The sequence below is a fragment of the Pseudomonas nabeulensis genome (assembly GCF_004682045.1).
GTDB classification, from domain to species: domain Bacteria; phylum Pseudomonadota; class Gammaproteobacteria; order Pseudomonadales; family Pseudomonadaceae; genus Aquipseudomonas; species Aquipseudomonas nabeulensis.
Map to the genome: position 1 here is coordinate 1 of NZ_QUZT01000042.1, position 57,671 is coordinate 57,671.

At 59.9% G+C, this 57,671-nt stretch carries 49 protein-coding genes, 1 tRNA gene and 1 pseudogene (1 of these 51 running past the window's edge); 42 read left to right on the forward strand and 9 right to left on the reverse strand.

All coding sequences use genetic code 11. The annotated features are described in order from the left end of the window. The first annotated feature begins 109 nt into the window (after positions 1-109). Positions 110-361: a DUF6429 family protein gene (locus DYL61_RS20435; protein WP_238704599.1), complete on the forward strand. Its 252-nt coding sequence runs from the start codon at positions 110-112 to the stop codon at positions 359-361. 33 nt (positions 362-394) lie between these two features. Further along, positions 395-932, forward strand: a pseudogene (locus DYL61_RS20440) (AAA family ATPase). A 249-nt stretch (positions 933-1,181) separates the two neighbouring features. Here DYL61_RS20440 and DYL61_RS20445 read toward each other — a convergent pair. After that, a tRNA-Leu gene (locus DYL61_RS20445) sits at positions 1,182-1,266 on the reverse strand. 108 nt (positions 1,267-1,374) lie between these two features. Here DYL61_RS20445 and queA point away from each other — a divergent pair. From queA to DYL61_RS20475, 6 genes are all read left to right on the forward strand, one after another. After that, positions 1,375-2,424, forward strand: coding sequence for a tRNA preQ1(34) S-adenosylmethionine ribosyltransferase-isomerase QueA (gene queA, locus DYL61_RS20450; RefSeq protein WP_135309838.1), 1,050 nt, complete (start codon positions 1,375-1,377; stop codon positions 2,422-2,424). A gap of 5 nt (positions 2,425-2,429) precedes the next feature. Next, the gene (tgt, locus tag DYL61_RS20455; protein WP_003175976.1) at positions 2,430-3,545 is read left to right on the forward strand and encodes a tRNA guanosine(34) transglycosylase Tgt; all 1,116 of its coding nucleotides are present in this window, start codon (positions 2,430-2,432) and stop codon (positions 3,543-3,545) included. Between the two features lie 43 nt (positions 3,546-3,588). Next, entirely contained in the window at positions 3,589-3,927 is a 339-nt protein-coding gene (yajC, locus tag DYL61_RS20460) for a preprotein translocase subunit YajC (RefSeq protein WP_003175975.1), read from the forward strand. A 62-nt stretch (positions 3,928-3,989) separates the two neighbouring features. Next, positions 3,990-5,858 carry a protein translocase subunit SecD gene (gene secD / locus DYL61_RS20465; protein WP_135309839.1) on the forward strand — a complete coding sequence of 623 codons (1,869 nt, stop codon included), beginning with the start codon at positions 3,990-3,992 and terminating at the stop codon, positions 5,856-5,858. Positions 5,859-5,867: 9 nt separating this feature from the next. Continuing rightward, positions 5,868-6,782, forward strand: a complete 915-nt coding sequence (gene secF / locus DYL61_RS20470) for a protein translocase subunit SecF (RefSeq protein ID WP_135309840.1) — start codon at positions 5,868-5,870, stop codon at positions 6,780-6,782. A 123-nt stretch (positions 6,783-6,905) separates the two neighbouring features. Next, on the forward strand, positions 6,906-7,448 hold the full coding sequence (locus DYL61_RS20475; protein ID WP_092249227.1) for a glycine zipper 2TM domain-containing protein: 543 nt from the start codon (positions 6,906-6,908) through the stop codon (positions 7,446-7,448). Between the two features lie 203 nt (positions 7,449-7,651). Here DYL61_RS20475 and suhB read toward each other — a convergent pair whose 3' ends face one another. Further along, positions 7,652-8,467, reverse strand: a complete 816-nt coding sequence (gene suhB, locus DYL61_RS20480; protein WP_003175971.1) for a type III secretion system regulator SuhB — start codon at positions 8,465-8,467, stop codon at positions 7,652-7,654. Positions 8,468-8,612: 145 nt separating this feature from the next. On the opposite strand from suhB, the gene trmJ reads away from it, so the two are divergent. The 21 genes from trmJ to DYL61_RS20585 all read left to right on the forward strand — a co-directional run bounded on the left by trmJ (position 8,613) and on the right by DYL61_RS20585 (position 27,537). Further along, on the forward strand, positions 8,613-9,383 hold the full coding sequence (gene trmJ / locus DYL61_RS20485; RefSeq protein ID WP_025859279.1) for a tRNA (cytosine(32)/uridine(32)-2'-O)-methyltransferase TrmJ: 771 nt from the start codon (positions 8,613-8,615) through the stop codon (positions 9,381-9,383). A gap of 2 nt (positions 9,384-9,385) precedes the next feature. Next, on the forward strand, positions 9,386-10,168 hold the full coding sequence (cysE, locus tag DYL61_RS20490) for a serine O-acetyltransferase (protein WP_135309841.1): 783 nt from the start codon (positions 9,386-9,388) through the stop codon (positions 10,166-10,168). Between the two features lie 303 nt (positions 10,169-10,471). After that, entirely contained in the window at positions 10,472-10,963 is a 492-nt protein-coding gene (gene iscR, locus DYL61_RS20495) for a Fe-S cluster assembly transcriptional regulator IscR (RefSeq protein WP_003194020.1), read from the forward strand. Positions 10,964-11,013: 50 nt separating this feature from the next. Further along, complete coding sequence (locus DYL61_RS20500; protein ID WP_135309842.1) at positions 11,014-12,228, forward strand: IscS subfamily cysteine desulfurase; 1,215 nt, start codon at positions 11,014-11,016, stop codon at positions 12,226-12,228. Between the two features lie 99 nt (positions 12,229-12,327). Beyond that, positions 12,328-12,714, forward strand: a complete 387-nt coding sequence (gene iscU, locus DYL61_RS20505; RefSeq protein WP_028617851.1) for a Fe-S cluster assembly scaffold IscU — start codon at positions 12,328-12,330, stop codon at positions 12,712-12,714. 28 nt (positions 12,715-12,742) lie between these two features. Next, positions 12,743-13,066 (forward strand): iron-sulfur cluster assembly protein IscA, encoded by a 324-nt coding sequence (iscA, locus tag DYL61_RS20510; RefSeq protein WP_003175963.1) that lies wholly within the window; start codon positions 12,743-12,745, stop codon positions 13,064-13,066. Positions 13,067-13,074: 8 nt separating this feature from the next. After that, positions 13,075-13,596 (forward strand): co-chaperone HscB, encoded by a 522-nt coding sequence (gene hscB, locus DYL61_RS20515; protein WP_135309843.1) that lies wholly within the window; start codon positions 13,075-13,077, stop codon positions 13,594-13,596. 53 nt (positions 13,597-13,649) lie between these two features. Then, positions 13,650-15,512, forward strand: a complete 1,863-nt coding sequence (gene hscA / locus DYL61_RS20520; protein ID WP_135309844.1) for a Fe-S protein assembly chaperone HscA — start codon at positions 13,650-13,652, stop codon at positions 15,510-15,512. 3 nt (positions 15,513-15,515) lie between these two features. Further along, positions 15,516-15,857 carry an ISC system 2Fe-2S type ferredoxin gene (gene fdx / locus DYL61_RS20525; RefSeq protein ID WP_017736823.1) on the forward strand — a complete coding sequence of 114 codons (342 nt, stop codon included), beginning with the start codon at positions 15,516-15,518 and terminating at the stop codon, positions 15,855-15,857. Between the two features lie 14 nt (positions 15,858-15,871). Then, positions 15,872-16,072 (forward strand): Fe-S cluster assembly protein IscX, encoded by a 201-nt coding sequence (gene iscX / locus DYL61_RS20530; RefSeq protein WP_135291183.1) that lies wholly within the window; start codon positions 15,872-15,874, stop codon positions 16,070-16,072. Between the two features lie 92 nt (positions 16,073-16,164). Beyond that, positions 16,165-16,590: a nucleoside-diphosphate kinase gene (gene ndk, locus DYL61_RS20535; protein WP_003175956.1), complete on the forward strand. Its 426-nt coding sequence runs from the start codon at positions 16,165-16,167 to the stop codon at positions 16,588-16,590. Positions 16,591-16,619: 29 nt separating this feature from the next. Then, a complete protein-coding gene (rlmN, locus tag DYL61_RS20540; RefSeq protein ID WP_135309845.1) occupies positions 16,620-17,768 on the forward strand; it encodes a dual-specificity RNA methyltransferase RlmN in 1,149 nt (382 codons plus the stop codon). Positions 17,769-17,780: 12 nt separating this feature from the next. Next, complete coding sequence (gene pilW, locus DYL61_RS20545) at positions 17,781-18,539, forward strand: type IV pilus biogenesis/stability protein PilW (protein WP_135309846.1); 759 nt, start codon at positions 17,781-17,783, stop codon at positions 18,537-18,539. Then, positions 18,539-19,501: a RodZ domain-containing protein gene (locus DYL61_RS20550; RefSeq protein WP_135309847.1), complete on the forward strand. Its 963-nt coding sequence runs from the start codon at positions 18,539-18,541 to the stop codon at positions 19,499-19,501. The genes pilW and DYL61_RS20550 overlap by 1 nt, the downstream gene beginning before the upstream one ends. 2 nt (positions 19,502-19,503) lie before the next feature. Beyond that, on the forward strand, positions 19,504-20,613 hold the full coding sequence (gene ispG, locus DYL61_RS20555) for a flavodoxin-dependent (E)-4-hydroxy-3-methylbut-2-enyl-diphosphate synthase (RefSeq protein ID WP_105699503.1): 1,110 nt from the start codon (positions 19,504-19,506) through the stop codon (positions 20,611-20,613). Positions 20,614-20,636: 23 nt separating this feature from the next. Then, positions 20,637-21,926, forward strand: coding sequence for a histidine--tRNA ligase (gene hisS, locus DYL61_RS20560; protein ID WP_105699504.1), 1,290 nt, complete (start codon positions 20,637-20,639; stop codon positions 21,924-21,926). Between the two features lie 41 nt (positions 21,927-21,967). Further along, entirely contained in the window at positions 21,968-22,609 is a 642-nt protein-coding gene (locus tag DYL61_RS20565) for a YfgM family protein (protein WP_135309848.1), read from the forward strand. Further along, positions 22,602-23,753, forward strand: a complete 1,152-nt coding sequence (gene bamB / locus DYL61_RS20570; RefSeq protein WP_135309849.1) for an outer membrane protein assembly factor BamB — start codon at positions 22,602-22,604, stop codon at positions 23,751-23,753. Before DYL61_RS20565 ends, bamB begins: the two co-directional genes overlap by 8 nt. A gap of 271 nt (positions 23,754-24,024) precedes the next feature. After that, positions 24,025-25,494, forward strand: coding sequence for a ribosome biogenesis GTPase Der (gene der, locus DYL61_RS20575; protein ID WP_105699511.1), 1,470 nt, complete (start codon positions 24,025-24,027; stop codon positions 25,492-25,494). Between the two features lie 115 nt (positions 25,495-25,609). Further along, positions 25,610-26,758: a pyridoxal phosphate-dependent aminotransferase gene (locus DYL61_RS20580; protein ID WP_135309850.1), complete on the forward strand. Its 1,149-nt coding sequence runs from the start codon at positions 25,610-25,612 to the stop codon at positions 26,756-26,758. Continuing rightward, a complete protein-coding gene (locus tag DYL61_RS20585) occupies positions 26,746-27,537 on the forward strand; it encodes an amidohydrolase (RefSeq protein ID WP_135309851.1) in 792 nt (263 codons plus the stop codon). Before DYL61_RS20580 ends, DYL61_RS20585 begins: the two co-directional genes overlap by 13 nt. Positions 27,538-27,724: 187 nt before the next feature. On the opposite strand, the gene leuA is transcribed toward DYL61_RS20585, so the two are convergent. The 5 genes from leuA to DYL61_RS20615 form a co-directional block, all read right to left on the reverse strand. Beyond that, the gene (gene leuA / locus DYL61_RS20590; RefSeq protein ID WP_105699515.1) at positions 27,725-29,404 is read right to left on the reverse strand and encodes a 2-isopropylmalate synthase; all 1,680 of its coding nucleotides are present in this window, start codon (positions 29,402-29,404) and stop codon (positions 27,725-27,727) included. A gap of 364 nt (positions 29,405-29,768) precedes the next feature. Then, positions 29,769-33,656, reverse strand: a complete 3,888-nt coding sequence (locus tag DYL61_RS20600) for a membrane-targeted effector domain-containing toxin (RefSeq protein WP_135309852.1) — start codon at positions 33,654-33,656, stop codon at positions 29,769-29,771. Positions 33,657-33,803: 147 nt separating this feature from the next. Then, positions 33,804-34,625, reverse strand: coding sequence for a M23 family metallopeptidase (locus DYL61_RS20605; protein ID WP_135309853.1), 822 nt, complete (start codon positions 34,623-34,625; stop codon positions 33,804-33,806). A gap of 3 nt (positions 34,626-34,628) precedes the next feature. Further along, positions 34,629-36,008 (reverse strand): exodeoxyribonuclease VII large subunit, encoded by a 1,380-nt coding sequence (xseA, locus tag DYL61_RS20610; RefSeq protein ID WP_135309854.1) that lies wholly within the window; start codon positions 36,006-36,008, stop codon positions 34,629-34,631. Between the two features lie 10 nt (positions 36,009-36,018). After that, a complete protein-coding gene (locus tag DYL61_RS20615; protein ID WP_135309855.1) occupies positions 36,019-36,909 on the reverse strand; it encodes a LysR family transcriptional regulator in 891 nt (296 codons plus the stop codon). A gap of 99 nt (positions 36,910-37,008) precedes the next feature. Between DYL61_RS20615 and DYL61_RS20620 the strand changes: the two genes are divergently transcribed. The 7 genes from DYL61_RS20620 to DYL61_RS20655 all read left to right on the forward strand — a co-directional run bounded on the left by DYL61_RS20620 (position 37,009) and on the right by DYL61_RS20655 (position 44,706). Next, complete coding sequence (locus DYL61_RS20620) at positions 37,009-37,776, forward strand: sulfite exporter TauE/SafE family protein (protein WP_135309856.1); 768 nt, start codon at positions 37,009-37,011, stop codon at positions 37,774-37,776. Positions 37,777-37,918: 142 nt separating this feature from the next. Then, positions 37,919-38,467, forward strand: coding sequence for a sugar ABC transporter ATPase (locus DYL61_RS20625; protein ID WP_135309857.1), 549 nt, complete (start codon positions 37,919-37,921; stop codon positions 38,465-38,467). A gap of 219 nt (positions 38,468-38,686) precedes the next feature. Then, positions 38,687-40,156: an IMP dehydrogenase gene (gene guaB, locus DYL61_RS20635; RefSeq protein WP_105695289.1), complete on the forward strand. Its 1,470-nt coding sequence runs from the start codon at positions 38,687-38,689 to the stop codon at positions 40,154-40,156. An 81-nt stretch (positions 40,157-40,237) separates the two neighbouring features. Then, positions 40,238-41,815, forward strand: coding sequence for a glutamine-hydrolyzing GMP synthase (gene guaA, locus DYL61_RS20640; protein ID WP_003193997.1), 1,578 nt, complete (start codon positions 40,238-40,240; stop codon positions 41,813-41,815). Between the two features lie 183 nt (positions 41,816-41,998). Further along, complete coding sequence (locus tag DYL61_RS20645) at positions 41,999-42,556, forward strand: hypothetical protein (RefSeq protein ID WP_135309858.1); 558 nt, start codon at positions 41,999-42,001, stop codon at positions 42,554-42,556. A gap of 342 nt (positions 42,557-42,898) precedes the next feature. After that, complete coding sequence (locus DYL61_RS20650) at positions 42,899-44,221, forward strand: NAD(P)/FAD-dependent oxidoreductase (RefSeq protein ID WP_202978041.1); 1,323 nt, start codon at positions 42,899-42,901, stop codon at positions 44,219-44,221. Positions 44,222-44,280: 59 nt separating this feature from the next. Next, positions 44,281-44,706: a hypothetical protein gene (locus DYL61_RS20655; RefSeq protein ID WP_135309860.1), complete on the forward strand. Its 426-nt coding sequence runs from the start codon at positions 44,281-44,283 to the stop codon at positions 44,704-44,706. A 15-nt stretch (positions 44,707-44,721) separates the two neighbouring features. On the opposite strand, the gene treR is transcribed toward DYL61_RS20655, so the two are convergent. Beyond that, complete coding sequence (gene treR, locus DYL61_RS20660) at positions 44,722-45,426, reverse strand: trehalose operon repressor (protein ID WP_135309861.1); 705 nt, start codon at positions 45,424-45,426, stop codon at positions 44,722-44,724. Between the two features lie 217 nt (positions 45,427-45,643). Here treR and treP point away from each other — a divergent pair, with 217 nt between their 5' ends. The 5 genes from treP to DYL61_RS20685 all read left to right on the forward strand — a co-directional run bounded on the left by treP (position 45,644) and on the right by DYL61_RS20685 (position 53,088). Continuing rightward, on the forward strand, positions 45,644-47,086 hold the full coding sequence (gene treP / locus DYL61_RS20665) for a PTS system trehalose-specific EIIBC component (protein ID WP_135309862.1): 1,443 nt from the start codon (positions 45,644-45,646) through the stop codon (positions 47,084-47,086). A gap of 123 nt (positions 47,087-47,209) precedes the next feature. Further along, entirely contained in the window at positions 47,210-48,856 is a 1,647-nt protein-coding gene (gene treC, locus DYL61_RS20670; protein WP_135309863.1) for an alpha,alpha-phosphotrehalase, read from the forward strand. Positions 48,857-48,927: 71 nt separating this feature from the next. Next, the gene (locus tag DYL61_RS20675; RefSeq protein WP_135309864.1) at positions 48,928-50,148 is read left to right on the forward strand and encodes a maltoporin; all 1,221 of its coding nucleotides are present in this window, start codon (positions 48,928-48,930) and stop codon (positions 50,146-50,148) included. A 160-nt stretch (positions 50,149-50,308) separates the two neighbouring features. Further along, complete coding sequence (gene ptsP / locus DYL61_RS20680) at positions 50,309-52,810, forward strand: phosphoenolpyruvate--protein phosphotransferase (RefSeq protein WP_135309865.1); 2,502 nt, start codon at positions 50,309-50,311, stop codon at positions 52,808-52,810. Between the two features lie 2 nt (positions 52,811-52,812). Further along, a complete protein-coding gene (locus DYL61_RS20685) occupies positions 52,813-53,088 on the forward strand; it encodes a PTS sugar transporter subunit IIB (RefSeq protein ID WP_135309866.1) in 276 nt (91 codons plus the stop codon). A 126-nt stretch (positions 53,089-53,214) separates the two neighbouring features. Here the strand turns inward: DYL61_RS20685 and mltF are convergent, their stop codons facing one another. Further along, positions 53,215-54,675: a membrane-bound lytic murein transglycosylase MltF gene (gene mltF / locus DYL61_RS20690; protein ID WP_135309867.1), complete on the reverse strand. Its 1,461-nt coding sequence runs from the start codon at positions 54,673-54,675 to the stop codon at positions 53,215-53,217. Between the two features lie 287 nt (positions 54,676-54,962). Between mltF and purL the strand changes: the two genes are divergently transcribed. Continuing rightward, on the forward strand, positions 54,963-57,671 hold the 5' portion of the coding sequence (purL, locus tag DYL61_RS20695) for a phosphoribosylformylglycinamidine synthase (protein WP_135309868.1). Its footprint extends 1,188 nt past the window's final position; only the first 2,709 of its 3,897 coding nucleotides appear in the window; the start codon lies at positions 54,963-54,965; its stop codon lies off the right edge, out of view.

Below are 57,671 nucleotides of genomic sequence, written 5' to 3' on the forward strand. Positions count from 1 at the left end.
GCGAGAAAAGTTATCGTGACTTAACCCTGACCATCCTCACATCACTGGTCGGGATGGGGGGGATGCCCACAAGCGTCGATGACGCCCGTTGAATATGAACGGAGTGCCGATGATGGGATACGACGAAAAACTGATTGAAGACGCGGTACTTGCTCTATTGGCAGCCTTCAGTTCGAAGGATGGCAATGCTTGGAAGGGGTTCGACTTCGAAATCATGAACCGGTTACATGAGCATGGTTTCATCAGTAACCCGGTCAACAGGAATAAATCGATTTGGCTGACTGAGGAGGGGCTCGAACGAGGCACGCAGCTGGCTGAGCAGTTGTTTGGAGTGAGAGCTCCATCCGACTCTGATGCCTGATCTCGAACTGCTGGTGTGCGGTCGTCAGGTGTCATGCAGCGCGTCATGATTGTTGGCCAGCCAGGTTCAGGAAAAACGACCCTTGCTCGCGAATTGGGTAAGCGTACCGAGCTGCCTGTCATTCATATCGATACGATCCACTGGCAGCCTGGATGGATCGAGCGGAGTCAGGAGGAAAAGACGCGCCTCTGTCGCGAGGTTGAAGCGCGTGACCGGTGGATATTTGAAGGGGGGGCATTCGGTCACTTGGGACAGCCGTATTGCGCGAGCCGATCTCTTGATATGGATTGATCGTTCAACGCCGCTGCGATTTTAGCGTGTGCTTCTCAGGGCGCTGATTCGGCGTGACGGCTTTCGGCCTGACCTTCCTGATAACTGTCCTGAGCGGCTAGGGAGTCTCCCGGAGTTTTTCAGCTTCATGTGGATGACTCGCAAATCGGCGCGCTCCAAAATGAAACAGCTCGCGGCATCCGCCCCATCGACGTGCTGTGTCATCTGCCTGAGCTCCAACCGCCAGACGAAACTATTTCTTGAAAGCGTCGAGAGGTCGTGTGGCGCAGAGGCGCCCTAGAAACATGATCTCGGATAGAACCGTCGCACATATCCCGCTAGCCCATGCGACTCTCTCAAGTGCACTGTAGCGCGGCTGAAGAGTGTGATGGGAGGGTGTGGAGGGTTGCAGTCAGAAGTTGTTCTTCCAGGCATGAGAACCTGCAAAGGCTTGCAGAGTATTTTGATCGAGAGGGGAGGCTCCCTGCCGGTGAAGCACTTTTCGGCAGACGAAAAAAAAGACCTTGAATTTCAAGGTCTTTCTTTAAGATGGTGCCCCGAGGGAGACTCGAACTCCCACTCCTTTCGAAAACGGATTTTGAATCCGCCGCGTCTACCAATTCCGCCATCAGGGCTCAATGGCGGCGAAGTATAGAGATGAGATTACCGTTGGTCAATCACCTTTCATGGTCTATTTTCACTATTTCCGCTAGACTTCCCGGCCCTGCTAGACGAACTCCATCATGCGCGTTGCTGACTTTACTTTTGAACTCCCTGATTCGCTGATTGCTCGCCACCCTTTGGCCGAGCGTCGCGCCAGTCGCCTGCTTACCCTGGACGGGGTGAGCGGTGCCCTCGCACACCGTCAATTCACTGATTTGCTTGAGCATTTGCGCCCCGGCGATCTGATGGTGTTCAACAATACCCGTGTGATTCCAGCGCGGCTGTTTGGCCAGAAAGCTTCCGGTGGCAAGTTGGAAATTCTGGTGGAGCGCGTACTGGACAGTCATCGCGTACTGGCCCATGTGCGTTCCAGCAAATCGCCGAAACCGGGTGCCAGCATCCTCATCGATGGCGGTGGCGAAGCCGAGATGGTTGCGCGTCATGATGCGCTGTTCGAGCTCAAGTTTGCCGAAGAGGTTCTGCCGTTGCTGGAGCGCGTCGGCCATATGCCGTTGCCGCCGTATATCGACCGCCCCGACGAAGACTCGGACCGCGAACGTTACCAGACTGTCTACTCCCAACGCCTGGGTGCCGTTGCCGCGCCAACCGCCGGGCTGCACTTCGACCAGCCGCTGCTGGATGCGATAGCCGCCAAAGGCGTAGAAACCGCTTATGTGACCCTGCACGTGGGGGCTGGCACGTTTCAGCCGGTGCGTGTGGATAACATCGAAGATCACCACATGCACAGCGAGTGGCTGGAAGTCACCCAGGAAGTCGTTGACGCTGTTACGGCGTGCAAGGCGCGTGGCGGGCGAGTGGTGGCTGTCGGGACCACCAGCGTGCGCTCCCTGGAAAGCGCGGCGCGTGATGGCGTCCTGAAGCCGTTCAGCGGCGATACCGATATCTTCATCTTTCCAGGACGACCATTCCATGTGGTCGATTGCCTGGTGACCAATTTCCATTTGCCCGAATCCACGCTGTTGATGCTGGTCTCGGCATTTGCCGGTTACCCGGAAACCATGGCTGCTTATCAAGCTGCCATCGACAACGGATACCGTTTTTTCAGCTACGGTGATGCGATGTTTATCACCCGCAACCCGGCGCCACGCGGCCCAGAGGAACAACTATGAGTCGTATGTCGTTTGAATTGCTCGCCACCGACGGCAAAGCCCGTCGTGGCCGCCTTACCTTCCCGCGTGGCACCGTGGAAACCCCGGCGTTCATGCCGGTCGGTACCTATGGCACCGTCAAGGGCATGCTGCCGCGTGACATCGTCGCCACGGGCGCCGAGATCATCCTTGGCAACACCTTCCACCTGTGGCTGCGCCCAGGCACGGAAGTGATCAAGAAACATGGTGACCTGCACGACTTCATGAAGTGGCAGGGCCCGATCCTCACCGACTCCGGTGGTTTCCAGGTGTTCAGCCTCGGCGCCATGCGCAAGATCAAGGAAGAGGGCGTCACCTTCGCCTCGCCGGTGGACGGGTCCAAAGTGTTCATGGGGCCAGAAGAATCGATGCAGGTGCAGCGTGACCTGGGCTCCGACATCGTAATGATTTTTGACGAGTGTACGCCGTACCCAGCCGACGAAGATGTCGCACGGATCTCCATGGAGCTGTCCCTGCGTTGGGCCCAGCGTTCGAAGAATGCCCATGGCGACAACACGGCGGCTTTGTTCGGTATTGTCCAGGGCGGCATGCATGAAAGCCTGCGCAAACGCTCGCTGGAAGGTCTCGACAAGATCGGCTTTGACGGCCTGGCCATTGGCGGTTTGTCGGTAGGCGAACCCAAGCACGAAATGATCAAAGTGCTGGATTACCTGCCAGGCCTGATGCCCGCTGACAAACCTCGTTACCTTATGGGCGTTGGCAAACCGGAAGATCTCGTAGAGGGTGTGCGCCGCGGTGTGGACATGTTCGATTGCGTGATGCCAACCCGTAATGCCCGCAATGGGCATCTGTTCATCGATACAGGCGTGCTGAAGATCCGTAACGCGTTCCATCGCCATGATGATTCGCCGCTGGATCCCACCTGTGATTGCTACACCTGCCAGAACTTCTCCCGTGCTTATCTGCACCATTTGGACAAGTGTGGGGAAATGCTGGGTAGCATGTTGAATACCATCCACAATTTGCGTCACTACCAAGTCCTGATGGCTGGTTTGCGCGAGGCTATTCAACAGGGTACATTGGCCGCCTTCGTCGATGCCTTCTATGCCAAGCGCGGGCTCCCTGTGCCGCCCTTGGACTGAGTTTTCCGACCCTAAGATTCACTATTTGCAACTGGAGTGCTAAATGAGCTTTTTTATCTCTAACGCCATGGCTGATGCCGCCGCGCCTGCCGCTGCCGGTCCTATGGGCGGTGGTTTCGAGTGGATTTTCCTGGTCGGCTTCCTGGTCATCTTCTACCTGATGATCTGGCGTCCACAGGCCAAGCGTGCCAAAGAGCAGAAGAACCTGCTGGGCAGCCTGCAGAAAGGTGACGAAGTTGTGACCACCGGTGGTATCGCTGGCAAGATCACCAAGGTCTCCGACGCTTTCGTGGTTCTGGAAGTCTCCGACACCGTGGAAATGAAGTTCCAGAAAGGCGCCATCGCCGCCACGCTGCCAAAAGGCACGCTCAAAGCGATCTAAGTTCCAACCTTTACCAATCGACGGGGCGCGCAAGGCGCCCCGCGTTATAAGCGGGCGGCGTGATGCTGAACAAATACCCTCTGTGGAAATACGTACTGATCCTGGCGGTGCTGGCGATCGGTTTTATTTATTCCGCTCCCAATCTCTATCCTGATGACCCGGCGATCCAGATCACTGGCGCCAGCACTTCGCTGCAGGTCAATCAGGCTGACCTGGAACGCGCGAGCAAAGCGCTCACTGACGCGGGTATCCAGGTCAAGGCGGCATCGTTGGCGGCTGGTGCTAAGGGCGGTTTGTTGCGCCTGACCAAGGCAGAAGACCAATTGCCGGCCAAGGATGTCGTGCGCAAGGCCATGGGTGATGACTACGTTGTCGCGCTCAACCTGGCACAGACCACGCCACAATGGCTGCGCAGCATTGGCGCGCACCCGATGAAGCTGGGTCTGGACTTGTCCGGCGGTGTGCACTTCCTGTTGGAAGTCGACATGGACAAGGCCCTTGATGCACGCCTGAAAGTCTATGAAGGCGATGTGAAGAGCCTGCTGCGCAAAGAGAAGTTGCGTTATCGCAGCCTGCCGCAGCTCAACGGTGCCATCCAGCTGGGCTTTTCTGACGAAGCTTCCCGCGAACAGGCCCGTGCGCTGATCCGCAAGAACTTCAACGATTTCGACATCGTACCGGCCGACCTCAACGGCCAGCCTGTACTGCGTCTGGCGATGACCCCGGCCAAGCTGGCGGAAATCCGCGAATACTCCATCAAGCAGAACTTGACCACGGTACGTAACCGCGTCAACGAGCTGGGTGTGGCTGAGCCTATCGTTCAGCGCCAGGGTGCCAATCGCATCGTGGTTGAGCTGCCGGGTGTACAGGACACCGCTGAAGCCAAGCGTATCCTGGGTAAAACCGCCAACCTGGAATTCCGTCTGGCGGCTGAGCCCGGTGCTACCCGTGCCACTGCCGAGGAATTTGAGTTCCGCGAAGGCAACCGTCCTCCAGCGTTGATCGAGCGTGGCTTGATCATCACCGGTGACCAGGTGACTGACGCCAAGGCCGGTTTCGGCGAGCACGGCACCCCAGAAGTGAACATCCGTCTGGATGGTCACGGCGGCGAACTGATGAGCCGGGCCACGCGCAGCAACGTTGGTCGCAGCATGGCAGTGATCTTCATCGAGCAGCGCCCGGTGACCACTTACACCAAGCAAGTGGTTGACGGTGTCGAGAAAGACGTACCGGTACAGTCCTTCAAGGAAGAGAAAAAGATCATCAGCCTGGCGACTATCCAGTCGCCGCTGGGTGCTCAATTCCGTATCACCGGCCTGAACGGTCAGGGTGAGTCGTCTGAGCTGGCGCTGCTGTTGCGTGCGGGCGGCCTGGCTGCCCCAATGTACTTCGCCGAAGAGCGCACCATTGGCCCAAGCCTGGGTGCCGACAACATCACCAAGGGTATCGACGCAGCCTTGTGGGGCATGCTGTTCGTATCCCTGTTCATCATCGCCATCTACCGCTTCTTCGGCATCATCGCTACCGTTGCCTTGGCGGGCAACATGGTAATGCTGCTGGCTCTGATGTCGCTGCTGGGGGCTACACTGACCTTGCCAGGTATCGCCGGTATCGTACTCACCATGGGTATGGCGGTAGACGCCAACGTACTGATCTTCTCGCGGATTCGTGAAGAGATCGCTGCGGGCATGACCGTACAGCGTGCAATCAACGAAGGCTTCGGCCGGGCATTTACCGCGATTCTCGACTCCAACCTGACCACTTTGCTGGTCGGCGGGATTCTCTTTGCCATGGGCACCGGCCCGGTCAAAGGTTTTGCGGTGACCATGTCCCTCGGTATCTTTACCTCGATGTTCACGGCCATCATGGTGACCCGCGCAATGGTCAACCTGATCTTTGGCGGGCGTGACTTCAAGAAGTTGTGGATTTAAGGGGCTGCCATGTTACGTACAATCAACTTCATGGGCGTTCGCAACGTTGCGTTCGGCGTCACCGTGCTCCTTACCGTTCTGGCGCTGTTCAGCTGGTTCCATAAGGGCCTGAACTACGGTCTGGACTTCACCGGCGGTACGCTCATCGAGCTGACCTACGAGAAGCCTGCTGACGTTACCCTGGTGCGCAGTGAGCTGGTCAAGGCTGGCTATCACGAAGCCATCGTGCAGAGCTTTGGTGCGACCACTGACCTGCTGGTGCGTATGCCAGGCGAAGACCCGCAACTGGGTCACCAGGTAGCCGAGGCCTTGCAGAAGGTCGGTGGCGACAACCCGGCGTCGGTCAAGCGCGTCGAGTTCGTGGGGCCGCAGGTAGGTGAAGAGCTGCGCGACCAGGGCGGCCTCGGCATGCTGTTGGCGCTGGTCGGTATCATGATCTACCTGGCCTTCCGTTTTCAGTGGAAGTTTGGCGTCGGCGCCATTGTGTCGCTGATTCACGACGTGATCGTGACCGTGGGTATCCTGGCGTACTTCCAGATTACCTTCGACCTGACCGTACTGGCTGCCGTGCTGGCGATCATTGGTTACTCCCTCAATGACACCATCGTGGTATTCGACCGGGTTCGTGAGAACTTCCGTGTGCTGCGCAAGGCATCGTTGATCGAGAACATCAACGTATCCACCACTCAGACCCTGTTGCGCACCATGGCCACGTCGATCTCCACCTTGCTGGCGATTGCTGCACTGATGATCTTCGGCGGCGATAACCTGTGGGGCTTCTCCCTGGCGCTGTTCATCGGCGTCCTGGCGGGCACTTACTCGTCGATCTACATCGCCAACGTGGTGCTGATCTGGCTGAACCTCAACAGCGAAGACCTGATCCCTCCGGCCAGCACTGGCAAGGAGGTCGACGACCGCCCTTGATGGGCGATTGTTGATCCGCTGTTACAAGAAAGGCACGAGTATTGAACTCGTGCCTTTTTTTTTGCTCCAAGGCTGGGTATAGCGCGGACGTTTCGGTCCGCTTGTGATGGTCAGGAGGTTCACGTGAACAAGTCGTTGCTGGTTGGTGCGGTATTGGGTGCTGTCGGTGTGACTGCCGGGGGCGCTGTTGCCACCTACAGCCTGGTTAAAAGCGGCCCTGAGTATGCGCAAGTGCTGGCGGTGCAGCCGGTCAAAACCCAGATTAAAACCCCTCGCGAAGTCTGCAAGGACGTCGCTGTGACTCGGCAGAAGCCGGTGCAGGATCAGCATCAGATCGTCGGCACCGTGGTCGGTGCGCTGGCCGGTGGCCTGTTGGGTAACCAGGTCGGTGGCGGCAACGGTAAGAAGCTGGCGACCGTCGCCGGTGCGGTCGGTGGTGGTTATGCGGGTAACAAGGTTCAGGAAGGTATGCAGAACCGCGATACCTACACCACGACGCAGACTCGCTGTAACACCGTCAATGACATCAGCGACAAGGTGGTTGGTTATGACGTGCGTTACAACCTGGATGGCAAGGAAGGCACGGTGCGCATGGATCGTGATCCAGGCGGCCAGATTCCAGTCGACAAAGAAGGTCGTCTGATCCTGGGTCAAAACCAGCAGTAATCCCAGGTTTGGCGCAATTCAAAATGTGGGAGGGGGCTTGCTCCCGATTACGGTGGGTCAGTTATAGATTTATTAACTGACTGTCCGCTATCGGGGGCAAGCCCCCTCCCACATTTGATTGTTAGTGTTACTGATCTCTCGGTTAGCGCCAAATCCCAGGCAAAAAAAAGCACCCCTTGGGGTGCTTTTTTGTGCTTGCTCGCTTAACGCTTCAGCGAAGCCGGCAGGTGCGGCTGGATGGCCGTCAGTACTGCCTTGAAGCATTTGGTGTTACCTGCAACCACGTGACCTTTTTCAAGGAAGTCGTGACCGCCGGTGAAGTCGCTGACCAAGCCGCCAGCTTCCTGGATCAACAGGGCGCCTGCAGCCATGTCCCACTCGGACAGGCCCGATTCCCAGAACGCATCGAAACGGCCGGCAGCCACGTAGGCCAGGTCCAGGCTCGCTGCACCAGCACGACGGATACCGGCAGTCTGGCCAACCAGGGCGCGGAACATGCCCAGGTAGTTTTCCAGATTGTCCATCTGGTCGTCACGGAACGGGAAGCCAGTACCCAGCAGGGCGCCGTCCAGGCTGGTGCGGCCGCTGACGCGCAGGCGGCGACCATTCAGTTGGGCGCCACGGCCACGGCTGGCGGTGAATTCTTCCTGGCGAACCGGGTCCAGCACAACGGCGTGCTCCAGACGGCCGCGGTATTTGCACGCGATGCTCACGGCAAAGTGCGGAATGCCGCGCAGGAAGTTGGTGGTGCCATCCAGTGGGTCGATGATCCACAGGTAGTCTTCGCCTTCGCCGCTACCTTTGTGCAGGCCGGTTTCTTCACCGAGGATGCCGTGGGTAGGGTAGGCCTTGCGCAGCGCGTCGATGATTTTCTGCTCGGCGGCGCGATCCACCTCGGATACATAATCCTTGGCGTCTTTTTCGTCGACCTTGATGGTATCCAGGCGCTCGATGGAGCGGAAGATCAATTCACTGGCGCTGCGGGCGGCGCGCAGCGCGATATTCAGCATGGGCTGCATGGATGTGTCACCTAAGGTTGTTAAAGAAAGCCGAGCATTCTAGCAGAAACTTTCTTCAGGTGAAGGACGACGTTAGCTTTCATGGCATAACCTTAGGCTGTTCTGTAAGATTTGCTCCCCTTTCCTATGTCCGAGAGCGCCTCCCTTGCTGCAAAACATTCGTGTCGTCTTGGTCAATACCAGTCATCCCGGCAATATCGGTGGGGTGGCGCGAGCCATGAAAAACATGGGGCTGACGCGCCTGGTGCTGGTCGAGCCGCGTGTGTTCCCGCACCACGAGGCTGATGCCCGAGCGTCCGGTGCCAATGACATCCTGGAAAAAGCGCAGGTCGTCGCCACGTTGGAAGACGCGTTGGTCGGCTGCAACCTGGTGCTGGGCACGAGTGCCCGTGATCGTCGTATCCCTTGGCCGCTGCTGGATCCGCGCGAGTGCGGTACCAAAGTGGTGGAAGAGGCAGCCGGCGGCGCCGAAATCGCCCTGGTGTTCGGTCGTGAAGACTCCGGCCTCACCAATGAAGAGCTACAGCGATGTCATTACCACGTACACATTCCATCCGACCCTGAATTCAGCTCGCTGAACCTAGGGGCGGCGGTACAGGTGTTGACCTATGAAGTGCGTATGGCCTGGCTGGCGGCTGCTGGTCAGCCAAGCAAAGTGGAGAAGGAAGAAGTCGCGTCGACCAAAAGTGGCGAGTTGGCCACGATGGACGAGTTGGAGCGATTCTATGAACACCTGGAACAAACCCTGGTGGCCATCGAATTCCTCGATCCTGAAAAACCACGGCACTTGATGGCACGCCTGCGTCGCTTGTACGGGCGTAGCTCGGTCAGTCGAGCGGAAATGAATATATTGCGTGGCATCCTCACGGAAACCCAGAAAGCGGCCCGTGGCGAGCTTCTTAAGCGGAAGGATTAAAAATGTTCGAGCGTTTGCGAGAAGATATCCAGAGTGTTTTCCATCGTGATCCGGCGGCGCGCAACGCCTTTGAAGTGCTCACCTGCTACCCGGGCATGCACGCGATCTGGATTCACCGCCTATCCGGTGCCTTGTGGGGGATGGGCTGGAAATGGCTGGCGCGGCTGGTGTCGAACTTCGGGCGCTGGTTGACCGGGATTGAGATTCACCCGGGCGCCAAGGTGGGGCGCCGTTTCTTTATCGACCATGGTATGGGCATCGTGATTGGCGAAACCGCTGAAATCGGCGATGACGTAACCTTGTATCAGGGCGTGACCCTTGGTGGCACCAGCTGGAATAAAGGCAAGCGTCACCCGACATTGGGTGATGGCGTGGTAGTGGGGGCGGGTGCCAAGGTGCTCGGTCCATTTACGGTCGGCGCCGGTGCCAAGGTGGGTTCCAACGCCGTGGTGACCAAGGCTGTGCCACCGGGTGCAACGGTTGTCGGTATTCCTGGGCGGATTATCTTCAAGCCGGAAGTTGGTGATGAGCAGGAAGCCAAGCGCAAGGCCATGGCCGAGAAGATCGGCTTTGATGCCTATGGTGTCAGCGAGGACATGCCTGACCCTGTGGCGCGCGCTATCGGCCAGTTGCTCGACCATCTGCAAGCAGTGGATGGCAAGCTTGAAGGGATGTGCGGTGCGCTGAAAGACCTGGGCAGCCCTTACTGTGCGAAGGATCTGCCAGAGCTGCGCGAAGAAGACTTCGCCGAGATTAAGGACGAAGCTGCGTCCAAGGCTGGTTGAGGTCTCGCGACCAGTGCAACTCAAATGTGGGAGGGGGCTTGCCCCCGATAGGCAATGTGTCAGCCACCATTTTTATGGCTGATACACCGCTATCGGGGGCAAGCCCCCTCCCACATTCTGACGCCCATTGGTATCTGGATTCCTTTTCGGCCCTGTTCCCGCTGGTCGTCCCCACCCCTTCCTGCTATGATTCGCGCGCCCTTTTTACGGGTAATCCTGACTAAAGTACTAGGTCTTATAGTTGACTTAAATACTCGGGAATCGCATACTTGCCCACATTCTGAAACACCTTGGTAATTGTCCATGAGACTGACTACAAAAGGCCGATACGCGGTGACCGCCATGCTAGACCTGGCCTTGCACGCGCAAACTGGGCCGGTGTCCCTGGCCGATATCTCCGAGCGCCAAGGCATTTCCCTGTCCTACCTTGAGCAACTGTTCGCCAAATTGCGCCGCAGCAACCTGGTTTCCAGTGTTCGTGGTCCAGGCGGCGGCTACCAATTGTCCCGCGACATGCAGGGTATCCAGGTGGCCCAGGTGATCGATGCGGTCAACGAATCCGTCGACGCCACCAAATGCCAGGGCCTGGGTGATTGCCACGCCGGCGACACCTGCCTGACACACCACTTGTGGTGTGACTTGAGCCTGCAGATCCATGAGTTTTTGAGTGGTATCAGCTTGGCCGATCTTGTGACTCGCCGTGAGGTGCAAGAAGTAGCCCAGCGTCAGGACCAGCGCCGTTGCAATACCAAGGCGCCGCGTCTGGACAAGATTGAAGCGTCCGCCGTCGAGTGACAGCCGAAGAGCTAACGGCACGCCAGCCAGCCTGATTTAGGAGAAAGTCCATGAAATTGCCGATTTACCTTGATTACTCAGCGACCACCCCGGTTGATCCGCGTGTCGCGCAAAAGATGAGCGAATGCCTGCTGGTCGACGGAAACTTCGGCAACCCGGCCTCCCGTTCCCACGTATTCGGCTGGAAAGCCGAGGAAGCGGTCGAGAACGCTCGTCGCCAAGTCGCCGACCTGGTTAACGCCGACCCGCGCGAAATCGTCTGGACCTCCGGTGCCACCGAATCCGACAACCTGGCAATCAAGGGCGCGGCGCATTTCTACGCGACCAAAGGCAAGCACCTGATCACCACCAAGATTGAGCACAAGGCTGTCCTCGACACCATGCGCCAACTGGAGCGTGAAGGTTTCGAGGTTACCTACCTCGAGCCAACCACCGACGGTATCGTCACCCCGGCCATGATCGAAGCCGCGCTGCGTGAAGACACCATCCTGGTTTCCGTGATTCACGTGAACAACGAAATCGGCACCATCAACGACATCGCCGCCATCGGCGAGCTGACCCGTTCCAAGGGCATCCTGCTGCACGTCGACGCTGCTCAGTCCACCGGCAAGGTCGACATCGACCTGTCGAAGCTGAAAGTCGACCTGATGTCGTTCTCTGCCCACAAGACCTACGGCCCTAAAGGCATCGGCGCCCTGTACGTGAGCCGCAAGCCACGTGTGCGCATCGAAGCCACCATGCACGGCGGTGGTCACGAGCGCGGCATGCGTTCGGGCACGCTGGCGACCCACCAGATCGTCGGCATGGGCGAAGCCTTCCGTGTAGCCAAGGAAGACATGGCAGCCGAAAACGTGCGCATCAAGGCCCTTAGCGACCGCTTCTACAAGCAGGTCGAGAACCTTGAAGAGCTGTACATCAACGGCAGCATGACCGCTCGTGTACCGCACAACCTGAATTTGAGCTTCAACTACGTCGAAGGCGAGTCGCTGATCATGGCGCTCAAGGACCTGGCGGTTTCGTCCGGTTCGGCCTGCACCTCGGCGTCCCTTGAGCCTTCGTACGTGCTGCGCGCCCTGGGCCGCAACGACGAACTGGCACACAGCTCGATCCGCTTTACGTTCGGCCGCTTCACCACCGAAGAACAAGTCGACTACGCCGCGCAGAAAGTCTGCGAGGCCGTGAACAAACTGCGTACCTTGTCGCCGCTGTGGGACATGTACAAAGACGGCGTCGACATTTCCAAGATCGAGTGGGCGGCACACTAACTATAGAAGCCGCCACCCCAGCTCTGTAGGAACGTGGCGGAAAACGCAGGCGTTTCTACAGGGTTCCAGAGCGGCCCTGATGAGTGAGGATTCAGTACCATGGCTTACAGCGAAAAGGTCATCGACCACTACGAAAACCCGCGTAACGTCGGCAAGATGGACGCGGAAGACCCGGATGTCGGCACCGGCATGGTCGGCGCCCCTGCGTGCGGCGACGTGATGCGCCTGCAGATCAAGGTCAACGACGCTGGCGTTATCGAAGACGCCAAGTTCAAGACCTACGGCTGCGGTTCGGCCATCGCCTCCAGCTCCCTGGCGACCGAATGGATGAAAGGCAAGACCCTGGATGAGGCTGTCACTATCAGCAACACCCAGCTGGCCGAAGAACTGGCTTTGCCGCCAGTGAAAATCCACTGTTCCGTACTCGCAGAAGACGCCATCAAGGCGGCCGTTCGCGACTACAAGCAGAAGAAAGGCTTGATCTAAGCATTGGGCGACGAGTAAGGAGTCAACGATGGCTATCAGCATGACAGAAGCGGCTGCGCAGCACATTCGCCGCTCCCTGAATGGGCGCGGTAAAGGTGAGGGGATTCGTCTGGGTGTGCGCACCACGGGCTGTTCCGGCCTTGCCTATGTGCTGGAGTTCGTCGACGAGGTGGTTGCGGAAGACCAGGTGTTCGAAAGTCACGGCGAGAAAGTGATCATCGACCCTAAGAGCCTGACCTACCTGGACGGCACCGAGCTCGATTTCGTCAAGGAAGGGTTGAACGAAGGCTTCAAGTTCAACAATCCCAACGTGCGCGGTGAATGTGGCTGCGGCGAAAGCTTCAACATCTGAGGCTATTCGTGGGTACTCCTTGTCATTTCGCTTTATTCGAGTTGCAGCCGAGTTTTCGGCTGGACCTCGAGCAGCTTGCCACGCGCTACCGAGAATTGGCGCGTGGGGTGCATCCGGACCGCTTCGCTGACGCTACCGAGCGTGAGCAACGCCTGGCGCTGGAGCAATCGGCCAGCCTCAACGAAGCCTATCAGACCCTCAAGAGCCCCCCGAAACGCGCGCGTTATCTGCTCGCGATGAACGGTGGTGAGTTGCCCCTGGAAGTGACCGTGCATGACCCGGACTTCCTGATGCAACAGATGCAGTGGCGTGAAGAACTCGAAGACTTGCAGGACGAAGCCGACCTGGCTGGCGTCGCGGTCTTCAAGCGTCGTCTGAAAATGGCCCAGGATGAACTGAACGAAAGCTTCGCAGCTTGTTGGAATGATGCCGCGCAACGCGAACAGGCCGAACGCCTGATGCGGCGCATGCAGTTCCTCGACAAGCTCACCTACGAAGTGCGCCAACTAGAAGAGCGCCTCGACGATTAACCCCGTGTGCTGCCCGTGATGCACGCCTGATAGACAGATAAGACCTGATTACCATGGCCCTACTGCAAATCGCCGAACCCGGCCAAAGCCCTCAACCGCACCAGCGTCGCCTGGCGGTCGGGATTGACCTGGGCACCACCAATTCCCTGGTCGCTGCCTTGCGCAGCGGCCTGTCCGAGCCGTTGCCCGACGCTGATGGCCAGGTGATCCTGCCGTCTGCCGTGCGTTATCACGCGGATCGCACCGAAGTGGGCGAGTCGGCCAAGTTGGCGGCGTCTACCGATCCCTTGAATACCGTGCTGTCGGTCAAGCGCTTGATGGGTCGTGGTCTGTCCGACGTCAAGCAACTGGGCGACCAACTGCCGTACCGCTTTGTTGGCGGCGAATCCCACATGCCGTTCATCGACACCGTGCAGGGCCCGAAAAGCCCGGTGGAAGTGTCGGCCGATATCCTCAAGGTGCTGCGCCAGCGTGCGGAGTCCACCTTGGGCGGCGAACTGGTGGGAGCGGTGATCACTGTTCCAGCTTATTTCGATGATGCCCAGCGTCAAGCCACCAAGGATGCGGCGAAACTTGCCGGCCTGAATGTGCTGCGCCTGCTCAACGAACCGACTGCTGCGGCCGTGGCCTATGGTCTGGACCAGCACGCCGAAGGCCTGGTCGCTATCTATGACCTGGGTGGTGGTACTTTTGATATTTCGATCCTGCGCCTGACCGGCGGTGTCTTCGAAGTGTTGGCCACCGGTGGCGACAGCGCCCTGGGCGGCGATGACTTTGATCACGCCATCGCAGGCTGGATCATCAGCAACGCCGGCCTGTCCGCTGACCTGGATCCAGGCGCGCAGCGCAGCCTGTTGCAAGCGGCCTGCGCCGCTAAAGAAGCGCTGACTGACGCGCCCACCGTTGAAGTGTCCTACGGCAACTGGTCGGCCCAGCTGACTCGCGAAGCCTTCGATTCGTTGATCGAGCCGATGGTCGCCCGTAGCCTGAAAGCCTGCCGCCGTGCCGTGCGTGACTCCGGTATCGAGCTGGAAGACGTCGGTGCCGTGGTCATGGTGGGCGGTTCCACCCGTGTGCCGCGTGTTCGAGAGGCCGTCGCCGAAGCCTTTGGTCGTCAGCCGCTAACCGAAATCGACCCGGATCAAGTGGTCGCCATTGGCGCTGCGATTCAGGCCGATACCCTGGCTGGCAACAAGCGCGACGGTGGCGAGTTGCTGCTGCTCGACGTCATTCCGTTGTCCCTGGGGCTGGAAACCATGGGCGGCCTGATGGAAAAGGTGATTCCACGTAACACCACCATTCCCGTTGCCCGCGCCCAGGACTTCACCACCTACAAAGATGGCCAGACGGCCATGATGATCCATGTGCTGCAAGGTGAGCGCGAGCTGATCAGCGACTGTCGCTCCCTGGCGCGCTTTGAATTGCGCGGTATTCCGGCGATGGTCGCGGGTGCGGCGAAGATTCGCGTGACCTTCCAGGTCGACGCCGATGGCCTGCTGAATGTGGCCGCGCGCGAGTTGGGTTCGGGCGTTGAAGCCAGTATCCAGGTCAAGCCGTCCTACGGTCTCACCGACGGCGAAATCGCCAAGATGCTCAAGGACTCGTTCCAGTACGCCGGTGACGACAAGGTTGCTCGCGTATTGCGTGAGCAACAAGTCGATGCCCAGCGCCTGCTCGAAGCTGTGCAGGGCGCGCTGGACGCTGACGGCGAGCGCCTGCTGGATGCCGAAGAACGCATGGTCATCGACCTGCAGATGCAGGAATTGGCCGAACTGATGAAAGGCACCGATGGTTATGCCATCGAGCAGCAGACCAAGCGCCTGTCGCAGGTGACCGATGCCTTTGCCGCCCGTCGTATGGACCAGACGGTGAAAGCCGCCCTGGCGGGACGCAATCTGAATGAAATCGAGGAATAATTAATGCCGCAGGTCATTTTTCTGCCACACGCCGAGCATTGCCCGGACGGTATGGTCGTGGAGGCTGAGACCGGCAAGTCCATCCTCGAAGTTGCCCACGACAACCACATCGAGATCGAAAGTGCTTGCGGCGGCGTCTGCGCCTGCACCACGTGTCACTGCATCATTCGCGAGGGTTTCAATACCCTGGAAGAAGCTGACGAGCTGGAAGAGGACTTTCTTGACCGTGCCTGGGGCCTGGAAGCGCATTCGCGCCTAAGCTGTCAGGCAAAGGTCGGAACGGAAGACATCACCGTCGAAATTCCAAAATATTCCCTCAACCATGCAGCCGAAGCGCCGCATTGATTCAAGGAAATGTCATGAGCCTGAAATGGGTTGATGTACAAGAAATCGCTATACAACTTGCTGAAGCTCACCCGGACGTCAATCCTCTATCGGTGAACTTCGTCACGCTACGCAATTTGGTGATGGCGCTGCCGGAATTCGACGACATCCCGGATCGGGGTGGCGAAAAGGTTCTGGAGGCGATTCAAGGCCTGTGGATCGAAGAAGCAGACTGAACCGCCTTTTTACGCAGTTAGGCAATACCCAATAACCCGCGTATAATTCGCGGGTTTAATTTTTCGTAAATTACCGTTTCTGGAGTTACACCATGGCTGTTCAACGTACTTTCTCCATCATCAAGCCTGACGCTGTTGCAAAAAACGTCATCGGCGAGATCACCACTCGTTTCGAAAAAGCCGGCCTGAAGGTTGTAGCTTCGAAACTCAAGCAACTGTCCAAGGCTGAAGCTGAAGGCTTCTACGCTGAGCACAGCGCTCGTGGTTTCTTCGGCGACCTGGTTGCCTTCATGATCTCCGGTCCTGTTGTTGTTCAGGTTCTGGAAGGCGAAAACGCTATCGCTCTGAACCGTGAGCTGATGGGCGCTACCAACCCTAAAGAAGCTGCTGCCGGCACCATCCGTGCTGACTTCGCTGAATCCATCGACGCCAACGCTGTACACGGCTCGGACTCCGAAGCTGCCGCTGCTCGCGAAATCTCGTACTTTTTCGCTGCTACTGAAGTAACCGCTCGCTAAGCATTGGCTTAAAGAGTGAGGGTGAATCCATGACTACATCGACTGTTAAAACCAACCTGCTGGGTCTGACCCAGCCGGAAATGGAGAAATTCTTCGACTCAATCGGGGAGAAGCGTTTCCGTGCCGGTCAGGTAATGAAATGGATTCACCACTTTGGTGTCGATGATTTCGACGCCATGACGAACGTCAGCAAGGCCCTGCGCGACAAGCTCAAGGCCATTGCCGAGGTCCGTGGTCCCGAAGTGGTCAGCGAGGACATCTCCAGCGACGGCACCCGTAAGTGGGTGGTGCGCGTGGCGTCCGGTAGCTGCGTCGAGACCGTGTACATTCCCCAGGGCAAACGTGGCACCTTGTGCGTTTCGTCCCAGGCAGGCTGTGCCCTGGACTGCAGTTTCTGCTCCACCGGCAAGCAAGGCTTCAATAGCAACCTCACCGCCGCCGAAGTCATCGGCCAGGTGTGGATTGCCAACAAATCCTTTGGCAGCGTCCCGGCAACCGTCGACCGTGCCATCACCAACGTGGTGATGATGGGCATGGGTGAGCCGCTGCTGAACTTCGACAACGTCATCTCGGCCATGCACCTGATGATGGACGACCTGGGCTACGGCATCTCCAAGCGCCGCGTGACTCTGTCGACCTCCGGCGTGGTCCCGATGATCGATGAGCTGGCCAAGCACATCGACGTCTCCCTGGCGTTGTCGCTGCACGCACCCAATGACGCATTGCGTAACCAATTGGTGCCGATCAACAAGAAGTATCCGCTTAAGATGCTGCTCGAATCCTGCCAGCGTTACATGGCGACCTTGGGCGAGAAACGCGTGTTGACCGTTGAGTACACCCTGCTCAAAGACATCAACGACAAGGTCGAACACGCGGTCGAGATGATCGAGTTGCTCAAGAACACCCCGTGCAAGATCAACCTGATCCCGTTCAACCCGTTTCCACATTCTGGCTACGAGCGGCCAAGCAACAATGCTATCCGCCGTTTCCAGGACCTGCTGCACCAGGCTGGCTATAACGTCACTGTCCGTACCACGCGTGGTGAAGACATCGATGCCGCCTGTGGTCAGTTGGTCGGGCAGGTGATGGACCGCACCCGCCGCAGTGAGCGTTACATCGCCGGACGCGAATTGAGCGCCGCCGACGATTTGCCGCTGATTGCTGTGAATCGAATCTGAGAGAGGATCTCTATGCCCTTGCGCCTTGCGCTGCTTTTGCTTGTTACCGGTCTTGCGGCCGGTTGTGTTTCATCGGGCCATGACAGCCCTTTGCAAACCGGTAAAGGCCGTGACGAGGCGCGAGTTGCCTATGTGCAACTGGGGTTGGGTTACTTGCAACAAGGTATGAGTGAGCAAGCCAAGGCGCCCTTGAAGCAGGCCCTAGAGCTGGACCGCGACGATGCGGATACCAATGCTGCGCTCGCCCTTGTGTTCCAGGCCCAGGCCGAGCCGGAACTGGCCGCGCAGTATTTTCTCAAGGCCCTGGCGGCACGTCCTGCCGATCCAAGATTGCTGAACAACTACGGCAGCTTCCTGTTCGAACAGAAACGTTATGACCAGGCCGCCCTTTATTTCCGGCAAGCCAGCGCCGATACCCTCTATCCTGAGCGTTCCCGTGTATTCGAGAACCTCGGCGTGACGTCGATGCGGCTCGGTCAGCGTGACAACGCACGCCGGCAGCTGGAAAAAGCCCTGCATATGAATGGTCGTCAGCCTCGGGCATTGCTCGAAATGGCTGAGTTGTCCTACGAAGACAGGCATTATGTGCCGGCACGTGACTATTACGAGCGTTTTAGCCTGCTCAGCGGGCAAAATGCACGTAGTCTATTGCTCGGTGTGCGGCTGGCGACGGTTCATGAAGAACCCGACACGGCCGCGCGTTTTGGCCAGCAACTCGAACGACTCTATCCCGGTACGCCGGAATATCAGCAATACCTGTCGGAGCAATGATGAAAGCCGCGCACCCGGAAGTTGTAGCAGCTAATCGCGTAAACCCAGGCGACACCTTGCGTCAGGCCCGCGAAAGCAATGGTTGGTCGCTGGCAGAAGTGGCCCTCAAGCTCAATTTGACCAGTACCTCCCTGGCCAACCTGGAAGCCGGCGCGTTCGATAAACTGCCTGGGCATACTTTCGCCCGTGGTTATATCCGCGCCTACGCCAAATTGCTGGGTATCGACCAGGCAGTCCTGGTCCAGGAATTCGACCAGTTCACCGGCACCGACTCCCAGGGCAGCAATGTCCATGGCCTGGGGCGTATCGAAGAGCCAGTGCGGGTTTCCCACACCATTTTGCGAATTGTCAGCCTGTTGTTGCTGATCGCCGTGATCGGCGGCGGTTTTGTCTGGTGGCAAGACCAGACGTCCCAGCGCAACAAGGACCTGACCAGCAACGCCATGGAGCACGTCGAAGTCGAAAGCGCCGACGGCACCACCCAGATTCATCCGTTGGACGAGCCGGAAGACCAGGCCGTTGCCGAAGGCCAGGCTGCGCCAGAAGCGCCTGCCACCGCAGAACAACCCGCGCCGGAAGCCGCCCCGGCTGCGACCGCTGCTGTACCGGCCGCTCCAGCGACTGCCCCGGTCGCCCCCGTGCCGGCTCCTGCGACGCCTGCCCCAGCCGCACCGGCTGCTCCTGCGATTTCTGCGCCGACCACCCCAGCGTTGATCGCCGGTGATGGTCACATCCAGATTACCTTCATCGCTGACTGCTGGACGCAAGTCACCGATGGCAACGGCAAAGTGCTGTTCAGCGGTCTGAAACGTAAGGGAGATACGCTCGACCAGGGCGGCAAGCCTCCTTTGACGCTGCGTCTGGGCTTTGCCCGTGGCGCGCAAGTGGCCTACAACGGCCAGCCTGTGGACGTAGCGCCGTTCACCAGTGGCGAGACCGCTCGCCTCAAGTTGGGACAATAGTCATGCACGGCGAATCTCCAATCAAACGTCGCGTATCGCGCAAGATCTGGGTTGGCTCAGTGCCGGTGGGTGGGGACGCCCCCATCGCGGTGCAGAGCATGACCAACAGCGACACCAACGATGTCGCCGCCACCGTCGCCCAGATCAACCGTCTGGAAGCGGCCGGCGTAGACATCGTGCGGGTATCCGTACCCGACATGGACGCTGCCGAGGCCTTCGGCCGCATCAAGCAACTGGTCAAGGTGCCGTTGGTGGCCGACATCCACTTCGACTACAAGATCGCCTTGCGTGTAGCCGAACTGGGCGTGGATTGCCTGCGTATCAACCCGGGCAACATCGGTCGTGAAGACCGTGTGCGCGCCGTGGTCGATGCGGCTCGTGATCGCGGCATTCCAATCCGCATCGGTGTCAACGCCGGTTCCCTGGAAAAAGACCTGCAAAAGAAGTACGGCGAACCGACTCCCGCAGCACTGGTGGAGTCGGCACTGCGCCACGTTGAACACCTTGAGCGCCTGAATTTCCAGGACTTCAAGGTCAGCGTAAAGGCTTCCGACGTGTTCATGGCGGTAGAAGCCTACCGTCTGCTGGCCAAGGAAATCGTGCAGCCGCTGCACCTGGGTATCACCGAAGCCGGCGGTTTACGCTCAGGCACAGTGAAATCTGCGGTGGGTCTCGGTATGCTGCTCGCCGAAGGGATTGGCGATACTATCCGCATCTCCCTGGCGGCAGACCCGGTAGAGGAAGTGAAAGTCGGCTACGACATTCTCAAATCCCTGCGTTTGCGCTCCCGCGGCATCAACTTCATTGCCTGTCCGAGCTGCTCGCGGCAGAACTTCGACGTGGTGAAAACCATGAACGAACTTGAAGGGCGCCTCGATGACCTGCTGGTGCCGCTGGATGTTGCGGTGATCGGTTGCGTGGTCAACGGGCCGGGCGAAGCCAAGGAGGCCCATGTGGGCCTGACCGGCGGTACACCGAACCTGATTTATATCGACGGCAAGCCGTCGCAGAAGTTAACGAATGACAATCTGGTGGATGAGCTCGAAAGACTGATCCGCGAGAAAGCGGCCGAGAAGGTCGCGGCTGACGCAGCGCTGATCGCGCGCGGCTGATTGAACGAATTTAAGGATTTGATGTGAGCAAGTCTCTGCAAGCCATTCGTGGCATGAACGACATCCTGCCGGAGCAGACGCCGCTGTGGCGTTATTTCGAAGGCACTGTCGCGCGCCTGCTGGATAACTACGGTTACAAGCAGATCCGCATGCCGATCGTCGAGTTCACCGAGCTGTTCAAGCGCTCCATCGGTGAAGTGACCGACATCGTCGAAAAAGAGATGTACACCTTTGAAGACCGCAACGGCGACTCCCTGACCCTGCGTCCGGAAGGCACCGCCGCGTGCGTGCGCGCCGTGCTTGAGCATGGCCTGACCGGTGCCGGCCAGCCGCAGAAGCTGTGGTACATCGGCCCGATGTTCCGCCACGAGCGCCCGCAAAAGGGTCGTTATCGCCAGTTCCACCAGATCGGCCTTGAAGTGTTCAACATCGACGGTCCGGATATTGATGCCGAGCTGATCGTGTTGACCTGGCGTCTGTGGGGCCTGTTGGGTATCCGCGACGCGGTCAAGCTTGAACTCAACAGCCTGGGCACCAGCGAATCCCGGGGCCGTTACAAAGTGGCCCTGGTCGAGTACCTGTCGGCCCACCTGGACAAATTGGACGAAGACAGCCAGCGCCGTCTGAAAACCAACCCGCTGCGTGTCCTCGATACCAAGAACGCCGATACCCAAGCCGTACTGGTCGATGCGCCGAAGATGGCCGACTACCTGGACGATGAATCGCGCATTCACTTCGAGGGCCTCAAGGCTCGTCTGGATGCAGCTGGTATTCCGTTCGTGATCAACACCAAACTGGTGCGCGGCCTGGATTACTACAGCAAGACCGTATTCGAGTGGGTCACCGACAAGCTCGGCGCCCAGGGCACCGTGTGCGCCGGGGGGCGCTACGACGGCCTGGTCGAGCAAATGGGCGGCAAGCCGACCACCGGCGTGGGTTTTGCCATGGGTATCGAGCGGCTGATCCTGCTGCTGGAGACCCTGGAAAAGGTCCCGGAAGAAATCTCCCGTCAGGTGGACGTGTACCTTTGTGCCTTTGGCGAGGCCGCCGAACTGGCCGCCCTGGCCTTGAGCGAGAAGGTGCGTGACCAACTGCCGAACCTGCGCCTGCAGGTCAATGCCGGCGCTGGCAGCTTCAAGAGCCAGTTCAAGAAGGCCGACAAGAGCGGTGCGCTGTACGCACTCATCCTGGGCGATGACGAATTGGCCCAGCAAGTGATAGGTTTCAAACCCCTGCGTGGCCAGGGCGAGCAACAGAACATTGCCTTTGATGCGCTCGCTGCGCACTTGGCCACCTGCGTCGTGCAGGGTTGAAGCTGTCGAACAGCCGAATTTAGCGATTAAGGAGTATTGGGGTGTCGAGTTCTGATGATGATCAACTGGCCGAGTTCAAGGACTGGTGGCAGCGTAACGGCAAGCCGCTGGTTACTGGCGGCCTGCTGGCTTTAGTGGTGGTGTTCGGCTGGCAAGCCTGGCACAAGTATCAGGCCAACCAATCCCAAGGCGCCTCGATCCTGTATCAGCAATTGCTGGAAACCACTCTGACACCGGACGGCAAGCCTGATCCTGCCCAGGTTGCAGACCTGGCCGGCAAGCTGAAAAACGAATTCGGCGGTAGCACCTACGCCCAATACGGCAGCCTGTTCGTCGCGAAAGTTGCGGTCGATACCGGCAAGCTGGATGATGCCGCTGCAGAACTCAAGGCCATTGCCGACAAGCCGACCAACCCGACCCTGGGTGAAATCGCACGTCAGCGCCTGGCCCAGGTACTGGCGGCACAGAACAAGGCTGACGAAGCACTCAAACTGCTCGACGGCGATGCTGACAAGGCATTTGTAGCCACTCGCGAAGAGCTCAAGGGCGACCTGTTGGTCCAATTGGGTCGTACCGACGAAGCCAATGCTGCGTACCAAAAAGCCAAGGCGGCGCTGTCTGATGAAGCGGCGGTCGGTGGCTTACAAATCAAGCTGGACGACTTGGCCAAAGGGGATGCGTGACGTGATCCGTTGGAAACATGCAGCATTGCTGGCTCTGGCCGTTCTGGCCGCGGGTTGCAGCAGCAACAGCAAGAAAGAACTGCCGCCTGCGGAGCTCACCAGCTTCAAGGAAGAAGTGGTCCTGCAAAAGCAGTGGAGCCGCTCCATCGGTGATGGCCAGGGCGAGACCTACAACATGTTGGTACCGGCAATCGACGGTGACAACATTGTGGCCGCTGACGTGACCGGCGTAGTGATCTCCATGGATCGCATGAACGGCGACGTGAAGTGGAAAAAAGACCTCGAATTGCCTGTGTCCGGCGCCGTTGGCGTGGGTTATGGCCTGGTGATGCTCGGCACGCTCAAGGGCGAAGTCGTGGCGCTGGACTCCAGCACCGGTGAAGAGAAATGGCGCGCTCGCGTGACCAGTGAAGTGCTCGCACCGCCTGCCACCAACGGCGATATCGTCGTGGTGCAGACCCAGGACGACCGTATCATTGGCCTCGACGCCAGCACCGGCGAACAGCGTTGGTTGTACGACAGCACCCCTGCGGTGTTGACCCTGCGCGGCACCAGTGGTCCGATTGTGACCAATAATCTGGCCGTTGCAGGCCTGTCCACCGGTAAAGTGGTCGCCCTCGATACCCAGAACGGCGTGCCGGCCTGGGAAACCCGTGTGGCTATCCCGCAAGGCCGTTCCGAGCTGGATCGCGTAGTGGACATCGACGGCGGCCTGCTGCTGTCGGGTGAAACTATCTATGTCGCCACCTACCAGGGCCGTGTAGCGGCACTGGACCTGCAGAGCGGTCGTGTGAACTGGCAGCGTGATGCTTCCAGCTACGCCGGTGTCGCCCAAGGGTTTGGCAGCGTCTACGTCAGCCTGGCGTCCGGCACCGTTGAAAGTGTCGACGAGCGTTCCACCACTGCACTGTGGAGCAACGACTCCCTGGCTCGCCGTCAGCTGTCGGCACCGGAAGTGTTCTCCAGCTACGTAGCGGTTGGCGACTTTGAAGGCTACCTGCACCTGCTGAGCCAGGTAGACGGTCGCTTTGTCGGTCGCGAGCGTATCGACAGCGACGGCTTGCGTGCGCGTCCGCTGGTCGTGGGTAACATGCTTTATGTGTTTGGCAACAGCGGCAAGCTGGAAGCCCTGACCATCAAGTAAGAACTATGCTTGGGAGGTAACCCTCAAGCAGCTTCACCTGTAGGAGCGAAGGTCATGTGGCGAGGGAGCTTGCTCCCGCTGGAGCGCGAAGCGCTCCCAAACCGGCGAACCGGATGCATCTGATGCATCTCGAACGCCTGGTTTTGGGGCTGCTGCGCAGCCCAGCGGGAGCAAGCTCCCTCGCCACAGCAAGCTCGCTCCTACAGTCGAGCACCAGCCGCTGCCATGCAGCGGCTTTTGTATTTTCTGAAATAACGAAGTGGAGAGCCGCATGGTTCCCGTAATCGCCCTGGTGGGCCGACCTAACGTCGGCAAGTCCACCTTGTTCAACCGCCTGACCAGGACTCGCGACGCCATCGTCGGCGACTTGTCCGGTCTGACCCGTGATCGCCAATACGGTGAGGCAAAGTGGCAAGGGCGCTCCTACATTATTGTCGACACCGGTGGTATCTCCGGTGACGAGCATGGCATGGACGAAAAAATGGCCGAGCAATCGCTGCTCGCCATTGAAGAAGCCGATGTCGTGTTGTTCCTGGTGGATGCCCGTGCGGGCTACACCGCCGCCGACCAGATGATTGGCGAGCACCTGCGCAAGCGCAACAAGCGTTCCTATGTGGTCGCCAACAAGATCGACAACATCGATCCTGAACTGGCCCGCGCCGAATTCAGCCCGATGGGCCTGGGTGACGCGATCCCGATCGCTGGCGCCCATGGTCGCGGCATCAGCCAGATGCTGGAAATTGCCCTGCGCGATTTCCCCAAGGATGACGTCGAGGAAGAAGAGGGCGAAGAAGAGATCGTTGCCGAAGGTGAGGAAGCCAAGCGTATTCCTGGCCCGAGCGAAAAAGACGGTATCAAGATCGCCATCATCGGTCGTCCTAACGTGGGCAAGTCCACGCTGGTCAACCGCATGCTCGGTGAAGACCGCGTGATCGTCTACGACCAGCCCGGCACCACCCGCGACAGCATCTACATCCCGTTCGAACGCAACGAGGAAAAGTACACGCTGATCGACACCGCCGGTGTGCGCAAGCGCGGCAAGATCCACGAGGAAGTTGAAAAGTTCTCGGTGGTCAAAACCCTGCAAGCGATCAAAGACGCCAACGTGGTGATCTTCGTGATGGACGCGCGCGAAGGCGTGGTGGACCACGACCTCAACCTGCTGGGCTTTGCCCTGGAGGCCGGTCGGGCATTGGTGATCGCGATCAACAAGTGGGATGGCATGACGCCGAGCGAGCGCGATTTCGTCAAGATCGAGCTGCAACGTCGCCTGTTCTTCGTCGAGTTCGCTGATATCCACTTCATCTCGGCGCTGCACGGTACTGGCGTGGGCAACCTCTACGCGTCCGTCCAGAACTCGTTCAAGTCTGCAGTGACCCGCTGGCCAACCAATCGCCTGACCCAGATCCTCGAAGACGCCGTTGGCGAGCACGCCCCGCCGATGGTCAACAACCGCCGGATCAAGCTGCGTTACGCCCACTTGGGTGGTGCCAACCCGCCGATTATCGTGATCCACGGTAACCAGATCGAGAAGGTGCCAAAGTCCTACGTGCGTTACCTGGAAAACACCTATCGCCGTGTCTTGAAGCTGGTCGGTACGCCGATCCGTATCGAGTTCAAGGGCGGGGATAACCCGTACGAAGGCAACAAGAACACCCTGACTGACCGTCAGGTGAACAAGAAGCGTCGCTTGATGACGCACCACAAGAAGGCCGACAAGAAGCGCCGCGACAAGCGCTGATTCCGACCTCGCAAAAAGGGCTCTTGATGAGCCCTTTTTTGTGCGCGACGGTTTGTGCCTTGACCCGATGCGACTGGCAGCTTAAAACTTGGGGCTCACCTGCAGGGGCCTTTTGATGATCACCAGCAAGCTGCCGAATGTCGGCACAACCATTTTCACCACCATGTCACAACTCGCCGCCGAAACCGGCGCGCTGAACCTGTCCCAAGGTTTCCCGGACTTCAATGGCCCCCAGGGTTTACTCGATGCGGTGGGCAAGCATATCGCCCTCGGCCACAACCAATACGCGCCAATGACCGGCCTGCCGGTGTTGCGCCAGCAGGTGGCGGCCAAGATTGCCCGCAGCTATGGCGCCACGGTCAATGCCGACAGTGAAGTGACCATCACCCCAGGTGCCACCGAGGCGATCTTCTGCGCGATCCAGGCCGTAATCCATAATGGCGATGAAGTCATCGTGTTCGACCCGTGCTACGACAGCTACGAGCCTTCGGTTGAGTTGGCCGGCGGGCGCTGCGTGCATGTGCAATTGAGCCTGCAAGGCTTTGCGCTGGATTTTGAGCAGATCAAGGCCGCGCTGTCGCCACGCACACGCATGATCATCCTCAACACCCCGCACAACCCCACAGGCGCCTTGATCAGCCGCGCCGAGCTGGACCAGTTGGCCGAATTGATCCGCGACCGCGATATCTATCTGGTCAGCGATGAGGTTTACGAACACCTGGTGTTTGACGGCGTGCCCCACGTCAGCGTGCTGGCCCACGAAGAGCTGTATCAGCGTGCGTTCGTTGTCAGCTCCTTCGGCAAGACCTATCACGTGACCGGCTGGAAGACCGGCTATGTGGTGGCGCCACCGGCCCTGACTGCCGAACTGCGCAAGGTCCATCAATACGTCAACTTCTGCGGTGTGACGCCATTGCAGTTCGCGCTGGCCGACTTCATGGCCGAACATCCCGAACATGTGGAAGAACTGCCGGCCTTTTACCAGGCCAAGCGCGACCTGTTCTGCGACCTGCTGGCGCCGTCGCGTTTCAGCTTTAACCGAGTGGCCGGCACCTACTTCCAATTGGTGGATTACTCACAGATTCGCCCAGACCTGGATGACGTCGCCATGTCCCTGTGGATGACCCGCGAGCACGGTGTGGCGACCATCCCGGTCTCGGTGTTCTACCAGACCCCACCCCAAGGCCAGCGCCTGGTGCGCCTGTGTTTTGCCAAACGCGAGGAGACGCTGCGCCAAGCAGCCGAGAAACTATGCGTGATCTGAGTGCATTGCCGAACCTGAACATCGCCCTGGTCCAGACCAGCCTGGCCTGGCACGACCGTCAGGCTAACCTTGAGCATTTCGAACTGCTGTTGGAACAGGCCAAGGGCGCCGACTTGATCGTGCTACCGGAGATGTTCACCACCGGCTTCTCCATGGAGTCGGCCACCCTGGCCGAGCCGGAACACGGCCCGACTCATCACTGGCTTAAAGCGCAGGCCGCCAAATACAACGCGGTGATCACCGGCAGTGTGATCATTCAGGCCGCCGACGGCAGTCATCGCAACCGCCTGCTGTGGGCGCGGCCGGATGGCGAGGTGTTGCACTATGACAAGCGCCATCTGTTTCGCATGGCGGGTGAACACCATCACTACACCCCCGGCGAGCGTCAGGTGCAGTTTGAAGTGAAGGGCTGGCGCATACGCCCGCTGATTTGCTATGACCTGCGTTTCCCGGTGTGGAGCCGCGATGCGCAGGACACCGACTTGCTGCTGTACACCGCCAATTGGCCGGGCGCGCGGCGTTTGCACTGGAACCGGTTGTTGCCGGCGCGGGCTATCGAAAACCTGTGTTATGTGGCTGCCGTGAATCGCGTCGGCATGGACGGCAAGGGCTTTGCCTATACCGGAGACAGCCAAGTGTTGGACTTTCAAGGCGAGACCCTGCTGAGTGCGGGGGAGGCGGATGGGGTGTTTCAGGTGAACCTGGATGCGGCGGAATTGGCGGCGTATCGCACGCGGTTTCCGGCGAATCTGGATGCCGATACATTTCAGTTTGTCTGACAGACCGCCATCGGGGGCAAGTCGAATCGTCGCACCGCCCCTCCCACACTTTGATCTGTGAATACATTCAAAATGTGGGAGGGGCGGTGCGACGATTCGACTTGCCCCCGATGAGGCCCTCACAGGCAACACAAAAAAAGGCCCCTGAACTCACATCCAGGGGCCTTTCACATTTTCCGCAGCAGACTTACGCCGCCTTGGCTTCCTGCTGGCTCAACGAGCGGTTCAGCGCACTGAACAGTGCCTTGAAGCTGGCCGTGGTGATGTTTTCATCAATGCCCACACCATGCACCGGACGCTCACCGTTCACACGCAGCTCAATGTAGGCCGCCGCCTTGGCATTGGTGCCCGCACCAATCGCATGTTCGTTGTAGTCCATGATCTCCACACCAATCGGCAGGCCGGCTACCAGCGCTTCCAGCGCGCCGTTGCCTTTGCCTTTCCAGTGCAAGTTGGTTTCGCCCTGGCCTTTGCCGGCGACTTCCACTTCGACAAAGCTGTTGCCGTTCTCTTCCTGCAGGCGATGGCTGACCAGCGCGTACGGGGTGTTGGCTTGCAGGTATTCACGCTGCAGCAAGGCGTAGATCTGCGGTGCAGTCATTTCCAGGCCAACGCGGTCGGTTTCAGCCTGAACCACCTGGCTGAACTCGATCTGCATGCGACGCGGCAAGCTGATGTCATATTCCTGCTCCAGCAGGTAGGCAATACCGCCTTTGCCGGACTGGCTGTTCACGCGGATTACGGCTTCGTAGCTGCGGCCGATGTCAGCCGGGTCAATCGGCAAGTACGGCACTTCCCACAGGGCGTCGTCTTTCTGCTGGCTGAAGCCCTTGCGGATTGCGTCCTGGTGGGAGCCGGAGAACGCGGTGTGCACCAGGTCGCCCACATACGGGTGGCGTGGGTGCACCTGGATCTGGTTGCATTCCTCGACGACCTTGCGCACGCCGTCGATGTCGGAGAAGTCCAGTTGTGGGTCCAGACCCTGGGTGTACATGTTCAGGGCCACGGTCACCAGGTCGACGTTACCGGTACGCTCGCCGTTGCCGAACAGGCAGCCTTCGACACGGTCGGCGCCGGCCATCAGGCCCAGCTCGGTAGCGGCCACGCCGGTGCCACGGTCGTTGTGGGTGTGCAGGCTGATGATCACGCTGTCACGACGGTTGATATGGCGACCGAACCACTCGATCTGGTCGGCATAGATGTTCGGCGTGGCGCACTCAACAGTGGCCGGCAGGTTGAGGATCATCTTGTGCTCAGGCGTCGGGTTCCACACCTCGATCACTGCGTCACAGACTTCCTTGGCGAATTCCAGTTCGGTGGCGCTGAACGTTTCCGGCGAGTATTCGAAGGTCCACTGGGTTTCTGGCTGCTGGGCCGCGTATTTGACGAACAGCTTGGCGGCGTTGACCGCGATGGCCTTGATGCCGTCCTTGTCCTGGTTGAACACGATGCGGCGGAAGGACGGCGACGTGGCGTTGTACAAGTGCACGATGGCCTTTTTGGCGCCGCGCAGGGATTCGAAGGTACGCGCGATCAGGTCTTCACGGCCCTGGGTCAGCACCTGGATGGTGGTGTCCTCGGGGATGTGGCCGTCTTCGATCAGGGTGCGCACAAAGTCAAAGTCGGTTTGCGATGCGGCGGGGAACGATGCCTCGATTTCTTTTACGCCGACGGCGACCAGCGTCTTCCAGAAGCGCAGCTTCTTCACCGCGTCCATCGGCTCGATCAGTGACTGGTTGCCATCACGCAGGTCGGAGCTGCACCAGATCGGCGCGGTGGTGATGGTTTTCGACGGCCAGGTGCGGTCCGGGATGTCGATGGTCGGGAACGCGCGGTACTTCGAAGACGGGTCTTTGAGCATGCTCATCGGGAAATCCTTTGTTGTAGGGCCGAGAAAAGGCGGCCTGCCAGAAGCGTTTATTAGGGATAAAGCGGGAGACGAGGCAGATCGATTCAGCCTGGCAGTCGTGCGCTGACGAGGCACAGGCTGCGGTGCTGGCGAAGCTGAATGAGGGTGTGAGAGGTTTTCATGGACTCAACCCTAACCGGGGCGAGGGTAGATGGCAAGTTGTGAGGAAAAATTGAGATAATTTCCGTTTTTTTGCGTTTACATGATTTATTTCTTTTGTTTATCGGATTATTTTGGTTTTTTATTGCTCTGTATTTTCGCTTTGGCGCAATTGTTTCTCGCGCGGGTTGCGACCCGCGTGAGAAAAGTCTGAGAGGTGTAATCAGACGACCAATGAGTCGATATTGTAATCGACGTGAATATCGCCATAAGGCTCTGGTTCACTTGTGCCGCGCATCAGTTTAAGTGGCTGCGGCGTGTGAATCGGCTGACTGGCGATGCTTGAGCCGCCCTTAAGAGCGGGAGAGACAGAGACCCCGACGCCGCTGGTCAATTCTGCAATGCCGGGCACCCCGTAATCCGTATTCATATGGGACTTCCCGACGACGGCTACGAACTTCTCTCCGGGTGGGGTTCGCTCAATGATTTTTGCCGCATGATAATTGAACTCTTTCAGACGCGACTCCCCGCCCCGTGCATGTGTGTACAGGCTCCTGTTTACTTGGTTGTCGGTTCGCCACGTCAGTTGCGGGTGTTCAAGGCCTATGACTTCTATTCCGTATTTATCGGCTTCATTGATGATGTCTGCCAACTGCGGTCCATCGATAAAGTCTGGATGGTAAGGATGCTGGCCAAACGTGGGGGAATCCGAGGTGCGCAGCGGCGGATTGAGAGCGTTGGGTGAGCCCTGGAGAAAAGGTGCACCTTCTACGTAAAGGGTTGTAACGCCGTTGTTTTTGAAGTTTTGCATCTGATCGATGACTAACTGATAGGCGGCAGGTTCATGATGTACTTCGCCCAGGACCAAACCGCGCACTCCCGGTTGCGATAGCGTGTTTTGAATGGCCGAGTCCGGACTGCTGTTGATTTTCAGCACGGGAAGATTGGGCCGTGGGGGCATCCCGTTCGTTGCCAGATTATTGTAAAAGTTGTCCATGTCACGCCTGAACCAGCGTCTGATTTGTCCGGTAGTTGCAGCATTACCGTCAATATCACCCGAAGCATGGCCCGACAGCACTCGATCCATATAGGTTTGGTTCGCAGGGGGGGCAACTCGGCCGCGATGGCGTCTACCGCCAGGCAGTTCGTTCAAGCGCCACTCTCCATTACCGGCCGATTGCAGCGACGCCTTGATCCGGCTCCCCTTCGACACCGTCAACGATGCAGTGGGGTCGACGATGTTGACCTGTCCGTTGCGGGCATGGAACGCCGAGTCGATCTGGTAGACCCGGTCCGCCCCTGTGCTGTCGGTAAAGCGCACATAGAAGTTGTCACCGACATTGTAGGTACCGTCCGGCCTGAGGGGGCGGCCCTGGATTACGGTGTCCGGCACTGCATACTCGCTCAGATCACGGTTAACCTCCGTCATGGCGGGTAGCTTGGCAGGGGCGACAATACCTCTGCTGGTCGAGGGCAGGGCTGTTGACGGGCCGACGGGCCGCGCTACCGGCTCGATAGCGCTTAAAGGCGCCTTGGCAACAGGGCGTAGCGGCGCGGTTCGGATCACTGGGATACCTGCCGCAGCCGTTGCAAAATCGGCGTAGACCGCGCGCCCCAGTGCGGGGTTCTTGATCAGCTTGGGCAAGACGCTTGCGTTGGCGCGCAGTGCCGTTACACCGGCCTTTCCTAGCCTGAGTACGGCGGACGCGCCTTTGCCGGCCACCGGCAACAGATCCATGAAGATCATGGCCACCTCAACACCGAACTGGACCTTGTTGGCCGTTGACTGTGCTGCGACCTCGGCACTGCTGACGGATTGGTGATCGGCCTTGTCGACCACCAACTGCACGTGTTGTTTATACAGCGCATCCAGGCTATTGCCGGTCATGGGCGTGAGGGTAGAGGTGTCACCTGTCAGTTTGAGAGCCTTGACGAAGGTATCGATGGCGGCAAAAGGGTTCCTGCCTATATCGAATTTGTGTTTGTTGAGCGTCTCCTTCGCCTTGGCGACGTCATCTTTACTGACCGGCGACTTGCGGCTCGCGGTGTACAGCTTCCACTCGTTTTTATCCAGCAGGCTGTTGAGCGCCTGTTGGCTTGCTACTTCACGGAAGGTGATGCCGTCGGGGGCATTCGGCGTGTACAGCACCCGTTCTGCATCCTTGCTGTTGCCGATGACCATCACACCTTGAACCGGCAGGCCGCGCTGGACGAGGGCGTGAGCCACAATGGTTTCGCCATCGACCTGTGGGCGGTCGGCCGGGTCGGGGTGATCCAATACGGCGTCGACCCACTGCGCACCGCGCTGGCTGGTCTTGTCGTCTTTTGCCTCTGCCTTGTAGGCATCCGGGTTGAGCGTTGCGAGAAACGCCTCTTTGCTCATCAGGTCTGCCTGACTGGCTTTCCACGCGTCACGTCGTACTCCTGCCTGGCCCGTCATGGCGTCTGTTGCCAGTTCTTTTTTCAACAGGGAGGTGTATTCACCGCCGACATCCGCGGTGTTGACCAGCGTCTTGAGTGTGTCGGTGTCCAGCACAACGGGCTTGCCATGGGTGTCGAGTACCGGTTTGCCCTGTTTGTCGGTCAACGGCAGTTTGAACGTGGTGTGCGTGAACGTGGCGGTTTCACCCGCCGGGAACTCGGTGGGGTTTTTCAGGGCCAGGTCGGAGAGTGATACCTGTGTGTTTTTTTCGAAAGGGGTACTGCTGCTGGTTTTTCGGCCGTTGTTGATGTGGGTTCTGGTGCGGACCTGAACCATCAGTTGGTCGGCATTCACCACCGCATTCGGGTAGCGCTTTTTTATCGCCTCATTCATCCGGTCGCGGGCGAAGGTTGCCAGGGAGGGAATGCTTTCAATCAAGGGGGCCAGGGCGCTGGCACTGTTCTCTTGCGCTTGCTCCAAGTGGGTAAAGAGCGCCTTCTGAGCCGGGCTCAGGTTTTTCAGCCACTGGGGTTGCAGTTCATCCGCCAATGCCTGGTTACGTCCCCGCAGGGCATTACTGCCATCGAGCAGGTAGGACCAGTCCGCGGCGGCGTCGATGGCCGTTGATGAGAGGGGATCTTTAAGCAGGCTCGCCTCGACTTCTGCCTGCTGACGCTTGAGCATCCAGGGGATGCCTTCGGCCAGTACATCACCATCCAGCGGTGCTGCGCTGAGCATCAGGTCTTCCCCGGTGAGCGGCTCGGCGCGGTTTTGTAGCGCTAGCGGCAGGGTTTGCAACAGCAGGTCGGCGCCTAGACCGCCTTCGTCCAGCCGTTTTGCCAAGGCCTGGCGGGCCTGGGCCGGCGTTGCGAACTCTTCGAAGCCCTCGCCTGGGGTGTACAGCACGATGGGGCCATGGGCGTCATCGAGTGCAAGGGATTTGCCTGCGGGCCATGGCGGTGGCGTGGCAAAGGAACCGTCGGTTTGGGTAATCAAAAAGGTACCGGCCAGCAATGCGCCGCGCTCGGTGCCGTCGTCGATCGTGAGCGGGTACACACCTGGACGTGCGCCATCGGCGAAGGCTTTTCCCCGCTCGGCCAGGGTGGGGTGTTGCAGGGCGCTGTCGATCAGCGTTTTGCTCGCCGCCGTCAGCGTGCCGTCGCTCACGCGCAAGGCGGCGAGGGTCGACAGTTGTTGTTTGTGCAGGGCCAGCAGCTGGTTCTGCGGTGATACCCGTACGTTCGGGTTGTGTTCCGTCGGGCGGGGTGTGGTCCAGAAGTCCTGGAGCATCGTTGGGTACTGGGTCCAGCGCGTGACGGGCAGGTTTGCAGGGGCGGGGTGGGGTTGGCCTGCGAACATCGACGCCACTTGCTGCTGTTTGAATTGGCTGAAACTTGGCTGTTGGCTGTGCAAGCGTTGCATGGCGAGGGTGAGATCATCGTGTTGCATGATGAAGGCTTGCTGATCGCTGACCTTGAATCGCTTGGCCAGCCTTGGAAACTGCACCGTAGCCGGTGGAATGCCCGACGACTCGGGTAGGGGTAGGGGTGGGGAGTCGGGTGTGAAAGCCGAGGGCTTTGCCGGAGGAAGCGGCGAAATGGTTTTAACGTCGGGTGCGGGCTGTGGGGTGGGCGGAGTAGTGCGTTGCACTGAAGACAGCTGCATCAGCGCGTAGCCAAGAGCAAACATAAGAAGACCCTCGAAAGGCAGTTTTGATGGTGGTCGTTACGCTCCCTGTAAGTCGTCAGATGGGTGAGTGTTCAATGAGGGTTGGTTCCTGTAGTAAATGTTAGGAAAGACAAGACACTGCACCGGAATTGATGCAGTGCACACCGCTCAGGGCTGGAACGCGCCAATAAAGATTGCCGGGTCCACCCGCGCATCGTTGAGACTGATGTTCCAGTGCATATGTGGGCCCGTTGCGCGCCCCGTCGAACCTACCTTGCCGACCACTGCCCCGCGCGTGAGCTGATCGCCGACTTTCACATCAATCTTCGACATATGGCAAAACATGCTGATAAAGCCCTGGCCATGGTCGACGAACACGGTGTTGCCGTTGAAGAAGTAGTTGCCCACCAGGATCACCTTGCCGTTGGCTGGCGTCTTGATCGGCGTGCCGGCCGGCACGGCGAAGTCCAGGCCGGAGTGCGGGTTGCGTTCTTCGCCGTTGAAGAAACGACGTACGCCAAACTTGCTCGACAGCGGCCCGTTCACTGGTCTATCCAGCACCAGATTGCTCGGCAGGTTCGGGCTGAAACTGCGATAGGCCTTGATCTGCACCGCCAGTTCCGCCTCGATGCGCTTGAGCTGGGCCGGGTCGGGGTTGACCTGGCTTTTGTTCTTTAACGTGATGCGCTGTTCCGGGTACTTCTTGTAGCCGACGATAAACGGCAGGCTGCGCCCGCCGCTGGTGATGCGCTCGTTGCCAGGCTTGACCGTCAACGGGATGCCGACAATCGCCAGCCAGTTGTCCTGCTCCTTGACCACCAGTACGGGTTTGCCCTGATAGGTGGCTTTCGGCGCCGTGGCCGAAGGGCCCAGCTCGACCACGGCCACACCGCCCGGCACCGGCTTGTTCAGCGTGCGGGTGATGTAGCTGTCGGCGTGGGCGTTAAAGGTGAGGCACAGCAACATCAACAGGCTAAGTAGACGAGGCATCGATCAATCCAATAACGAAAGGGTGACGGGTGTCAGGTGGTTGTCTTCCACCCGCACTTGCAATTGACCTTCACCCAGGCGCGCCGTCAGGCGTTGGCCGGTGTGGGTTTGTGCGGCGCTGCGAATCGCCTGGCCACGCTCGTCCAGCAGGATGCTGTAGCCACGGCCGAGGGTCGCCAATGGGCTGACCACGTGCAGCGTCTGCATCTGGCTTTGCAGTTGCAGGCGACGCGCCTTGAGGCCTTCGCGCATGGCGCGGGGCAGGCGTTCGGCGAGGCTGTCCAGGCGTTGGCGCAGCAGAGCCAGTTGGCGCCCGGGATGCTGGCCGGCCAGGCGGGTTTCCAGACGGATCAGGCGTTCGCGACGGGTATTGAGGCTGCGCTCGAAGGCGCGGCGCAGGCGCATGTCCAGGTCATCCAGGCGCTGGGCCTGCTGGCGCAGACGTTCGCCGGGGTGACGCAGGCGCCGGGCCATGCCTTCCAGGCGCAGACGGTCGTGGGTCAGACGGTTGCGAATCAGCATCACCAAGCGGCGATGCAGGTTTTCAACCTGGCGGACCAGGTGGCTGGCGTCGGGCGCGAGCAACTCGGCGGCGGCGGAGGGCGTAGGGGCGCGCACGTCGGCGACGAAATCGCTGATGGACACGTCGGTCTCATGGCCGACGGCACTCACGATGGGCGTGACACAGGCATCTACCGCACGGGCCACGGCTTCTTCGTTGAAGCACCAAAGGTCTTCCAGCGATCCGCCGCCACGGGCCAGGATCAACGCATCAAAGCCACGGGCATCCGCCAGCTTCAACGCCCGCACAATCTGCTGGATCGCTTCACGGCCTTGCACGGCGGTTGGGATGAGTGTGAGCTCGATATTCGGCGCGCGGCGACGGAACACGCTGATGATGTCGCGGATCACCGCGCCCGTCGGCGAACTGATGATGCCGATGCGCCGAGGATGGGCCGGCAGCGGCACCTTGCGTTCGGCACTGAACAAGCCTTCGGCGCTGAGTTTTTCCTTCAAGGCATCGAAGGCCAGGCGCAGCGCGCCGTCACCGGCGGGCTCAACGGTGTCGAGAATCAACTGGTAGTCGCCACGGCCCTCGAACAGCGAGACCTTGCCGCGTACCTTTACCGCCAGGCCATCTTTCAGCGCCTGGCGCACCCGTGCGGCGTTGTTGCGAAACAGCGCGCAACGCACTTGGGCGCCGCTGTCCTTGAGGGTGAAATACACATGGCCAGAGGCCGGGCGGGCGAGGTTGGAGATCTCGCCTTCGACCCAGATATTGGTGAATACGTCTTCCAGCAACACCCGCGCACGGCCGTTGAGTTGGCTGACAGTCAGGACTTCGCGGTCCAGGCCCAGACGGGCAAAAGGATCTTTAATCATGGGCGGCAGTTTATAGGCATTCGTGCAGGGTTTGACAGAACTGCTCCACCAGCGCGCTTGGCGTTTGCTGACAGGCCAGGGCCACTGTGCTGAGGCAATCCGGGTCCGCCAAGGGTAAAAAGCGCACGCCGACAGGCGAAATGTCCTGCATGGACTTTGGTAACAAGGCAATACCGAAGCCGGCCTGGATCAGTTGCAGCTGGGTGGTCTTGCGTGACATCACTCGTGCGGCCTTGGGGAAAAATCCCGCACGCATGCACAACTCGGCCGACAGATAACTCAGGCCACCGCGCTGGGGATGCGGGATGGAGATAAACGCTTCGTCCTTGAGCTGTGCCAGTTCTATCGGAGCATCACGGTTCGCCAGCGGATGCTTCGGCGGGACCGCCAAAAACAGCGGCTCGCTATATAAAGGCACTACCCGCACACCCTCGCGCTGGCGCAATACCGGCAAGCGCAGCAGCCCAACCTCCAGGCGCCCATCGGCGATTTCCTCCAACTGCGCCTCGGAAGACAGTTTGACGATATCCATCGACACACCCGGACAGCGCTCCAGCCAGGCGCCGATGCCCCGCAGCAACGGTCCGCTCATCGGCACGGTGCTCGAATGGCTGAGGCGCAGAGTACCGCGTTGGCCGTTGCCGATTTGCGTGGTCATCTCGCTGGCCTTGAGCAGCTCACTCAACACGTTGCGCGCCCGAGGGTAGAAGGCTTCGCCCGCCGCCGTCAGCCGGGGTTGGCGCGCGGTGCGTTCGAACAGTGGCGTTTGCAGTTGGGCTTCCAGTTCCTTGATCTGCCGGCTCAACGCCGATTGCGCCACAAACAGACGCTCGGCGGCGGCACTGAAACTGCCGCTGTCGGCAATTTCGACGAAGTAGCGCAGTTGGCGGGTGGAGATCACATGTCATGCCTTTTCGAGATGGGTAGAGAGCTTTGAAGATATTAGTCGCAACACTCACGGATGGCTAAAGTGAACATCATCTCTTTCAAGGAATAACCCATGAGCCCGGTTGAGCTGATGAACCAGTGGTCGTTTGGCGGTGTGGATTGGCTGGTGATCGGTCTGGGTGTGGTGGTGGCGTATATCGTGTTCGGCATCGCCGGTTTTGGTACGGCGTTGGTGGCGGGGCCGCTGCTGATCCTGTTTATGCCGCTGTCGAAAATCATCCCGTTGTTGGTGCTGCTGGATTTTGTCGCGGCGTTCGGCAACCTGCTGCAATCGCGGCGGGAGGTGAACAAGCCGGAGCTGCTGCGCTTGCTGCCGTGCATGGCGATTGGTTGCACCCTCGGCGTCGTGTTTTTGCTCAACCTGCATTCCGACCTGTTGCTGTTGTTGATGGGGCTGTTTATCAGCGCCTACGCGATCTACAGCTTGGCGGTAAAAGCGCGGCCAACGCAGTTGGCGGCGGGCTGGTCGATTCCCATGGGCACGGTGGGCGGACTGTTTGGTGCGTTGTTTGGCAGTGGCGGCTTTTTATATGCGATCTATCTGAACAGTCGCCTGCCCAAGGACGCGGCGCGGGCCACGCAAAGTGCGTTGATCAGTTGCAGCACGGTGGTGCGCCTGAGCCTGTTCCTGATTGCCGGGGTGTATGCAGATGGGCCGTTGTTGATGTTGGCGGTGTGCCTGTTGCCGGCGATGGCCCTGGGGTTGTGGTGTGGGCGCCGGCTGACCATGCGGATGTCGCGGGAGGCGTTTGTGCGGTTGGTGACGTGGCTGGTGTTGGCCAGTGGGCTTGCGCTGATTGGGCGGTATTTGAGTACTTGACCTGATTCCTTCAGGGATTAAGCTGCCTGCCTTTAGGGCCTTATCGGGGGCAAGCCCCCTCCCACATTTGAATTGTGAACACCTTCAAGTGTGGGAGGGGGCTTGCCCCCGATGACGCCAGTAGCCACACCGCAGGACTCCCATGAACTCCCAAAGCATCCTTGTCCCGAAAATCTCCACCTTGCCCGTCCACGAGCCTCGCGCCCGTGCCATCGTGCGTTGGCTGGTGCGCAAGAACATCATCAAGGAAGAACTCACCACCTGTGGCCGAACCGGCAACCGCATGGGCTACGCCCTGGCCGATGGCGCCCGCGCCGTGGTGCTGCACCCGCAGGCGCTGCCGTTCAATGAGCCGATCAATGGCCTGGAGATCATCTACAAGCGCTGCATCTACACCCCGGCCAAAGGCTTTCTCGAAGAAGCCGGCTGTCCGGAATGCCGCAGGGAAGTCGGCGAAGCGCTGTTCGAAAGCCTGGAAGACTGGATGCCCGGCCACACCGACAACTTCACCTGCCCGCTGTGTGGGCATGAAGATGACATCAACGGCTTTCTGTTCTTGCAGGAATGCGGGTTTTCCAACCTGGGCTTTATCTTCAATAACTGGGCAGAAGCGGGGTTCAAGCAGAGTTTTATCGATGAATTCGCCGATTGGCTGGACCAGAAGATGAGCTGGGTCAAAGTCGAACTTTGATCGTTCCCACGCTCCGCGTGGGAACGCCGCCCTGGACGCTCCGCGTCCGCTCTTAAGGTCGCGACGCGGAGCGTCGCAGGATGTGTTCCCACGCAGAGCGTGGGAACAATCAACATCCATCTATCAGTATTACCAAGTTTGTCAGAGTTTTACATTGAGCCAGACGGGGTGCATGTATATAATGGCGCGCTTCCATTTTCCCGCTCGGGAGCCCCCGCGATGCTGCGTATCAGCCAAGAAGCTCTGACATTCGACGACATTCTCCTAGTGCCCGGTTATTCCGAGGTGCTTCCTAACGAAGTCAGTCTCAAGACCCGCCTAACCCGTGGCATCGAGCTGAATATTCCACTGGTTTCCGCTGCCATGGACACCGTCACCGAAGCCCGTTTGGCAATTGCCATGGCTCAGGAAGGCGGCATCGGCATCATCCACAAGAACATGACTATCGAGCAGCAAGCTGCCGAAGTGCGCAAGGTCAAGCGTTACGAAGCCGGTGTGGTCAAAGACCCCATCACTATCGAAGCCGACGCCACCGTGCGTGACCTGTTCGACCTGACTCGCCTGCACAACATCTCCGGTGTTCCGGTGCTGCACGATGGCGACCTGGTCGGCATCGTCACTTCCCGTGACGTGCGTTTCGAAAACCGTCTTGAAGTCACCGTCCGTGAAGTGATGACGCCGAAAGAGCGCCTGGTCACTGTCAAGGAAGGCGCCGACAAGAACGATGTGCGCGAGTTGCTGCACAAGCACCGCATCGAGCGCGTGCTGATCGTCGACGATAAATTCGCCCTCAAAGGCATGATGACCGTCAACGACATCGAGAAAGCCAAGGCTTACCCGCTGGCCAGCAAGGATGACCAAGGTCGTCTGCGCGTAGGCGCTGCGGTCGGCACCGGTAAAGACACCGGCGACCGCGTTTCGGCCCTGGTCGCTGCCGGTGTTGACGTGGTGGTGGTCGACACTGCCCACGGTCACTCCAAAGGCGTGATCGACCGTGTGCGTTGGGTCAAAGAGAATTTCCCTGAAGTACAAGTGATCGGCGGCAACATCGCTACTGGCGCAGCGGCCAAGGCCCTGGCCGAAGCGGGCGCGGATGCGGTCAAGGTCGGTATCGGCCCTGGCTCGATCTGCACCACCCGTATCGTCGCCGGTGTGGGCGTGCCGCAAATCAGCGCCATCGCCAACGTCGCCGCTGCCCTTGAAGGCACTGGTGTTCCGTTGATCGCCGACGGCGGCATCCGTTTCTCCGGTGACCTGTCCAAGGCCATCGTGGCCGGTGCTTCCTGCGTGATGATGGGTTCGATGTTCGCCGGTACCGAAGAAGCGCCGGGTGAGATCGAACTGTTCCAGGGCCGTTCCTACAAGGCTTACCGCGGCATGGGTTCGCTGGGCGCCATGTCCCAGGCACAAGGTTCCTCCGACCGCTACTTCCAGGACTCCTCGGCAGGCGCCGAGAAGCTCGTTCCGGAAGGCATCGAAGGCCGCGTGCCTTATAAAGGCACCCTGAGCGCGATCATCCATCAACTGATGGGCGGCCTGCGTTCCTCGATGGGCTACACCGGTAGCGCCAACATCGAAGAAATGCGCACCCAGCCAGAGTTCGTACGGATCACCGGCGCCGGCATGGCTGAATCCCATGTCCATGACGTGCAGATCACCAAGGAAGCGCCAAACTACCGCGTAGGTTGATGCTTCCAGCAAAACGTTAAGTAACCGGGGCTGTTCTTTCAGCCCCGAGTTGTTTCTGATTCATTAGACGAGACTGACTTCATGGCCCTCGACATTCACGCCCACCGCATCCTGATCCTCGACTTCGGTTCCCAGTACACCCAGCTGATCGCCCGCCGCGTGCGTGAAATCGGCGTGTACTGCGAACTGCATCCGTTCGACATGGACGACGAAGCGATCCGCGAATTCGCACCGAAAGGCGTCATCCTCGCCGGTGGCCCCGAGTCCGTGCACGAAGCCAACAGCCCGCGCTGCCCACAAGCCGTATTCGACCTGGGCGTGCCCGTCTTCGGTATCTGCTACGGCATGCAAACCATGGCCGAGCAACTGGGCGGCAAGGTTGAAGGTTCCGAGCTGCGTGAATTCGGTTATGCCCGTGTCGACGTGGTCGGCAAGAGCCGCCTGCTGGACGGCATCGAAGACCACATCGACGCCGACGGCCTGTTTGGCCTCGACGTGTGGATGAGCCACGGTGACAAAGTCACCAAGATGCCGGAAGACTTCCACATCCTGGCTAGCACGCCGAGCTGCCCGATCGCCGGCATGTTCAGTGACGAGCGTCGTTACTACGGCGTGCAGTTCCACCCGGAAGTGACCCACACCAAGCAAGGCGGCCGCATCCTGTCGCGTTTCATCCTCGACATCTGCGAGTGTGAAGCCCTGTGGACCCCGTCGAAAATCGCTGAAGACGCCATCGCCCAAGTTCGCGCCCAGGTCGGCACCGACAACGTACTGCTGGGCCTGTCCGGCGGCGTTGACTCTTCGGTTGTTGCCGCACTGCTGCACAAAGCCATCGGCGACCAACTGACCTGCGTGTTCGTCGACAACGGCCTGCTGCGCCTGCACGAAGGCGAGCAAGTGATGGCCATGTTCGCCGAGAACATGGGCGTCAAGGTGATCCGCGCCAACGCCGAGGACCAGTTCCTCAACAACCTGGCAGGCGAGTCCGACCCAGAGAAGAAGCGCAAGATCATCGGTCGCACCTTCATCGACGTCTTCGATGCCGAGTCCACCAAGCTGGACAACATCAAGTACCTCGCCCAGGGCACTATTTACCCCGACGTGATCGAGTCGGCTGGCGCCAAGAGCGGCAAGGCCCACGTGATCAAGTCCCACCACAACGTGGGTGGCCTGCCTGAGGAAATGAACCTCAAGCTGGTAGAACCGCTGCGCGAACTGTTCAAGGACGAAGTCCGCCGTCTGGGCCTGGAGCTGGGCCTGCCGTACGACATGGTCTACCGCCACCCATTCCCGGGCCCGGGCCTGGGCGTGCGTATCCTCGGTGAAGTGAAGAAGGAATACGCCGACCTGCTGCGTCGCGCCGACCACATCTTCATCGAAGAACTGCGCAAGGCCGACTGGTACCACAAGGTCAGCCAGGCGTTCGTGGTATTCCAGCCGGTCAAATCCGTTGGTGTTGTAGGCGATGGCCGTCGTTACGCATGGGTCGTGGCCCTGCGTGCCGTAGAAACCATCGACTTCATGACCGCTCGTTGGGCACACCTGCCGTACGAACTGCTGGAGACTGTCAGCGGCCGTATCATCAATGAGATCGAAGGCATTTCGCGCGTGACGTATGACGTGTCGAGCAAGCCGCCGGCGACGATTGAGTGGGAATAATGGGCCGACGGCATTGACCGTTATCCATTAGCTACACACCAAAAGCCCGCATGATTGCGGGCTTTTGGCTTTTTAGAGCTGGGCCAGGTGCCGTGTGAAAGGGTAATGCGCTGCTGCGTACAAGGAACTTTCGTACGGTAAGTGGTTCAATACAGGCCTTCTTACATACAGTTCAGGGATCGAATGAAAACTTATCTGGCATTGCCACTCGCAATCACCTTCGCGCTGGTCATCACCGGCTGCAGCAGCCGCAAGGCGGGTGATCTTACTTCAGAACCGGTGGTTCTACTGGCCATGAATGACCATCAAGCCAGCCTGACTTTCCGTACCATCGGTGGCGAGGGCGATCGTCCTGTCAGTTACACCTACGGGTATGCCAATGCCGGATTTGTGAGCGCGGGTGAGCGCGTTTATGACTCTGCCTACTTCAAGCGCGTACCGGCGTATCTGAAGAAAATCGCCGGGGGGACTGACAGCATCACGACGTTGGTCGAGGTGGATAAAACGGTGTACGTACAAGGAGAGGTCAAGGACAAGCCGTTTACCTTCAACGGTATTCCCTTGCCTACGCCGTTCGACAAGGCGCAGCCAGCTGCGCAGCAATTCACGCCGCAAGCCCAGAAGAATTACGTGGTCGAAACCGTGATCGCCGACACGTGGGTCATGAACGTTTATGAAGTTTCGGCAACGGGTGAGCGCAAAGCGATTGGTGTTCGGAAAAGCGATGGTGTGGCGAACTGACCACAGGGATTTTATGAGTCGCCTCAGACACTGAATAACAAAACCCCGGCCTGGAGCCGGGGTTTTGTGCATCTGGAATGCGCTATTTCAAACACCCCTGATCAACTTTTGGGAGCGTAGATCCAAATTTCAACGCTATCCACGAGATTGACGGCGCACATGAAGAATAATACATTGAGTATACAAATATTATTCTATATGTAACCCTTTGAATTGAGTGGGATTAACATGCCTGTTTCACGAAGAAATGTCTTGATTGGCGCCGGTGTGGGCGCTGGCGTCATCGCGGCCGGTGGTGCTGCGTCGTTGCTGTCGGACGGCCTGCCCGCCGACCCGTCATCGTTGCATCGCATCGCCTCGTTGCCCGCCGACGACTCCAGCCCAGGCTGGTTCCATACCAGCCGTCTACGCCAGCCAAAGGCGCCGTTGATCGGTGACGCAAAAGCCCCGTGGGTAGTGGTCGGCGGCGGCTTTACCGGTTTGGCGGCGGCGCGTCAGCTGGCGCTGAATTTCCCGGACGATGACGTGATTCTGGTGGAAGCCCAGCAAGTCGGTTTCGGCACCTCTGGCCGTAATGCCGGTTTCCTGATCGATGTGCCCCACGACATCGGCGCGCCGGACTACATCGGCGATCAAACCATCGCCAAGCACGTGTTGGAACTGAACCAGCGCGGCCAATCGATCCTGCGTGATCAGGTCGAGCAGCACAACATTGTCGAGGCGCAGCTACGTCATTCCGGCAAATACCAGGCGGCGGTGGAAGACAAGGGCATTGCGGTGCTCAACGCCTACCGTGGCGGCCTGGAAAAACTCGGCCAGCCGTGCGAGATCATCGAAGGCAACGAGCTGCGTGACCACATCGGTACGTCGTTCTACCGCAAGGCGCTCTACACGCCGGGCACCATGCTGGTCCAGCCGTCGGCACTGGTGAAAGGCCTGGCCGACTCGCTGCCGGCCAACGTGAAGCTCTACGAAGACACACCGATCACCGCCGTGGACTACGGCGTCAAAACCGTGTTGCACCACGCCACCGGGCGCATCACTGCCGACAAGTTGATCCTGGCGAATAACGCCTTCGGCCAGTATTTCGGCTTTCTTGAAGGGCGCATGCTGCCGATCTTCACCTATGGCAGCCTGACTCGCCCACTGACCGCTGCCGAACAGGCCAGCATCGGCGGCAAGGACTTCTGGGGTGTGATCCCGGCGGATCCGTTTGGCACTACGTCGCGTCGCACCCATGACAACCGCATCCTGGTGCGCAACAGTTTCAGCTTCAACCCGGACGGCCGCGCCAAGCCCGGCTACCCGGAAAAAGTCCGCGCAGCGCACCGTCTCTCCTTCGAACGTCGCTTCCCGACGCTCAAGGATGTGCCGTTCGAACATACCTGGGGCGGCGGCCTGGCCATGACCCGCAACGGTGCCGGCTTCTTCGGCGAGCTGCGTGAAAACGTCTACGGCGCACTGGGCTGCAACGGCCTGGGCACCGTGCGTGGCACCGCCACTGGCACGCTGTTGGCCAACCTGCTGGCCGGCAAGCGCGAAAGCCTTACCTACTACCTGTTGAGCGCACCGAAACCGGCGTGGAATCCGCCACAGCCGATGCTGTCGATCGGAGTGAATTTCACCCTGCGCAAAGGCCAGTCCGACGCGGGCCTGGAAGGCTGATCTGCGGCTAAACGCCAGGCAGGGCGACGCGCTGCCTGGCTCATGTAAAGAGGCTCGAAATGTTAAAGAAACTCTCGATTTGCCTGCTGGCGCTGGCCTGCAGTGGCGCCGCCTGTGCCCACGAACACGCCGCTCACGAAGGCGCGACTTACTCGATTCCCAACCCGCTGCGCCCCGGTGCCAAGGCGCCGTATTGCGAAGCGCAACCCGAAACCGCCGATGGCTGCACGTTCCACAGCGTGGCCGGTGGCACCTACAGTGCACACCTCTCGACCGGTCCCGGTGAACGTTGGGTGGCAAGCCCTTCAGATGTCGACACGGTCAAGGTTCAGCCTGGCGCCGCTGAAGGCAAGAGTTATCAGGTCATCGAGCTAAAGCCCAACCCTGCGCAAAACGCCGACGCCACGGTGACCTTCGACAAGTTCAGCGGCGACGCCAAACTGATCGAGCGTCGCCGCATCACGGTGATGATCCACCCCGCCTGAAACAATCCCAGTGGCTCACCGCCGCGCAATATCCGAAAAGTAAAACTTGTCCAACGTATGCCGCGACTCGGTGTACTCGAACTGACGCCCATCCTGCAAAAACGTCTGGTTGCTCACCACGATCACATGGCTTTGGCCATCGAGGTCGAGGTGCGCCTGGTCGTCCTTGCTGCGGGGCAGGGCTTCGATGGTGCGTTGGGCGTAGGCGATTTGCAGTTGCAGGGTCTGCTCGATAAACGCGTAGATCGACTGTTCGGCAATCGCCTGGTCCAGCCCTGGAATCACGTCGGCGACGAAGTGGTTAATGTCGAGGATCACCCGTTTGCCGCCGATGCGTCGCACCCGTTTGATGCGGGTGATCAGGGTGCCTGGTTCGGCTTCGATGTGTTGCAGCAGTGAGCCTTCCAGCGGGAATTGGGTGAATTCGACCACTTCGGTGCGCACGTCATCGCCCAGGTCGGCGTGGGTTTCGTGAAAGCTGACGATGCCGCCCAGTTGGAACTCGATTGGGTTGGGCGACAGTACGAAGGTGCCCTTGCCGTGGATCTTTTGCGCGAACCCGCGCTCCTGTAATTGCTCGATGGCCCGGCGTACCGTGCCTCGGCTGGCCTGGTAGCTGTCCATCAATTCGGTTTCGGAGGGAAGGCGCGTGCCGCGTTGCAGACGTTCAGTGGTGATGCTGGCAAGCAGATCCGTATAGATCTGGTTGTATTTGCTCATGGGGAGGGCTCTGTGCCGACGTGATGAAAGTGAACTGCGCGGTCAAGGCAGGAACCTTAGTGGCCCGGCTGAGGTTTGTCCATTGGACCAGGGGGTAACAGGTCCTACACCGAATAAACTTTTTGTAACTCGTACAGACGAGTTGTTGCTTTAACTCGTACAGACGAGTACGTTTGCCCTCGTTCCCCCAATAAAAAAACCAAAGTGGAAACCCAGCATGAGCCACGACTATTCCAATATCGCCCGCCAGATCCTCGAGCACCTCGGGGGCAGCGACAACCTTGAGCAAGCCGCCCACTGCGTGACGCGCCTGCGGCTGGCGCTCAAGGACCCGAGCCGGGTCAACAGCGGCGCGTTGAACCAGGTCGATCTGGTCAAGGGCTCGTTCTTTACCGGTGGCCTGTTCCAAGTGGTGATCGGCCCCGGCGAAGTGGAAAAGGTCTACGCCGCCCTGCGCGAGCAAACCGGCCTTGCCGCCGCCACCATCGCCGACGTGAAGAAGAAGGGCGCCGACAAGACCAACGCCATGCAGCGCCTGGTGCGGGTGTTCTCCGATGTGTTCATGCCGATCCTGCCCGCGCTGATCATCGCCGGCCTGTTGATGGGCGTGAACAACCTGATGGGCGCCAAGGGCATGTTCATCGAGGGCAAGACGCTGCTGGAGGCGTACCCGAACCTGGATGGCCTGTGGAGCCTGATCAACCTGATGGCCAACACCTCGTTTGTGTTCCTGCCGGCGCTGGTGGGCTGGTCGGCGGCCAAGCGTTTTGGCGGCAGTGAAATCCTCGGCATTGTGCTCGGCCTGATGCTGGTGCACCCAGACCTGCTCAACGCCTGGAACTACGGCAAGGCAGTGGCGGGGCTGGACGGCCAGAGCCTGCCGTACTTCGATATTTTCGGCTGGTTCAAGATCGAGAAAGTCGGCTACCAGGGGCAGATCCTGCCGATCCTGATGGCCGCCTATGTGATGAGCGTCATCGAAAAATACCTGCGGGCGCGCGTGCCCAACGCGATTCAACTGCTGGTGGTGCCCATCACCACCATCGTCGTCACCGGCGTGCTGGCGCTGGCGATTATCGGCCCGGTGACCCGTCACCTCGGCATCCTGATCACCGAAGGTGTGGTCACTCTGTTCGACCTGGCACCGATGCTGGGCGGGGCGATTTTCGGCCTGCTGTATGCGCCGCTGGTGATCACCGGCATGCACCACATGTTCCTCGCCGTGGACCTGCAACTCATCTCTACCCAGGGCGGCACGTTTATCTGGCCGATGATCGTCATGTCCAACCTGGCCCAGGGCAGCGCCGCACTCGGCGTGTTCTACATGACCCGCAATGCGCGGGACAAAAGCATGGCCTCCACCTCGGCGATCTCGGCGTATTTCGGCATCACGGAGCCGGCGATGTTCGGCGTGAACCTGCGCTTCAAGTTTCCGTTTTATGCCGCGCTGCTGGGCTCGGCGCTGGGCAGTATTTTCCTGTCGTTGAACAAGGTGCAGGCGTCGGCCATCGGTGTGGGTGGGTTGCCCGGGTTTATCTCGATCATCCCGCAGTACATCCCCAGTTTTGTGATTGGGATGGTGGTCGCGATGGTGGTGCCGTTTGTTTTGACCTGTGCATTGAGCATGAAGATTGTTCGGCCTGGATACAGGGTTGCCTGACCCACCGCTATCGGGGGCAAGCCCTCTCCCACCTTTGAATATGTTCACAAATCAAAATGTGGGAGGGGGCTTGCCCCCGATGAGGCCCTCACAGCCAGCACACCATTAATTGAAGGAATCCCCATGCAAACCTGGCAACACTCGGTGATCTACCAGATCTACCCAAAAAGCTTCCACAGCCACGCGGGTAACGCCACCGGTGACTTGCTGGGCATCGTCGACAAACTCGACTACCTGCAATGGCTGGGCGTCGACTGCCTGTGGATCACCCCGTTCCTGCGCTCGCCGCAACGGGACAACGGCTACGACATCAGCGACTACTACGCCATCGACCCCAGCTACGGCACCATGGCCGATTGCGACCTGCTGATCAGCGAGGCGGCCAAGCGCGGTATCAAGCTGATGCTCGACATCGTGGTCAACCACACCTCCATCGAGCACGAGTGGTTCCAGCAAGCCCGCAGCAGCCTCGACAACCCGTACCGCGACTTCTACATCTGGCGCGACCAGCCGAACAACTGGGAATCCAAGTTCGGCGGCTCGGCCTGGGAATACGAGGCGCAAACCGGCCAGTATTACCTGCACCTGTTCGACCACACCCAGGCCGACCTGAACTGGGACAACCCCCAGGTGCGCGCCGAAGTGTTCAAGTTGATGCGCTTCTGGCGCGACAAAGGCGTCGGCGGTTTCCGCCTGGACGTGATCAACCTGATCTCCAAGCCCGCCGACTTTCCGGAAGACAACACCGACGGCCGACGCTTCTACACCGACGGCCCGAACGTGCATCAGTACTTGCAGGAAATGCACCGCGAAGTCTTCGAAGGGCATGACCTGATCAACGTTGGCGAGATGTCGTCCACCAGCCTTGAACACTGCATCCGCTACTCGCGGCCGGAGTCCAGGGAGCTGTCGATGACCTTCAACTTTCATCACCTGAAAGTCGATTACCCGAACCTGCAAAAGTGGGTGCAGGCTGACTTTGACTTTCTGCAACTCAAGCAGATTTTCTCCGACTGGCAACTGGGCATGCAGGCCGGTGGTGGCTGGAACGCATTGTTCTGGTGTAACCACGACCAGCCACGGGTGGTCTCGCGGTTTGGGGATGACGGCGAACACCGCGTGGTCTCCGCCAAGATGCTCGCCACCGCGCTGCATTTTCTGCAGGGCACGCCCTATGTGTACCAGGGCGAAGAACTGGGCATGACCAATCCGGGCTTCGACAAGATCGAGCAATACCGAGATGTAGAGACGTTGAACATCTTGCGCCTCAAGCGTGACGCGGGTGAGTCCGAGGCGTCGAGCATGGCGGCGATCAAACAGAAGTCGCGGGACAACGGGCGCACGCCGATGCAGTGGAGCAGCGGGGCCAACGCCGGATTCAGCAGCGGCGAGCCGTGGATCGGTATTCCGGCCAACGCCAGGCAGATCAACGTCGAAAGCCAGTTGGACGACCCGGACTCCGTGCTGCACCACTACCGCGCGTTGATTGCTTTGCGCCGTCACGAACCGCTGATCCAGGACGGTGTTTATCGCGAACTGCTGCCAGACCACAGGCAAGTCTGGGCCTACCTGCGCAAAGGCCACGGCGAACGGCTGCTGGTGCTGAACAATTTCTATGCCGCGCCGTGCGAAATCCAACTGCCCGATCACCTCATCAGCACCGCCATTGCGCAACGCCTGCTGATCAGCAATTACCCCGACTGCCCGCTGCGCAGCAGCACGGTGGTGTTGCGCCCGTACGAATCGTTTGTGCTGCACCTCAAGGACTGAGAACCGCGGGAACCCCTGTATGGGAGTGCAGGGGCGCTTCAAAAACCATAATAAAAATATCGGAGTGCTTCATGAAAACAACAATAAAGCTGGGCCTCATTGCCTCGTGCCTCACCGCTCCTGTTGCCGCTCAGGCCCTGGAGTTCGCCGGTTACCTGCGCAGCGGCGCGGGCACCTCCACCGGCAGTGGCAAGCAGCAATGTTTCCAACTGCCAGGGGCGCAATCCAAATACCGCTTGGGCAACGAATGCGAGCAGTACGCCGAACTGGAGCTGCGCCAGGACTTGCTGACCCTCGATGACGGCTCGGTATTGAGCGTCGATGCCATGGCGTCGCTGTACAACAAGTACGACCGCGCCCTTAAATTCCAGGGTGAAGACAATGGCTCGGCACGCATGCCGCAGATGTACGCGCAGTGGTCCAACCTGCCCAGCCTCAATGGCGGCTCGATCTGGGCCGGTCGGCGTTACTACAAACGTAACGACATCCATATCTCCGACTTCTACTACTGGAACCAGAGCGCCACGGGCGGTGGTATCGAGGACGTATTGATCGGCGACCTCAAATACAGCTACGCGATTTCCCGCAAGGACAACCTGTACCAGAAGGAATACGCCACCCGTCACGACTTCAACGTCGCGGGCTTCAAGGCCAACCCCGGCGGGGAGCTGGAGCTGGGCTTGAGCTACATCGAAAAAGCCGGCGGGCGTGACACCCATAGCGGTTGGGCGCTCACCGCACAGCATGTGCAAACCCCTTTTCTGGGCGGCAAGAACAAGTTCGCCTTGCAGTACGGCGAAGGCCCCGGCACTGGCTTGGGTTATACCGGCGATACCTTCCTGGACAAGAGCAGCAAAAGTTATCGCGCGGTGGAGTTTTTTGATTGGCAGGTGACCCCGCGTTTCGGTGGTCAGATCGAAGCCGTGTATCAAAAAGACATCCGCCCCGGCAGCCAGGACCAGACCTGGATGTCGCTGGGTGTGCGCCCGGCGTATGCCATCAGCGAGCAGTTCAAACTGGTCGCCGAGCTTGGGCATGATCAAGTCGATGCCACCGGAGGCACACGCAAGTTGAGCAAGTTCACCTTCGCGCCTACCTGGTCGCCCAAGGGGCCGGATTTCTGGGCACGGCCGGAAGTGCGCTTGTACTACACCTATGCGAGCTGGAACGAAGCGGCCAAGCGCGCGGCGAATGAGCTGGCGGCGGGGTCGGCGTTGTCCGATACCGGGTCGTATGGCACGGCGCGGCATGGGTCGAATGTGGGTGTGCAAGTCGAATACTGGTGGAAATAACTGTGGGAGGGAGCTTGCTCCCGATGGCGGTGTATCAGACACAGATGCAGTGATTGGTCCCCCGCTATCGGGAGCAAGCCCCCTCCCACCTTTGATCACTGTGACCCTTGAATTTGCATCCACCCAATGATTTTTACAGAACACAACAACAGGTGAAGTCATGACCACAACTCAACCCCTGGAACTGCTGGCACCGTTGTCCGGTGTGCTGCTGGCGCTGGACAAGGTGCCCGACCCAGTGTTTTCCAGCCGCGTGATCGGCGATGGCCTGTGCATCGACCCCACCTCGCAGACCCTCTGCGCGCCACTGGCCGGGGTGGTCAGTAATATCCAGGACAGTGGGCATGCCGTCAGCATCACCGATGACCAGGGGGTACAGGTGCTGATGCACATCGGCCTCGACACGGTGAACCTGGCAGGCGAGGGCTTCACGCGCCTGGTGGCGCAGGGCGAGCGGGTTGAGGCCGGGCAAGCGCTGATCGAGTTCGATGCTGACTACGTGGCACTTCATGCTCGCAGCCTGCTGACCTTGATGCTGGTGGTCAGCGACGAACCGTTCACCGTGCTGGCGAACGACCTGGTGGAGAGCGGCCAGCCGCTGTTGCGGTTATCCCCAGGCGAAACCGTTGACACCGTGGATGAGGAAGAAGGCGATGCGCTGTTCTCCAAACCACTGACCTTGCCCAATGCCAACGGCTTGCACGCCCGCCCGGCGGCGGTGCTTGCCCAGGCGGCGAAAGGCTTCAACGCGAGCATCTATCTGCACAAACAAACCCAGAGCGCCAACGCCAAATCCCTGGTGGCGATCATGGCGCTGCAGACGGTTCACGGCGATACCTTACAGGTGAGCGCGGCGGGGGAGGATGCTGACGCGGCGATCAGCGCATTGGTTGCGCTGTTGGCGCAAGGTTGCGGTGAGGACGTCGCGGTGGCGGTGGTTGAGCCGGTGCCGTCGGCGTCCGTGTTGAAGGGCGTGTGTGCGTCGCCGGGTTCGGCGTTTGGCCAGGTGGTTCAGGTGGCTGAGCCCGAGTTGAACATCACGGAAAAAGGCGCAGGCGAAGCGGTCGAACGTGCTGCATTGGAACATGCGCTAAACGCCGCAACCGAAGCGCTGCAAGCGTTGCAAGGCAAGGGCGCCCAGGCCGAGATTTTCCGTGCCCACCAGGAATTGCTCGAAGACCCGACGCTGCTGGAGCACGCCCATGGCCTGCTGGCCCAGGACAAGAGCGCAGCCTTTGCCTGGAACAGCGCCACGGTCGCCACCGTCAAGCTGTTCCAGGGGCTGGGCAATGCCCTGATCGCCGAACGGGCGGCGGACCTTTCGGATGTTGGCCAGCGTGTGCTGAAACTGATCCTCGGTATTCAAGAAAGCGCTTGGGATTTGCCCGAACGCGCGATCCTGATTGCCGAACAACTGACCCCCTCGCAAACCGCCAGCCTGGATACCCGCAAGGTGCTGGGCTTTGTCACGGTCGGCGGCGGTGCGACCAGCCACGTTGCCATCCTCGCCCGTGCCCTGGGCTTGCCGGCCATGTGCGGTGTGTCGACTCACGTGCTGGCGCTGGCGAACGGTAAGCAGGTCCTGCTCGATGCCGATAAAGGCGAGCTGCACCTGGACCCGAACCTGGCCGAGATCGAGCAACTGGAAGCGTCGCGCCAGCAGCAAGTGCAGCGGCGTCAGCACGACCTGGCGCAGGTGGCTTTACCGGCAACCACCCGCGACGGCCATCACGTCGAAGTCACTGCCAACGTGGCCTCGTTGCAAGAGGTCGAGCAGTCCCTGACGCTCGGCGGTGAGGGCGTTGGCCTGCTGCGCTCCGAGTTCCTCTACCTGGACCGCAATCGCGCCCCCAGCCCCGAGGAACAAGCCGACACCTACACCGCCATCGCCCGTGCCCTGGGCACTGAGCGCAACCTGGTAGTGCGTACCCTGGACGTCGGTGGCGACAAACCGTTGGCCTATGTGCCGATGGACGCCGAGACCAACCCTTTCCTGGGTCTGCGCGGCATTCGCCTGTGCCTGGAACGCCCGCAGCTGCTGCGTGAACAGTTCCGCGCGATCCTCGCCAGTGCCAGGTTGGCGCGGTTGCATATCATGCTGCCAATGGTCAGCCTGCTCTCTGAGCTGCACCTGGCGCGTAAGATTCTTGAGGAAGAAGCACGGGCCTTCGGCCTTAACGAGTTGCCAAAACTGGGCATCATGGTCGAAGTGCCGTCGGCCGCGTTGATGGCGGATGTGTTCGCGCCCCATGTGGACTTCTTCTCCATCGGCACCAACGACCTGACCCAATACACCCTGGCCATGGATCGCGATCACCCGCGTTTGGCGAGTCAGGCAGACAGCTTTCACCCGGCCGTCCTGCGTTTGATCGCCACCACGGTCAAGGCCGCCCACGCTCACGGCAAGTGGGTGGGCGTGTGCGGTGCGCTGGCGTCCGAAGCGCTGGCGGTGCCGGTGTTGCTTGGGCTGGGGGTGGATGAGTTGTCGGTCAGCGTGCCGTTGATCCCCACCATCAAGGCCACCGTGCGTGAGCTGGATTTGGCGGATTGCCAACTCATCGCCCGCCAGGTGCTGGGCCTGGAAGAAGCCGCCCAGGTTCGCGAGGCCTTGCGCCTGTATCACGCGGCGACGGTCGAAACCTCATCTGTTGTGGAGCTTTGAGCATGTTCGAGAAATTGCAGCAGGCGTTCTGGAAGGCGCTGACGCCGGATTTGATCAAGGAAGAGGTCGTCGCGGCGCCGGGTTTGTTGTCGGCGGATGTGCTGAATGCGTTGGGTGGGGCGGAAAACCTCAAGTCGCAGCAGCGGGTGGCGCTGACGCGGGTGCGAGTGCAGTTGCGGGATGTGGCGAAGTTGGATGCGGAGGCGTTAAAAGTGGCGGGTGTGCCGGGGGTGATGCTGCTGACGGATGGCGTGGTGCATCTGCTCACCGGCCTTTAAGCCAAGTGGAGATGAAAATGTGGGAGGGGGCTTGCCCCCGATAGCGGTGTATCAGTCAACTCATTCAGTGACTGACACTCCCTCATCGGGGGCAAGCCCCCTCCCACATTTTGATCAGCGGTGTTCTTATAACTGTGGGTTGTCTTCCGGCGGCTTGGTCTTGTTCACACCCGGCACATGCAGGTTGCCTTCCACCACCTGGTTACCCTCCAACTGCGGCTGGGTCACCCAGGTCAGGATGTCGTAATACCGGCGGATGTTGGCCACAAAGTGCACCGGCTCCCCGCCCCGTGCATAACCGTAGCGAGTCTTGCTGTACCACTGCTTCTGCGACAGGCGCGGCAGCATCTTCTTCACGTCCAGCCACTTGTTCGGGTTCAGGCCTTCGCGCTTGGCCAGGGTGCGTGCATCGTCCAGATGGCCGGAACCGACGTTGTAGGCGGCGAGAGCGAACCACGTACGATCCGGCTCGGCGATGCTGTCGTCCAGCTCATCCTTAATCTTGGCTAGGTACTTGGCGCCGCCCATGATGCTTTGCTTGGGGTCCAGGCGGTTGGACACACCCATGGCCTGGGCGGTGTTCTGAGTCAGCATCATTAGGCCGCGCACGCCGGTCTTGGAGGTGACCGCCGGTTGCCACAGCGATTCCTGATAGCCGATGGCCGCCAGCAGGCGCCAGTCGACTTTTTCTTCCTTGGCGTAAGTCTTGAAGTGCTTCTCGTACTTGGGCAGGCGCTGCTGCAAATGCTGGGCGAAGGTGTAGGCGCCGACATAACCCAGCACGTCGACATGCCCGTAGTAGCGGTCTTTGAGACGCTGCAACGTGCCGTTCTTCTTGACCTTGTCCAGGTAGCTGTTGATCTCGTTGAGCAGGCTGTTGTCTTCGCCTGCCGCCACGGCCCAACTCTGGTTGCTGGCATCGCCCAGGTCGAACGCCACGCGCACGTTGGGGAAGTACACCTGGTTCATCGCCACTTCGTTGGAGTCCACCAGGGTCAGGTCGATCTGGCCCTCGTCCACCATGCGCAGCAGGTCGACCACTTCAACGGCGTCGGATTCTTCGTATTCAATGGCAGGATTCTGCTTTTTCAGCGCTGCCAGTTGTTCGGCATGGGTGCTGCCCTTGAGCACCATGATCTTCTTGCCCACCAGGTCCGCCGCATTCGTCGGGCGAGACTGGCCATTGCGGTAGATGATCTGCGGGGTGACTTCCAGGTACGGATGGGAGAAACGCACCTCTTTGAGGCGCTGCTCGCTGCTCACCAGACCGGCGGCGGCGAGGACCGGGCCGTTGGGTTTGCCCAACTGGCCGAACAGGTCGTCGAGGTTGTCGGCGGTCTCGATCTCGAGCTTTACCCCCAGGTCGTCGGCAAAGCGCTTGACCAGCTCATACTCGAAACCGGTTTCGCCGTTGCGGTCCTGGAAATACGTGGCCGGGCTGTTCCGGGTAATCACCCGCAATACGCCATCCTCCTTGATTCGCTCGAGCGTGCTGGGCTTATCAACACAGGCACTGAGCATCAGGAAGAGTCCGGTTACGATCAGCCATTTGGCGAATCGCGGGCGCAAAGCAGTAGGGGAGAACATCTGCGCAGTATACGCAAACGGCCCACGGCGCCATATCTCGACAGAGGCGGACTTGTCTGCTAGCGCTGCGCAAACTGTGCTGCAGCCCGCAGAAACGGGGCTTGGCGCAGGATTGTGACGGTTAAAATAACTGCGTGGGATGCCCGGATGCAGGTCTGTAAAGGGGAGGAATCCAGCCAACTGACGTTCGGCAGCAGCCAGCCGTACCGTTTCGGGTGCCGTTGGCGGCGGTTTACGCTAGAATGCACGGCCTCAAAGCACACCCCCTTCCCGAGGCTGTCCCGAAGATGTTGATCCTGCGCGGCGCTCCTGCCCTTTCTGCCTTTCGCCACAGCAAACTCCTTGAGCAACTGAGCCAGAAGGTTCCAGCTGTTACAGGCCTGTACGCTGAATTTGCTCACTTCGCCGACGTTACCGGCGTATTGACCGCCGACGAACAGCAAGTGCTGGCACGCCTTCTGAAGTACGGTCCCAGCGTTCCCGTTCAAGAGCCGACCGGCCGCTTGTTCCTGGTTCTGCCACGGTTCGGCACCATCTCGCCCTGGTCGAGCAAGGCCAGCGATATCGCCCGCAACTGCGGCCTGTCGAGCATTCAGCGCCTGGAGCGCGGTATCGCCTTCTATGTCGCCGGCCAGTTCAGCGAGGCCGAGGCCGAGCTGATCGCCAGCAGCCTGCACGACCGCATGACCCAGATCATCGTCAGCCAGCTGGAACAGGCTGCCGGCTTGTTCAGCCACGCCGAGCCCAAGCCGCTCACCGCGATTGACGTGCTGGGCGGTGGCCGCGCCGCCCTCGAGAAGGCCAACACCGAGCTGGGCCTGGCCCTGGCCGAAGACGAGATCGACTACCTGGTCAACGCCTTCAACGGCTTGAAGCGCAACCCGCACGACATCGAACTGATGATGTTCGCCCAGGCCAACTCCGAGCACTGCCGTCACAAGATCTTCAACGCCAGTTGGGACATCGACGGCGAAAGCCAGGAAAAAAGCCTGTTCGGCATGATCAAGAACACCTACGTGATGCACAGCGAGGGCGTTCTGTCGGCTTATAAGGACAACGCTTCGGTCATCGTCGGCTCCGTCGCCGGCCGCTTCTTCCCGGACCCAGAGACCCGCCAGTACGGCGCGGTGCAGGAGCCGGTGCACATCCTGATGAAGGTCGAGACCCACAACCACCCGACCGCGATTGCCCCGTTCCCGGGCGCAGCCACCGGTTCCGGCGGCGAGATCCGCGACGAAGGCGCCACCGGCCGTGGCGCCAAGCCAAAGGCGGGCCTCACCGGTTTCACCGTGTCCAACCTGCAAATCCCGGGCTTTGAACAGCCGTGGGAAGTGCCGTACGGCAAGCCTGAGCGCATCGTCAACGCGCTGGACATCATGATCGAAGGCCCGCTGGGCGGCGCTGCGTTCAACAACGAATTCGGTCGTCCGGCGCTGACTGGCTACTTCCGTACCTTCGAACAATCCATCACCACCGCGCGTGGCGATGAAGTGCGCGGCTACCACAAGCCGATCATGTTGGCCGGCGGCATGGGCAACATCCGTGAAGAACACGTCAAGAAAGGCGAGATCCTGGTCGGCTCCAAGCTGATCGTGCTCGGCGGCCCGGCGATGTTGATCGGCCTGGGCGGCGGTGCCGCTTCCTCCATGGCCACCGGCACCAGCTCGGCGGACCTGGACTTTGCTTCCGTACAGCGCGAAAACCCAGAGATGGAGCGTCGCTGCCAGGAAGTCATCGACCGTTGCTGGCAGTTGGGTGACAAGAACCCGATCAGCTTCATCCACGACGTCGGTGCCGGTGGTTTGTCCAACGCCTTCCCGGAACTGGTCAACGATGGCGACCGTGGTGGCCGTTTCGAACTGCGCAACATTCCAAACGACGAGCCGGGCATGGCCCCGCACGAAATCTGGAGCAACGAATCCCAGGAACGCTACGTTCTGGCCGTCGGCGCTGAAGACTTCGCACGTTTCCAGGCCATCTGCGAGCGTGAGCGCTGCCCGTTTGCCGTGGTCGGCGAAGCCACCGCCGAGCCGCAGCTTACTGTTACGGATAGCCACTTCGGCAACAGCCCGGTGGACATGCCGCTGGAAGTGCTGCTGGGCAAAGCCCCGCGCATGCACCGTTCGGCCGTGCGTGAAACCGAGCTGGGCGATGATTTCGACCCAAGCACGCTGGACCTGGCCGACAGCATCGAACGCGTGCTGCACCACCCAGCCGTGGCCAGCAAAAGCTTCCTGATCACCATCGGCGACCGCACCATCACCGGCCTGGTGGCCCGTGACCAAATGGTCGGCCCATGGCAGGTTCCGGTGGCTGACGTTGCCGTCACCGCCACCAGCTTCGACGTGTACACCGGTGAAGCCATGGCCATGGGCGAGCGTACCCCGCTGGCCCTGCTGGACGCCCCGGCGTCGGGTCGCATGGCGATTGGTGAAACCCTCACCAACATCGCTGCTTCGCGCATCGGTAAATTGTCCGACATCAAACTGTCGGCCAACTGGATGTCCGCTGCCGGTCACCCCGGTGAAGACGCGCGCCTGTACGACACGGTTAAAGCCGTGGGTATGGAGCTGTGCCCTGAGCTGGGCATCACCATTCCGGTGGGCAAGGACTCCATGTCCATGGCCACCCGTTGGAACGAAGACGGCACCGACAAGAGCGTCACTTCGCCGCTGTCGCTGATCGTCACCGGTTTTGCGCCGGTCACCGATGTACGCCAGACCCTGACCCCGCAACTGCGCATGGACAAGGGCACCACCGACCTGATCCTGATCGACCTGGGCCGTGGCCAGAACCGCATGGGCGCATCGATCCTGGCGCAAACCCATGGCAAGCTCGCCAAGCAGGCGCCGGACGTCGACGACGCCGAAGACCTCAAAGCCTTCTTCGCCGTGATCCAGGGCCTCAACGCCGACGGCCACCTGCTGGCCTACCACGACCGTTCCGACGGTGGTTTGCTGACCAGCGTTGTCGAAATGGCCTTCGCCGGTCACTGC

Excerpts from the sequence above, each read along its gene's own strand:
- DYL61_RS20685 (WP_135309866.1), top strand. The coding sequence starts at position 52,813 with ATGTTCGAGAAATTGCAGCAGGCGTTCTGGAAGGCGCTGACGCCGGAT.
- iscX (WP_135291183.1), top strand. The coding sequence starts at position 15,872 with ATGAGCCTGAAATGGGTTGATGTACAAGAAATCGCTATACAACTTGCT.
- treP (WP_135309862.1), top strand. The coding sequence starts at position 45,644 with ATGAGCCACGACTATTCCAATATCGCCCGCCAGATCCTCGAGCACCTC.
- hscA (WP_135309844.1), top strand. The coding sequence starts at position 13,650 with ATGGCCCTACTGCAAATCGCCGAACCCGGCCAAAGCCCTCAACCGCAC.
- DYL61_RS20580 (WP_135309850.1), top strand. The coding sequence starts at position 25,610 with ATGATCACCAGCAAGCTGCCGAATGTCGGCACAACCATTTTCACCACC.
- DYL61_RS20585 (WP_135309851.1), top strand. The coding sequence starts at position 26,746 with ATGCGTGATCTGAGTGCATTGCCGAACCTGAACATCGCCCTGGTCCAG.
- fdx (WP_017736823.1), top strand. The coding sequence starts at position 15,516 with ATGCCGCAGGTCATTTTTCTGCCACACGCCGAGCATTGCCCGGACGGT.
- DYL61_RS20620 (WP_135309856.1), top strand. The coding sequence starts at position 37,009 with ATGAGCCCGGTTGAGCTGATGAACCAGTGGTCGTTTGGCGGTGTGGAT.
- der (WP_105699511.1), top strand. The coding sequence starts at position 24,025 with ATGGTTCCCGTAATCGCCCTGGTGGGCCGACCTAACGTCGGCAAGTCC.
- DYL61_RS20675 (WP_135309864.1), top strand. The coding sequence starts at position 48,928 with ATGAAAACAACAATAAAGCTGGGCCTCATTGCCTCGTGCCTCACCGCT.
- leuA (WP_105699515.1), bottom strand. The coding sequence starts at position 29,404 with ATGAGCATGCTCAAAGACCCGTCTTCGAAGTACCGCGCGTTCCCGACC.
- iscR (WP_003194020.1), top strand. The coding sequence starts at position 10,472 with ATGAGACTGACTACAAAAGGCCGATACGCGGTGACCGCCATGCTAGAC.
- DYL61_RS20625 (WP_135309857.1), top strand. The coding sequence starts at position 37,919 with ATGAACTCCCAAAGCATCCTTGTCCCGAAAATCTCCACCTTGCCCGTC.
- DYL61_RS20500 (WP_135309842.1), top strand. The coding sequence starts at position 11,014 with ATGAAATTGCCGATTTACCTTGATTACTCAGCGACCACCCCGGTTGAT.
- suhB (WP_003175971.1), bottom strand. The coding sequence starts at position 8,467 with ATGCAGCCCATGCTGAATATCGCGCTGCGCGCCGCCCGCAGCGCCAGT.
- DYL61_RS20600 (WP_135309852.1), bottom strand. The coding sequence starts at position 33,656 with ATGTTTGCTCTTGGCTACGCGCTGATGCAGCTGTCTTCAGTGCAACGC.
- treR (WP_135309861.1), bottom strand. The coding sequence starts at position 45,426 with ATGAGCAAATACAACCAGATCTATACGGATCTGCTTGCCAGCATCACC.
- guaA (WP_003193997.1), top strand. The coding sequence starts at position 40,238 with ATGGCCCTCGACATTCACGCCCACCGCATCCTGATCCTCGACTTCGGT.
- ptsP (WP_135309865.1), top strand. The coding sequence starts at position 50,309 with ATGACCACAACTCAACCCCTGGAACTGCTGGCACCGTTGTCCGGTGTG.
- treC (WP_135309863.1), top strand. The coding sequence starts at position 47,210 with ATGCAAACCTGGCAACACTCGGTGATCTACCAGATCTACCCAAAAAGC.
- DYL61_RS20605 (WP_135309853.1), bottom strand. The coding sequence starts at position 34,625 with ATGCCTCGTCTACTTAGCCTGTTGATGTTGCTGTGCCTCACCTTTAAC.
- secF (WP_135309840.1), top strand. The coding sequence starts at position 5,868 with ATGTTACGTACAATCAACTTCATGGGCGTTCGCAACGTTGCGTTCGGC.
- ndk (WP_003175956.1), top strand. The coding sequence starts at position 16,165 with ATGGCTGTTCAACGTACTTTCTCCATCATCAAGCCTGACGCTGTTGCA.
- yajC (WP_003175975.1), top strand. The coding sequence starts at position 3,589 with ATGAGCTTTTTTATCTCTAACGCCATGGCTGATGCCGCCGCGCCTGCC.
- ispG (WP_105699503.1), top strand. The coding sequence starts at position 19,504 with ATGCACGGCGAATCTCCAATCAAACGTCGCGTATCGCGCAAGATCTGG.
- iscU (WP_028617851.1), top strand. The coding sequence starts at position 12,328 with ATGGCTTACAGCGAAAAGGTCATCGACCACTACGAAAACCCGCGTAAC.
- mltF (WP_135309867.1), bottom strand. The coding sequence starts at position 54,675 with ATGTTCTCCCCTACTGCTTTGCGCCCGCGATTCGCCAAATGGCTGATC.
- guaB (WP_105695289.1), top strand. The coding sequence starts at position 38,687 with ATGCTGCGTATCAGCCAAGAAGCTCTGACATTCGACGACATTCTCCTA.
- DYL61_RS20435 (WP_238704599.1), top strand. The coding sequence starts at position 110 with ATGATGGGATACGACGAAAAACTGATTGAAGACGCGGTACTTGCTCTA.
- tgt (WP_003175976.1), top strand. The coding sequence starts at position 2,430 with ATGTCGTTTGAATTGCTCGCCACCGACGGCAAAGCCCGTCGTGGCCGC.
- cysE (WP_135309841.1), top strand. The coding sequence starts at position 9,386 with ATGTTCGAGCGTTTGCGAGAAGATATCCAGAGTGTTTTCCATCGTGAT.
- xseA (WP_135309854.1), bottom strand. The coding sequence starts at position 36,008 with ATGATTAAAGATCCTTTTGCCCGTCTGGGCCTGGACCGCGAAGTCCTG.
- rlmN (WP_135309845.1), top strand. The coding sequence starts at position 16,620 with ATGACTACATCGACTGTTAAAACCAACCTGCTGGGTCTGACCCAGCCG.
- secD (WP_135309839.1), top strand. The coding sequence starts at position 3,990 with ATGCTGAACAAATACCCTCTGTGGAAATACGTACTGATCCTGGCGGTG.
- pilW (WP_135309846.1), top strand. The coding sequence starts at position 17,781 with ATGCCCTTGCGCCTTGCGCTGCTTTTGCTTGTTACCGGTCTTGCGGCC.
- bamB (WP_135309849.1), top strand. The coding sequence starts at position 22,602 with ATGCGTGACGTGATCCGTTGGAAACATGCAGCATTGCTGGCTCTGGCC.
- DYL61_RS20550 (WP_135309847.1), top strand. The coding sequence starts at position 18,539 with ATGAAAGCCGCGCACCCGGAAGTTGTAGCAGCTAATCGCGTAAACCCA.
- iscA (WP_003175963.1), top strand. The coding sequence starts at position 12,743 with ATGGCTATCAGCATGACAGAAGCGGCTGCGCAGCACATTCGCCGCTCC.
- DYL61_RS20645 (WP_135309858.1), top strand. The coding sequence starts at position 41,999 with ATGAAAACTTATCTGGCATTGCCACTCGCAATCACCTTCGCGCTGGTC.
- DYL61_RS20655 (WP_135309860.1), top strand. The coding sequence starts at position 44,281 with ATGTTAAAGAAACTCTCGATTTGCCTGCTGGCGCTGGCCTGCAGTGGC.
- queA (WP_135309838.1), top strand. The coding sequence starts at position 1,375 with ATGCGCGTTGCTGACTTTACTTTTGAACTCCCTGATTCGCTGATTGCT.